General features: G+C 31.9%; 38 protein-coding genes, 1 other RNA gene and 1 riboswitch (2 of these 40 running past the window's edge). Of the genes, 9 read left to right on the top strand and 30 right to left on the bottom strand.

Features of this window, described 5'->3' with window-relative positions:
• Window positions 1–7,302 carry the 5' portion of a glycoside hydrolase family 94 protein gene (locus ACREVX_RS05015; protein WP_431543069.1) on the bottom strand. Its footprint begins 1,356 nt before the window's first position, so the window shows 7,302 of its 8,658 coding nt (coding positions 1–7,302); its start codon is at window positions 7,300–7,302; the stop codon falls past the left edge of the window.
• Between the two features lie 164 nt (window positions 7,303–7,466).
• The gene (locus tag ACREVX_RS05010; RefSeq protein ID WP_431543068.1) at window positions 7,467–8,768 is read right to left on the bottom strand and encodes a M18 family aminopeptidase; all 1,302 of its coding nucleotides are present in this window, start codon (window positions 8,766–8,768) and stop codon (window positions 7,467–7,469) included.
• 174 nt (window positions 8,769–8,942) lie between these two features.
• On the opposite strand from ACREVX_RS05010, the gene ACREVX_RS05005 reads away from it, so the two are divergent.
• A complete protein-coding gene (locus ACREVX_RS05005; RefSeq protein WP_431543067.1) occupies window positions 8,943–10,127 on the top strand; it encodes a cation diffusion facilitator family transporter in 1,185 nt (394 codons plus the stop codon).
• A gap of 214 nt (window positions 10,128–10,341) precedes the next feature.
• Here the strand turns inward: ACREVX_RS05005 and ACREVX_RS05000 are convergent, their stop codons facing one another.
• The 4 genes from ACREVX_RS05000 to ACREVX_RS04985 form a co-directional block, all read right to left on the bottom strand.
• Window positions 10,342–10,476: a hypothetical protein gene (locus ACREVX_RS05000; protein WP_431543066.1), complete on the bottom strand. Its 135-nt coding sequence runs from the start codon at window positions 10,474–10,476 to the stop codon at window positions 10,342–10,344.
• A gap of 493 nt (window positions 10,477–10,969) precedes the next feature.
• Window positions 10,970–11,170 (bottom strand): hypothetical protein, encoded by a 201-nt coding sequence (locus ACREVX_RS04995; protein WP_431543065.1) that lies wholly within the window; start codon window positions 11,168–11,170, stop codon window positions 10,970–10,972.
• Window positions 11,161–12,459, bottom strand: coding sequence for a diaminopimelate decarboxylase (gene lysA, locus ACREVX_RS04990; protein WP_431543064.1), 1,299 nt, complete (start codon window positions 12,457–12,459; stop codon window positions 11,161–11,163). The genes ACREVX_RS04995 and lysA overlap by 10 nt, the downstream gene beginning before the upstream one ends.
• Window positions 12,460–12,488: 29 nt before the next feature.
• Window positions 12,489–13,688 (bottom strand): aspartate kinase, encoded by a 1,200-nt coding sequence (locus tag ACREVX_RS04985; RefSeq protein ID WP_431543063.1) that lies wholly within the window; start codon window positions 13,686–13,688, stop codon window positions 12,489–12,491.
• 157 nt (window positions 13,689–13,845) lie between these two features.
• Window positions 13,846–14,016, bottom strand: a riboswitch (Lysine riboswitch).
• Window positions 14,017–14,288: 272 nt separating this feature from the next.
• On the opposite strand from ACREVX_RS04985, the gene ACREVX_RS04980 reads away from it, so the two are divergent.
• Together ACREVX_RS04980 and asnB are read left to right on the top strand one after the other, a co-directional pair.
• Window positions 14,289–15,401, top strand: coding sequence for a PRK06851 family protein (locus ACREVX_RS04980; protein WP_431543062.1), 1,113 nt, complete (start codon window positions 14,289–14,291; stop codon window positions 15,399–15,401).
• 54 nt (window positions 15,402–15,455) lie between these two features.
• Entirely contained in the window at window positions 15,456–17,297 is a 1,842-nt protein-coding gene (asnB, locus tag ACREVX_RS04975; RefSeq protein ID WP_431543061.1) for an asparagine synthase (glutamine-hydrolyzing), read from the top strand.
• Between the two features lie 142 nt (window positions 17,298–17,439).
• Here the strand turns inward: asnB and ACREVX_RS04970 are convergent, their stop codons facing one another.
• Entirely contained in the window at window positions 17,440–18,792 is a 1,353-nt protein-coding gene (locus ACREVX_RS04970) for a glucose-6-phosphate isomerase (protein WP_431543060.1), read from the bottom strand.
• Window positions 18,793–19,221: 429 nt separating this feature from the next.
• On the opposite strand from ACREVX_RS04970, the gene ACREVX_RS04965 reads away from it, so the two are divergent.
• Together ACREVX_RS04965 and ACREVX_RS04960 are read left to right on the top strand one after the other, a co-directional pair.
• Entirely contained in the window at window positions 19,222–20,022 is an 801-nt protein-coding gene (locus ACREVX_RS04965) for a diguanylate cyclase domain-containing protein (protein ID WP_431543059.1), read from the top strand.
• Window positions 20,023–20,139: 117 nt separating this feature from the next.
• On the top strand, window positions 20,140–21,852 hold the full coding sequence (locus tag ACREVX_RS04960; protein ID WP_431543058.1) for a methyl-accepting chemotaxis protein: 1,713 nt from the start codon (window positions 20,140–20,142) through the stop codon (window positions 21,850–21,852).
• 191 nt (window positions 21,853–22,043) lie between these two features.
• Here ACREVX_RS04960 and ACREVX_RS04955 read toward each other — a convergent pair whose 3' ends face one another.
• The 3 genes from ACREVX_RS04955 to ACREVX_RS04945 form a co-directional block, all read right to left on the bottom strand.
• Window positions 22,044–24,050: an ABC transporter ATP-binding protein gene (locus ACREVX_RS04955; RefSeq protein ID WP_431543057.1), complete on the bottom strand. Its 2,007-nt coding sequence runs from the start codon at window positions 24,048–24,050 to the stop codon at window positions 22,044–22,046.
• The gene (locus ACREVX_RS04950; protein ID WP_431543056.1) at window positions 24,047–25,822 is read right to left on the bottom strand and encodes an ABC transporter ATP-binding protein; all 1,776 of its coding nucleotides are present in this window, start codon (window positions 25,820–25,822) and stop codon (window positions 24,047–24,049) included. The genes ACREVX_RS04955 and ACREVX_RS04950 overlap by 4 nt, the downstream gene beginning before the upstream one ends.
• A gap of 116 nt (window positions 25,823–25,938) precedes the next feature.
• Window positions 25,939–26,379 carry a MarR family winged helix-turn-helix transcriptional regulator gene (locus ACREVX_RS04945; RefSeq protein WP_431543055.1) on the bottom strand — a complete coding sequence of 147 codons (441 nt, stop codon included), beginning with the start codon at window positions 26,377–26,379 and terminating at the stop codon, window positions 25,939–25,941.
• 328 nt (window positions 26,380–26,707) lie between these two features.
• Here ACREVX_RS04945 and ACREVX_RS04940 point away from each other — a divergent pair, with 328 nt between their 5' ends.
• Complete coding sequence (locus ACREVX_RS04940) at window positions 26,708–27,820, top strand: DUF362 domain-containing protein (protein WP_431543054.1); 1,113 nt, start codon at window positions 26,708–26,710, stop codon at window positions 27,818–27,820.
• Between the two features lie 119 nt (window positions 27,821–27,939).
• Here the strand turns inward: ACREVX_RS04940 and truA are convergent, their stop codons facing one another.
• Window positions 27,940–28,677 carry a tRNA pseudouridine(38-40) synthase TruA gene (gene truA, locus ACREVX_RS04935; RefSeq protein WP_431543053.1) on the bottom strand — a complete coding sequence of 246 codons (738 nt, stop codon included), beginning with the start codon at window positions 28,675–28,677 and terminating at the stop codon, window positions 27,940–27,942.
• Window positions 28,678–28,876: 199 nt separating this feature from the next.
• Between truA and ACREVX_RS04930 the strand changes: the two genes are divergently transcribed.
• Complete coding sequence (locus tag ACREVX_RS04930) at window positions 28,877–29,140, top strand: SemiSWEET transporter (protein ID WP_431543052.1); 264 nt, start codon at window positions 28,877–28,879, stop codon at window positions 29,138–29,140.
• Between the two features lie 158 nt (window positions 29,141–29,298).
• On the opposite strand, the gene ACREVX_RS04925 is transcribed toward ACREVX_RS04930, so the two are convergent.
• The 4 genes from ACREVX_RS04925 to ssrS form a co-directional block, all read right to left on the bottom strand.
• Window positions 29,299–30,663 carry a vWA domain-containing protein gene (locus ACREVX_RS04925; protein ID WP_431543051.1) on the bottom strand — a complete coding sequence of 455 codons (1,365 nt, stop codon included), beginning with the start codon at window positions 30,661–30,663 and terminating at the stop codon, window positions 29,299–29,301.
• 8 nt (window positions 30,664–30,671) lie between these two features.
• Window positions 30,672–31,790 (bottom strand): ATP-binding protein, encoded by a 1,119-nt coding sequence (locus ACREVX_RS04920; protein ID WP_431543050.1) that lies wholly within the window; start codon window positions 31,788–31,790, stop codon window positions 30,672–30,674.
• A gap of 40 nt (window positions 31,791–31,830) precedes the next feature.
• On the bottom strand, window positions 31,831–32,640 hold the full coding sequence (locus ACREVX_RS04915; protein WP_431543049.1) for a hypothetical protein: 810 nt from the start codon (window positions 32,638–32,640) through the stop codon (window positions 31,831–31,833).
• Between the two features lie 161 nt (window positions 32,641–32,801).
• Window positions 32,802–32,990, bottom strand: a non-coding RNA gene (gene ssrS, locus ACREVX_RS04910) — 6S RNA.
• Window positions 32,991–33,339: 349 nt separating this feature from the next.
• On the opposite strand from ssrS, the gene ACREVX_RS04905 reads away from it, so the two are divergent.
• Window positions 33,340–34,266 carry a transposase gene (locus ACREVX_RS04905; RefSeq protein ID WP_431543048.1) on the top strand — a complete coding sequence of 309 codons (927 nt, stop codon included), beginning with the start codon at window positions 33,340–33,342 and terminating at the stop codon, window positions 34,264–34,266.
• A 248-nt stretch (window positions 34,267–34,514) separates the two neighbouring features.
• On the opposite strand, the gene ACREVX_RS04900 is transcribed toward ACREVX_RS04905, so the two are convergent.
• From ACREVX_RS04900 to lepB, 5 genes are all read right to left on the bottom strand, one after another.
• Complete coding sequence (locus ACREVX_RS04900; RefSeq protein ID WP_431543047.1) at window positions 34,515–36,713, bottom strand: HelD family protein; 2,199 nt, start codon at window positions 36,711–36,713, stop codon at window positions 34,515–34,517.
• A gap of 97 nt (window positions 36,714–36,810) precedes the next feature.
• Entirely contained in the window at window positions 36,811–37,899 is a 1,089-nt protein-coding gene (locus tag ACREVX_RS04895; protein WP_431543046.1) for a dipeptide epimerase, read from the bottom strand.
• A 264-nt stretch (window positions 37,900–38,163) separates the two neighbouring features.
• Entirely contained in the window at window positions 38,164–39,555 is a 1,392-nt protein-coding gene (gene pepV / locus ACREVX_RS04890; RefSeq protein WP_431543045.1) for a dipeptidase PepV, read from the bottom strand.
• A gap of 173 nt (window positions 39,556–39,728) precedes the next feature.
• Window positions 39,729–40,088, bottom strand: a complete 360-nt coding sequence (locus tag ACREVX_RS04885; protein ID WP_431543044.1) for a PqqD family protein — start codon at window positions 40,086–40,088, stop codon at window positions 39,729–39,731.
• Window positions 40,089–40,361: 273 nt separating this feature from the next.
• Entirely contained in the window at window positions 40,362–40,877 is a 516-nt protein-coding gene (gene lepB / locus ACREVX_RS04880) for a signal peptidase I (RefSeq protein ID WP_431543043.1), read from the bottom strand.
• 276 nt (window positions 40,878–41,153) lie between these two features.
• On the opposite strand from lepB, the gene ACREVX_RS04875 reads away from it, so the two are divergent.
• Window positions 41,154–41,549: a hypothetical protein gene (locus ACREVX_RS04875; RefSeq protein ID WP_431543042.1), complete on the top strand. Its 396-nt coding sequence runs from the start codon at window positions 41,154–41,156 to the stop codon at window positions 41,547–41,549.
• A 110-nt stretch (window positions 41,550–41,659) separates the two neighbouring features.
• Here ACREVX_RS04875 and ACREVX_RS04870 read toward each other — a convergent pair whose 3' ends face one another.
• The 10 genes from ACREVX_RS04870 to ACREVX_RS04825 all read right to left on the bottom strand — a co-directional run.
• Window positions 41,660–42,643, bottom strand: coding sequence for a DUF3231 family protein (locus ACREVX_RS04870; protein ID WP_431543041.1), 984 nt, complete (start codon window positions 42,641–42,643; stop codon window positions 41,660–41,662).
• Between the two features lie 88 nt (window positions 42,644–42,731).
• A complete protein-coding gene (locus ACREVX_RS04865; protein WP_431543040.1) occupies window positions 42,732–45,443 on the bottom strand; it encodes a chemotaxis protein CheB in 2,712 nt (903 codons plus the stop codon).
• 182 nt (window positions 45,444–45,625) lie between these two features.
• Window positions 45,626–47,071 carry an ATP-binding protein gene (locus tag ACREVX_RS04860; protein WP_431543039.1) on the bottom strand — a complete coding sequence of 482 codons (1,446 nt, stop codon included), beginning with the start codon at window positions 47,069–47,071 and terminating at the stop codon, window positions 45,626–45,628.
• 259 nt (window positions 47,072–47,330) lie between these two features.
• Window positions 47,331–48,206: an aldo/keto reductase gene (locus ACREVX_RS04855; RefSeq protein WP_431543038.1), complete on the bottom strand. Its 876-nt coding sequence runs from the start codon at window positions 48,204–48,206 to the stop codon at window positions 47,331–47,333.
• A 159-nt stretch (window positions 48,207–48,365) separates the two neighbouring features.
• Complete coding sequence (locus tag ACREVX_RS04850; RefSeq protein ID WP_431543037.1) at window positions 48,366–48,944, bottom strand: hypothetical protein; 579 nt, start codon at window positions 48,942–48,944, stop codon at window positions 48,366–48,368.
• Between the two features lie 151 nt (window positions 48,945–49,095).
• Window positions 49,096–50,520 (bottom strand): 23S rRNA (uracil(1939)-C(5))-methyltransferase RlmD, encoded by a 1,425-nt coding sequence (gene rlmD, locus ACREVX_RS04845; protein ID WP_431543036.1) that lies wholly within the window; start codon window positions 50,518–50,520, stop codon window positions 49,096–49,098.
• Between the two features lie 125 nt (window positions 50,521–50,645).
• Window positions 50,646–51,029 (bottom strand): DUF1540 domain-containing protein, encoded by a 384-nt coding sequence (locus ACREVX_RS04840; protein WP_431543035.1) that lies wholly within the window; start codon window positions 51,027–51,029, stop codon window positions 50,646–50,648.
• 320 nt (window positions 51,030–51,349) lie between these two features.
• Window positions 51,350–53,110 carry a pyruvate kinase gene (gene pyk / locus ACREVX_RS04835; RefSeq protein WP_431543034.1) on the bottom strand — a complete coding sequence of 587 codons (1,761 nt, stop codon included), beginning with the start codon at window positions 53,108–53,110 and terminating at the stop codon, window positions 51,350–51,352.
• Between the two features lie 110 nt (window positions 53,111–53,220).
• Window positions 53,221–54,180 (bottom strand): 6-phosphofructokinase, encoded by a 960-nt coding sequence (gene pfkA, locus ACREVX_RS04830; protein ID WP_431543033.1) that lies wholly within the window; start codon window positions 54,178–54,180, stop codon window positions 53,221–53,223.
• A 362-nt stretch (window positions 54,181–54,542) separates the two neighbouring features.
• A protein-coding gene (locus ACREVX_RS04825; protein ID WP_431543032.1) for a DNA polymerase III subunit alpha crosses the window boundary here: on the bottom strand, window positions 54,543–57,671 show its 3' portion. It continues 447 nt past the right edge of the window; the window shows 3,129 of its 3,576 coding nt (coding positions 448–3,576); its start codon lies beyond the right edge, outside the window; it ends in the stop codon at window positions 54,543–54,545.

Genomic DNA, 57,671 nt, shown 5'->3' with positions numbered 1-57,671 from the left:
TGATTGATAAAACGCAGTTCTTGCCCACAATCTGCATACTACAGTTTGGTACATTAGCCATCCATTGAGCATTAAATCCATGCTCTTATCTGGAGTTTTAACCTGCACTGTGTGAAGTAGCTTATTCCAATATTTTTTAGCATTTTCCAGTTCAATATCAACTCTTTTAAAATCTTTAAACTCATTTATAATACTCTCAATATTATCTAAATTCTCATTTTCACCCAGCATTACCACGAGTTCAATTTCCATATTAGGTTGTATATGAATTTTAGAAGTAACTGCTAGACATGGATCAAGCCCTGCTCCCACATTATTTGAAAGCCTTATCCTCTTTAATACTTCAGGATTCTCTACGCTTCCACCTCTACCTAAAAACTCACTTCGATTACCAGTGAAACTTTGCTGTTCTCCCCCAAATAGTTTTAAGAAAGCTTTTAATTTACCAAAATTCTGATTATAAGAATTTGTAGCATATATATATTCATTTTCTTTATTTAGATAAGTAACAATATGCTGAGCAGTATGCTCTCGTACAACACCCATTACAATTTCTGCGTAGTAAGTTATAGTTAAATTCCTAGCTATATTACTATTGTTTTTAAGTTTTATTTTGCATAACTTAATATTATGATCCATAGGCACAAACATAGTTACCTTACCCATAATTCCATAAGCCTCATGTTTAAAACTAGAATATCCAAATCCATGTTCAATTAAATATTCTCCACCATCCCTTATAGGTTTAGGTGTAATGCTCCACACATTAGAATTATTCTCGTCCCGCAAGTATATAACTTCTGAGCATTCATCACTTATCGAATCATTAGACCAAGTAGTAATTTTATTTTCACGACTATTTTGGTGCCAAGTATAAGCCGATCCAGATTCCGATACATGGAATCCAAAATCACCATTTGAAATTACATTTACCCAAGGTGCTGGTGTATTATTAAAGTTTTTAAGTAAAATAGTATAGTTTTCTTTTTCAACATTAAATCCTCCCAAATCATTAAAGTACTCCAGTGTCTGCACATCAAACTTGCTTTCTTTAAATGTGAATTGTTTTTCTACAGTTTTTAATAATGCTTGCTTTCCTATTCTCTTAGTATTATTTTGAATTTGAGATACAAGCATTCCCTTACTGGAATCTATAACTATTCTAGCTATAGATATTAAAAGCCCTACATCCTCTTCCTTAATAGTTGCATTGTTAAATATAAAAAATCCCCCAGGTTTATTTTCTTTATCTCTTAAGTGGCTACCACCTATTAACTCCTTGATATCAGTTTGTAGAGGTTGCTCATATGATGCTGTTTGAAGATTTATTATCACCAAATCAACTTTTAATCCCTTAAAACTTAAATATTCATGTGCATTTAAAAGTTGCCGAACTAGATCCTTATCTTTACTCTCCTGCACTATTAGAAGCATTATAGGTAAATCTCCCGAAATACCATATTCCCAAAGCGTAAATTGACCCTTAACTCCTTTTTTTATATATTCTTCTCTTAATCTATAAGTAGAATTTAAAAATAATATTTTAGAAGCCATAACTTGGTATAAGTTTGCTTGGGTAGATTTGATACCAAAATACTTCATATCTACCTGGGTTTGACTCCATGCTAACTCAAACACTCGATTTATATTATGAAATCCACTATATTTTTTAGCTAAACTTATTACTTCTATTTTATTACTTGCTATTGATGTAGTGATTGCTATAGTGCATGTTTCACCAGATTTTACTTTAATTCTTCTTCTTATGCTTATTATAGGGTCTAAAACTGCTCCAACTGTGTTTGATAGTGGTGCATCAGTCTTCATTGAGTTTGGGTGCGATGTATTTTCACCACGACCAATGAAGCTTGCTCTGCTAGTCTCATATTGTATAGGTCCCACTGTAGTTCCATCTACCGCAACAGTTTGCATAAGCCAAGGTTGTTTTTCTCCCATAGCTCTAGGTCTTCTTGTTGCCAGGATACAAGTAGGATTATCTATATACTCTGTTTTTACAAAAAGATTTCCAAACGCTGGGTGAACTATATCCGCGTCATAATGTGCAAGCGTTACTTCTAGATAACTTGTTACATCTAAATATTTACTTACAGAAGCGTTATTTGTAATTGATAATCTTCTTACCTCTGAATCATCTTCTGTAGATACAGTAATTTCCATGCTAGTAGTAATATTACTATCAATCCTTGTAAATACAGCCTTGTCTAGTGCGAAGGTCACTTCGTATCTATCCCCTGAATTTTTGCAAGGTTCATAAGCTGCGCTGAAGTATTCATTTTCAGCTATGTCTTTAATATAAACAAACATACCTGTATTATCTCGAGTTACATCTTCCCTCCATCTGTAAATCATAGTGCTTTCGCTCATCGCATACCCTGATCCACTATTAGAGACCATTAGCGAATAACCTCCATTAGAAATTAAATGAGTTTCTGGAGTTTCAGTATTTGCTGTAGTGTATTTTCTAACTACAATTTTTTGTTTTCCTATTGTAGTTCCCCCCACATTAAATTTGTATTCTCTATCGTATACTACTCTCTTTGAAATTTTCTCTTGGAGCAACAATTCTGTAGCCTTTACCTTTGGTAAAGAGTGAAATCTTTTCTGAAAAATATTGCCCAATAAGACATTATCTAATGCCATTAAACTCATTCCTTCATGATGAATCATAAAACATTTAACAACGGCTTTAGGTTCATCACTCGACATTCTGTCTTTAGTATAATCTACAGCTTCATAAAAACCATAATTCCCCTCTAATCCTTCTTTTTTAAGCCTTTCAAGATTATCATAAGCTCCCCTAAAGTCAGTTTGGAGCGCCATTACAGTAGCATATGGTGCAATAACTAATTCATCTTCAAGTCCTGACTTTAATCCTACTCCAGCTACTCCGAATGCCTTATATTGGTAATTTGAATTTATATCAAAATTATAAAATGCAGATTCTGAGATTCCAAAAGGTACTCCCCTTTCATCACAATATTTCTTTTGAGCACCAATTACTGCTTTATAAGTTTCATCTAGCATTGTGCCTGGATAATTTTTCATTATAAGCAATGGCATCATGTATTCGAACATGGTACCACTCCATGAAACTAATCCCTTACTTTTACCCATAATAGTCATAGCCCTGCCGAGATTAAACCAATGTTTTTTAGGAACATCCCCTTTTGCTATGGCGACAAAACTAGCCTGCCTTGACTCCGACGCTAATAAATCATAAAAACCCTTACCTAAATTATCATTTTCAACATCGTATCCAATTCTAAAGAGCTCTCTATCATTATCATATAACATTTTAAAGTCAGTATTTTCTGCCATAGAGTTTAATCTTTCTTTTAAACTCTCTATATCGTTAATAACCATTAAAGCCTTTTCTTTCGTATGCAGCAAAAAAGTTTTTAATCTTTTTCGTGATTCCCCGTTTTTAATTTTGCTATTTAACATTTTTAATATATTATTTGCTTTTCCTGGAATACAATTTATTGCTGAATTTTCAATTAAACTAGACAATAATTTGCTAACTTCTGAATCTAATTCATTTTCATAATCATAATCAGCCCAAGGAAAAAACTGGTTTAATTCATCTAAGAAACCATTCACATCATCCCTTAATTTGTTATTCCAATATAATTTTTTACCTATTTCAATTTTTTCTACTTCTTTAATCTTGGATTCTACTTCCACAAGTATAGTTTTCCAAGATTTAAAATCTATTTTATCCGCATAAGTGTTATTCATAACATCATTATATATTTCTTTTACCACTGATTTCTCATCTATTTCTTCACTAGCAAGCCTCATAATATCTTGCAAACCCTTAACTTTCATAACGTTGAATATCGGACTGTTCAAATAATCCTCTAGTGACTTAGCAACTACCCAAAGGTACCCAACTAAATTACCGCTATCTACAGTTGATACATATCTAGGATAAAGTGGAGCCTTGTTCTTAGTATTATACCAATTGTAAAAATGACCCTTATACATATCCAAACCTTCCATTGAGGTCATAATCTTCTTTATCCTAGCGGATACGTCTAAAATTCCTATATATCCTAAATCATAAGCAACTATATTTGCGGTTAACTCCATTCCCATATTGGTTGGTGAGGTTCTATGAGCTAATCCATTAGGTGGATCTTCTTGGTAATTATCCGGCCCAAGCCAATTATTTTCATGATTGACGAAATCCTCAAAATATGCCCAAGTTTTTCTACTTAACCTTCTCAAGTTTTTCTCTTCTTCTCCATCAATTTTTAACACTTCTAAATTTCTATCACGACTTATAACATAAGCAATTATAGGGCTTAGAAACCAAATCGCACAAGAAGGTATACTAAGAAATCCAATACTCATACTTGCATTAAACGCTAGAAATACGATTAAAAGTGCAACTGCGCTGCCAATCCACATAGACTGCATAAAATCTTTAAGACGTTTCCCTAGTTTTACCTCTACATCTTCTGCCGTCTGCCATTCTAATAAATTTTTCTTACTAATAGTTAATCTATATAATGTTCGCAGTATAGCATCTAACATCATATATGCTTGAAAAGGTATAAAGCAAAAAATCAAAAACACCTGCTCTATTGCCATCTTACTATTTTGAATTTTGCCCGATAAACTTATGCCTTTAGCTGGAGATACTACAGCTTCACTTACACCAAAAAGTACGGGTGCTAAGATTGCAACAAATGCTGCAATAATCCACTTATCTGTACCATTAGGCAATACTGCCCCTATAGCAAGTATAAGTAACATTGTAATGGAAGGTGCAAGTAAGCTGCGTCTTAAGTTGTCAAATATTTTCCATTTAGATATTGTGCTTAATGGTGAGGATCTCTTAAGCCAAGGTAATAACTGCCAATCTCCTCTAGTCCATCTATGTAATCTCATAGAACTAGAGTTGTAATAAGCTGGATATCCATCAATGAATTCCACATCTGTAACTAATGCTGTCCTTACATATGATCCCTCTAACAAATCATGACTTAGTACAGCATTATCAGGTATTTCATCTTTTAGCATATAATTAAAAACATCTACGTCATAAATTCCTTTTCCAGTAAAAATTCCTTCCCCAAATAAATCTTGGTATACATCAGAAACTGCAGTAGTATATATGTCTATTCCTGTTTCACCCGAAAATATTTTTGAAAACAAAGTCTTATTTGCACTAAGAATAGACACCCCTACTCTTGGTTGCATTAAACCATAACCTCTGATCACAGTTTTTTTACTATGATTTATAACAGCATTATTTAGTGGATGTGCCATAGCACCTATAATTTTTTTAGCAGAGTCCCTTGGAAGTTTTGTATCTGCATCCAATGTAATAACATATTTAACCCTTTGAAGGTCCTGGGCTCCAGCACTTATTATATTGTAGCTTGTGTTTTCACCGCCCCTTAAAAATTCATTAAACTCCATAAGTTTTCCACGTTTTCGTTCGTAACCCATCCACTTATTTTCTTTTTCATTAAATTGTCTATATCTATTTAAAAAGAAAAATTTGTTTTTATTTTTGCATTTACTACAATACTTTTTATTTAAAAGTTCTATTGCTAAAAGGCCAGCATCAACTATAGCCTTATCTCCACTCTCATCCTGGACATTACTATCATTAAAGTCACCAAGTAATGCAAAAAATAAATTTTCCTGCGCATTGGCTAAATAGTATATTTCTAAATCATTTACTAATTTATCTACCCTAGAGCAATCATTTAGTAATGTTGGTATTACTACCACTGTACTATATTTCTCTGGTATTTTTTCTTTAAAATCCATTTTAGGTATAAATGAAGGTATACTCAAAACACTTATACTCCAATTAAAAATTGATATTGCTATTTCACTACAAGGCACTAATATAACAATTACAGCTAGAACATATCTCCATAAATCTTTATCACTATCATTAAATAAACTACTCACAATAATTAGAGACATTATTAATAGAGTAAATATAATAATCGTAGATATGTAAAAATTCGCTGTATTTTTCTTTATGACATTTTTGACACCTTGCAATCCAGTATTTTTATATCCTATTTTATTCTTTAATTCATCGAGTCCTTCATCTATTAAATAATACCCAACATGTCGTTTATAAGTATTATTTTCTAAGTCTCTAATTTTACCCTCTGAATTTTCATTATCTGTGCAAGATTCAATAGCTTTTTTTGCTATATATGCTTCTGGAAGTTTTGTATGTTTAGATATTTTTTCTATTACATGTCTATAATTATCCCTAGACTTAAAATCCATTTGTTTGTAAATGCCCGATGGGTCCTGTCTCAAAATACTCTCTACTGGACTTAGGTTTTCAAAATAAATTTTCCAATTTAGCCCTTCAATAACCCTTATACTGTTAATTGAATTTGACATAGATATTTCCAAATTAGCTTCAATTTGATGTTCTAATGCTATAACCCTATCCGAGCTCGTTTCCTGCGTGCCAAGCCTTTCATCTATAAAATTATAAACTTCTTTAGAATCAATACCATTATCCCTTAATAATTTAAGTAACCTTTCTGTAAAGTGAGTATTAAATGTGATCTTTTCGTTACTTAGCTCAGATACCTCTGAAGTAATTTTGCCTTCACTGAAAGCATTAATTAAACGCTCTGCAACGACTTCTGCTTCTTTTTTATCTTGCTGAGCCTTAACAATTTTTTCGGTTATTTTGCTAATATTCTGGATTAATGCAATTCTTAACATTATAGGAATAGCCCAAAGTTCACCACTTGTAAGTACTGCATTTTTTTGGTACGCACTAATAAAGTCACCTATAACAAACTCATCCATCCGGCCATCAGTATGAGATATGATTTCAATGGCTATATGATAAACCCTTGGATAACCTTTCATAACTCCTTTGTATATCACCGGTAGATCTTTATAATATGTTTGTGGCATATTGTATTTTATACTCTTATAGTCTTTTTCTACTAAGTAAAGATTATCCATAAGCCATTCTGATGCAGGCAATATATCTTTTTTATCCTCACCATTTTTATCTATGTTCTCGTAACCCTTTAAAATCTTTTCATAGCTTCTATCTAAATTACTAATAAGTTTTTTCTTACAATTAGTAGTTTTCACATCCGAATAATGATGTGCTATTTCAGAGGCATGTTTTTCTAAATCTTCTCTATTAACATTTATTGTTGGAACATCTTTTAGTACGTTTTCTTCTTTATAATAGTTTAGATTTTTTCTTACCACTGTGTGGATTAAAATACTTATTACGACTATTACCCCTAATATAACATATGGCATTATAAACACCCCTTTAATACTTTTTCTTAATAAGATTGTAAAGTTTTAGGACTATACAAAACTATTATCTCCAACTAACTGTTTAATTATTAGTAAAAATTAAAGAAACTCACAATTAAATATTGTGAGTTTCTTTAATGACACGAATCTTGCTTATATTTTCATTAAATTTTATAAAATTCTTGAAAAGATTTAGTAACATAAGTATGATCACTTACTCCACCTAGTTCGCGAATAGAATGCATAGCTAGTGTTGGGCTACCCATATCTACTGAGCGTATATTTAAATGAGTTGAAGATATTGGCCCTATAGTTGAACCTCCACGAGCATCTGATCTATTAACAAATTTCTGCATCGGTACTCCTACTTTTTCACAAACCAATTCATAAACCGCAGCAGAGTTGCTATCAGTTGTATAACTTTGATTTGCACTGATTTTTATAACTGGTCCTTTATTTATATAGGGTTTATTGGTTGGGTCATTTTTTTCTGGACTATTAGGATGAAGCGCATGTGCATTATCTGCAGATATTATAAAGGACTTAGAAATAGCTCTTAAAAAGTCCTCACGGCCTTTATCTAATGCTATTGTTATCCGCTCTAAAATACCAACTAGCATATTTGAGTCAGCGCCTTGTTTTGTCGAACTTCCTACCTCTTCGTTATCAAAACAAACCATTACGCTGGTCGACTCTACAGCCTGCGCTTTAGCAAGCGCCTTTATCCCTGCATGGACCATAGCTAAATCATCTAATCTTGAACTTGATATAAATTCACTGTTTAAACCGATAATTGACCCTTTTTCATATTCATAAAGGAATAAATCAAAATCTATAATTTGTTTAAGCTCTACAGATAATTCTTTTGCAATGGCGTTCATAAGATAATTATTTTTTTCTAATTCGCTATTAACCATTGAAAGAAGTGGTAAAGTGTCCTTTTGTTTATTTAGCTCAATTCCAGTGTTTACATCCCTATTCATATGAATAGCCACATTAGGAATTATCATTATAGGCTTTTTAATATTTACAAGGCGGGTTTCCGGCAATAGAATATTTTCTCCTCTTAAAGTTACCCGTCCGGCTATTGCCAGAGGCCTGTCCATCCAAGTATTTATTATAGGCCCACCATAAACCTCTGTATTCAGTTTCACATACATATTATCTACTATCATTTCTGGGTTAGGTTTTATTCTAAAACTAGGCGAATCCGTATGCGCCCCTATAATTTTAAAACCATTTTCTTCGATTTCACCAAGTCCAACTATAAAAGCGATTAACGCAGAATCATTTTTAGTCACAAAATATTTGTTACCTTTTTTAAGGTTCCATTTTTCTTCTTCCTTAATTTCTACAAATCCATCTTTACATAACTCCTCTTTAACTGTTGCTACTGCATGAAATGCTGTTGGACTATCATAAATAAAATCAATAAGATTTTGAGCAAATTCTAATTCCTTGTTCATATACATTCCTCCAATAAAGTTATTACATTCTAGTATTTTACTTATCTCTATTATTAGTATAACAAAATTCTTTCATAATATTTCTATAAAATCTAAATAAATGATATAATTAAATTTAAATATAATGTTTAAATTTAATATTTTAAATTATACTATATAATTAGAGGTGAAAATATGTTATCAAAATTTCTAATTTCAAAATTTGTAAAAAATTATCAAGATGTTACTAACAAAAAAGTAAGAGATGGATATGGCTATCTAGGTGGTTTAGTTGGAATTATAGTGAATTTAATTCTTTTTGCTACAAAACTATTTATAGGGATAATATCAAATAGTATAGCAGTTACTGCTGATGCCTTTAATAACTTATCAGATGTTGCCTCATCAGTTATTACAATTTTAGGCTTTAAACTAGCTAGTAAACCACCAGATAAAGAACATCCTTTTGGTCACGGCAGGCTTGAATACGTTTCAGGACTTGTAGTTTCCTTTTTAGTAATTCTAGTAGGTTTTGAGTTTATTAAAACCTCCTTTGATAAAATAATCCATCCATCAAAAGTAATCTTTAGCCTTATACCTTTTATATTAATATTAGTATCTATAGGTTTTAAACTTTGGATTAGTAGATTTAATAAAACTATGGGTAAAGCTATAAATTCCTCTGCCCTAAAAGCTTCTTCAACCGATGCATTAACTGATGTAATTAGTTCAAGCTGCGTTGCAGTATCACTACTTCTATCCGTTTGGATTGATTTCCCTATAGATGGGTATATGGGAATGCTAGTATCCTTTATAATAATCTATGCCGGATATTCACTTATTAGAGAAACTATCAACCCCTTGCTTGGTGAGGCTCCTGATATGGACCTTGTGAATGGACTTAAGGAAAAATTACTATCCTATGACTATATTACAGGTTCCCATGATTTGGTTATACATAATTATGGACCCGGAAGATGCATGGGTTCTATTCATGCCGAAGTTCCTTGTGATATCTCCATAGTTAAAATTCATGAAATTATAGACAAAGCTGAGAAAGAAATTTCTGATGAATTCAGCCTATATCTAGTTATCCACATGGATCCCATAAACACAGGCGACAAAGAGGTTGATGCCTCTCGGTTAGAACTTTTAGACATATTAAAAAATTTTTCTATAATAAAATCAATTCATGACTTTAGAATTGTAGGAGAAGGCTCCCATAAAAATTTAATCTTCGATGTGGTAATTGACTTTAATCCAAAATTTTCTGATAGCGACGAATCAAAACTTGAAGCTGATATCAATAAACAGCTTAAAATGTCTTACCCTTATTATAATGCCGTGATGACAATTGATAGAGATTATATAGGAGTTTAGAGAAAAAAAGTATTTATTACTACAGATGCATTCGCAACTGTATTCATCGTCTTAACAGGAACCTTTGTAAATATGGCATGTGGAATTAATGACGATATTTCTGATATGATACCTGGTTTTCAATTACACATCTTCATAGGCTTTCAATTTATCATGATAATATGCATTGCAAAATATAGAAAGGCATTAAAAAGCGAGGATGAATTAAAAAACTCTATATAAAAGAACACGACGAGAGAACAAAACTTATTAAAGATAGCATAGGTGGTGTAGGTTTTAATTTTTCATTAGTTGCAATAGCAATTGCAACTATTATAGCTGGATTCTTTAACCAGATGATTTTTTTCACTTTACTATCCGTTATATTTTTTATGTCCATGGTAAAAGGGGTCTTAAAAATATATTACAAAAAAAAATTTTAGGGGGTCAAACAAGAAACTATTAAAATTTAATAGTTTCTTCCCTTATAAATATTATTCAATACATAATCAGCCTATCGGCTAAAAGACTTTTGAATAAGAATTAACAAGCTTTCTCAATCTTATTTTTGTTTCCCATCTCTTTAAGATGATTTTTAGTTTAAAAATTTTATATTCAGATATTATTTAACACATCCGGCAGCCTACGGCTAAAAGATTTTTTGACATGGGTTTTTCAAATCTTTTAATCTTTTTGTTTTAATCTTTTAATTTTTTACCATCTTTTTCTTTTTACCATCACTTTCGGATACATCTTAGAATGAATGTTCTCCATAGTAGATACATCTCAATGTAAATGTGATATAGTATGAATTTCTCCGGAAGCGGCACCAAATAAGAAGAGCAGAAACATTGAAATTCCATTTAAAATTCTTCTTTTGCAAATATAAAATTCTCGTGAGCCTGACTGGAAGGAAGACTAGCGAACCGGCGCAAGCCGAATGTGAGTGATAGAGAATTTTGTATTGGCAAAAGATTAGAATTTCTTAATGGAATTTCACGTTTCAAACTCTTATTTGAAGTCGCGCAGGAGAACTTCTCTACAGCATATTCGCCTATAAACATACTTCGTTGGAAATCATTTCTTGATAAGTTTGTCTTTTGCATATGACTTTATGGGTACCCTCACTTACTAAAACTACAGGAGGCTTGGGTATTTTATTATAATTACTACACATTGAATATCCATAAGCACCAGTTGATAGCATAGCCATAAGATCTCCACTATTAACCTTCGGTAGTTTTACATCCTCGAGTAATATGTCTCCACTCTCACAACATTTCCCTGCAATTGTAACCACTTCTATGCAAGGTCCGTTTATTTTATTAGCAAGTACACATTGATATTGAGCATTATATAATGCTGGTCTTATATTATCTGTCATTCCACCATCTACAGCCACATATTTTCTAACCTCTGGTATGTCCTTTATTGCGCCTACAGTATATAATGTAATTCCTGCATTAGCTACAATTGATCTGCCTGGTTCTATAACAAGGGTTGGATAATTTATTGCATATTCATCGCACTTAATTTTGGCTTCTTCCATTATTACCGTGCAAAATTCCTCTATTTCCTTAGGCTCATCATCTTCGTAGTAATAAACACCGAAACCTCCTCCTAAATCTAATTCTTCTATATCATAATTAAATTTGTCTTTAATATCTTTAATTAAAGATGTCATTATGCGTATTGCATCTCTATAAGGTTCTAATTCAAAAATTTGAGAACCTATATGACAATGTAATCCTGCAAATTTAATATTTTTTAGGCTTAGAGCAGTTTTTATAACCTCTTCCAATTCATTATTTAAAATAGTAAATCCAAACTTTGAATCAATTTGTCCAGTTTTTATGTAATCATGAGTATGAGCTTCTATTCCTGGTGTTACTCTAAGAAGAACTCGTTGAACTATTCCTTTTTCATTTGCCTTTTCATTAATAATTTCCATTTCGTGAAGATTATCTACTACAAAACTTCCTACGCCAAGTTCTACCGCCATTTCAATTTCATCGGCTGTTTTATTATTACCATGGAAATATACATTTTGTAGTGGGTAACCAGCTTTACTTGCAGTATACAATTCTCCACCTGAAACTACATCTAAATATAAACCTTCACTTTTTATAATTTCGCACATTGCTATAGTTAAAAATGCTTTCCCTGCATATGCTACCTTATTATTCCCATCTTCTGATTTAAAAGATTTATAAAACCTTCTACAATTCTCTCGCACGAGTTGTTCATCCATTATGTAAAGAGGGGTACCATATTCCTTAGCTAAAACCTGTGCACTAACTCCTGCAATACTTAATTTATTATTATCGCTTTTGATATTTCCAAAAAACCTCACATAAATCTCTCCTTCTATTAGTTCCTTATTTATAGATTAAATTCCTTTGCAACAACCTGAATAGCCTTTAATTTATCCTCAGTCTTAATAGCGCAAGTAATTCTTATTTCTGATGTTGTAATCATTTTAATCTCAATATTGTTTTTACTAAAAACCTTAAACATTCTAGCTGCAACGCCAGATGTTGTCTTCATACCAAGTCCCACCACTGAGAATTTAGTTATATCCTCGTCAACTATAACTTTATTATCTACTATCAATTTATCTATAATTTTTAAGCTATCCTTTAAGTTTTCTTTAGGTATTGTAAATGATACACTTACAACGCCATCTATAGGAGATGATTGGCTTATCATATCTATATTGATTTTTTTACCTCCAACAGCTTCAAATATATCAGATAGTATATTCACATCTTTAGGAATGCTTTGGAGCGTTACTGACACATCATCATCATCAGTTGCTATACCTGTTACTGGCTTACTTTCCATATCCATATTTTTTACCTCCTTAATTACTGTTCCTTTAATGTCACTATTGCTTAAGCCAACATATATTGGCATGCCGTACTTCTGGGCAAGCTCTATTGACCTTGAATGCATTATTTGAGCTCCCAAACTTGCTAGCTCAAGCATCTCCTCATATTCTATTTCATCTAATTTTTTAGCATCACTATATGCTCTAGGATCCACACTATATACTCCAGAAACATCCGTATATATTTCGCATCTACCATCAAGTTTTACAGCTAGTGCTACTGCTGTGGTATCAGAACCACCTCTACCTAGTGTAGTAATATTGCCCTCACCATTTATTCCTTGAAATCCAGCGACTATTACAATCTTACCTTGTTTTAAGCTTTTTTTAATTTTATTACCATGTATGTCATCAATTAACGCTTTACCATATTGACCACTAGTTCGAATTCCAATTTGATATGCAGTATAACTTATGGCATCATATCCAAGTTGCTTAATTGCCATGGCCAGGAGTGCACTTGAAATTATTTCTCCTGTTGAGAGCAATGCATCTAGTTCCCTCTTATCTGGTTCTTCACCTATACCTTTAGAAAGAGATAATAAATTATCAGTAGTATCCCCCATAGCAGATACTACTATAACTAAATCTGTGTTCTTATTTTTTCTATTTACTATGCAATGTGCAATTCCTTTAATTTTCTCTATAGTTCCTAAAGAAGAGCCACCATATTTTTGAACAACTACTGGCATAATCAAATCACTCCTATTAATTATAACTTACGGTAATTTTTTTATTTAAAACGAACTATAAATATCCCCAAATTCATTATAATAACTTCAAAAAAAAATTATGCAACAAAGGAACACCCTTGCTGCATAAAAATATTTGTTTTTATACAAACTTCGTGTACCGTGTAGCTCTCCACTGAAAATCAGTGACAACTTTACACATATTATGTGTAAACCCAGAAAATAATTTTATAAGTTATATTTTCTTCGGCCATAACTCCTTTCCTTGTTCATCATAATCTATCGACTCCGAATAAGTACTATTAACTGCGGCACCTCTACCTTAGGTAGTTAGTTTATTTAGTTGTTTTTTAATTATCTATTAGTTTATCACAGTATGTTTATAATGACAAGTATTAATTATAATATCAACTTACCAATATCAACATCTACTCTATGTTTGCTTTTATATTCAGGATTTTTCAAAAAAGAATAAAAAAACATAAAGTATAGTAAGTAATAGTATTGTTCTATTTTTATCAAGTTTAATTCTAATATTTATAATAAGTTTAACAATGGTAGAATATCATATATTGATATAATGAAATGGAGTGTGATATTGTGCAAGGTACTATTAAAAATTTTTTCCCTGGTGGCAATACTTCAAAAGGATTCTATTCCTACTATAAGTATATACTAAAACAAGATGAAGCTAGAAGAATAATATGCATAAAGGGAGGCCCTGGAACGGGTAAATCCTCCTTAATGAAAAAAGTTTCTAAATACTTTAATGAAAAAGGCTATGATATAGAACATCATCATTGCTCTTCTGATAATAATTCACTAGACGGAATAGTTATTAAAGAACTTAACGTTGCAATCGTTGATGCAACAGCACCTCATGTTGTGGATCCTATAAATCCAGGAGCCGTAGATGAAGTTTTAAACATGGGAGATTGTTGGGATGAAGAGGGCTTCAAAAAAAATAGACATAAGATAATTGGTATAAATAAAAAGGTTGGCAAAACATTTCAAAGGGCCTATAGATTCTTCGGAGCAGCTAAATTGGTTTACGATGACTGGCACACCTATAACAATGAAGCATTAAATATTGATAAACTAAATATACTCAAAGAAGATCTAAAGAAATCTTTATTTACCACCACACCCGCAAATATTGGTTATGATAGGCATTTATTCGCTACAGCTTTTACACCTAATGGTATTATCACCTATATTGAAAACTTAAGTGCAGGTTATAAGAATATCTATGTATTAAAAGGTGGGCCTGGTACTGGCAAGTCAAATGTATTAGAATTCCTATCAACTGAAGCCTTAAGGCGAGGCTATTATGTAGAAATTTTTCATACGCCACTTATTCCTGAAAAAATCGAACATATATTGATTCCCGACTTAAATATCGCAATTCTAACTTCTAACGAAATAAATAATTTGGATTTACATGGTATTGTAATTGATATGAAAGATTGTTTAAATCTAAGTACCCTTGAAGATACAAAAGTTGAAATGCAATATGATTCAACTGAGTTTTATTCACTATTAAACAAGGGTTTAGCTACAATAAAGGGAGCTAAATCTCTACATGATGAACTCGAAACTTACTTTATACCAAATATGGATTTTTCAAAATTAGATGATGTATTCACAAACGTCATTAAAAAGTTAAACGGGTATGAAGAGGATTATTTAAATCAATCTAATGCACCTTTTTAATCAAATCACATAATATAAAGATTATAATGTTATTTGATTTTAGGAGATGATAGTATGTGCGGTATTGCAGGATGGATTAATTTTTATGATAATATTGAGAAAGATAATAAAATTCTTTTTAAAATGACTGATACTTTGAAAGAGAGAGGACCTGACGCCTGCGGTTTTCACTTTTCAAAACATGCACTATTAGGTCATAGACGCCTTGTTGTTGTTGACCCTGAAGGTGGCACGCAACCAATGACCATAAAAGTAGGAAATAATACCTACACAATTGTTTATAATGGTGAATTATATAATACAGAAGCTGTACGTAAAATATTAAAAAATAATGGTTTTAGTTTTTCCTCTTATTCTGATACTGAGGTACTTTTAGTAGCATATATTTTTTGGGGCGCCGAATGTGTTAAACATATAAATGGTATTTACGCATTCGGAGTTTGGAATGAGACGCACCAAACACTATTCTTAGCAAGAGATCCTCTTGGAGTTAAACCTTTATTTTATACTATAAAGGATAATTCATTAATATTTGGTTCAGAAATAAAAACTCTTTTAGCACATCCATTAGTAGAACCAATTCTTGACAAGCAAGGTTTAACTGAGCTTTTCGGTTTTGGCCCTGCAAGACCTCTTGGTAGTGGCGTCTTTCAAAATATAAAAGAATTGCCTCCATCTAATAGTTTAATTTACGATAAAGATGGCATTAAAACAAAGCAGTATTGGGAACTTACTGCTAAAATCCATGATGAAGATCTAAAAACTACTGCAGAACACCTCCGATACTTACTTGTAGATTCCATTGAGAGACAGCTAGTTGCTGATGTTCCAGTATGTACATTTTTATCTGGTGGGCTTGATTCAAGTATTATTTCAGCTGTGGCTTCCTCATATTTTAAAAAGAATAATATGCCTAATTTAAATACGTATTCCATAGATTATGTTGATAATAAAAAGTTTTTTAAACCTACAGAATTCCAGCCAAATACAGATGCAGACTGGATTTACAAAATGGTAGACTATATTGGATCAGACCATCATAATATACTTATCGATACTCCAGAACTTGCATCATACCTTAAAGATGCCGTTATCGCTACTGATTTACCAGGTATGGCTGACGTAGATTCATCATTATTCCTTTTTTGCAAGGAAGTAAGAAAAAATTCTACGGTTGCACTCTCGGGTGAATGCGCAGATGAGCTCTTTGGAGGTTACCCATGGTTTAGACGTGAAGAAGATATAACTGCAACAACTTTTCCTTGGTCAAAATTCGTAAGTGATAGAAAAAGTATATTATCTGGAGATCTTCAAAGTCTTCCACTTGAGGAATATGTTCAAGAAAAATATGACGAAAGCCTAAGGCAAGTTCCAGGTCTACCTGGTGAAAGCGCGCGCGAGCATAGAATGCGTGAACTATTCTATTTAAATATTAAATGGTTTATGATAACCTTGCTTACAAGAAAAGATAGAATGAGTATGGCTAGCGGTCTTGAGGTAAGAGTTCCTTTTGCAGATCAGAGGCTGGTAGAATATGCATATAACATCCCTATGGCTATGAAATATTATAAAGATCGTGAAAAAGGCGTATTACGAGAAGCTCTTACAGGACTGCTTCCGGATGACGTTCTTTGGAGGAAAAAGAGTCCCTATCCTAAAACCCATAACCCAGCTTACACTATGGCAGTTCAACAGCTTATGAATAATATACTAAAGGACAAATCCTCCCCAATACTACAAATTATAGATAAGAAACATGTCCAAGAAATAGTTGACTCAGGTGGTAATGCATATAAGAATCCTTGGTATGGTCAACTTATGACAGGACCTCAACTCATTGCTTATTTAATTCAAGTAAATACTTGGCTAAAAGAATATAAGGTTATTTTAAAATAATACAAAATCAAAAATAATCACAAAAATTAACAAGAGTTTCTAAGCCTAAATATCCCATTCCTGAAAGTATAAAAAGGCATACTAATCGTACTTTAATAAAAGTACGATTAATATGCCTAATATAAACTCCTGCTAAGAATGATTAATTTAATCTCTTTTCTAATTCCGCTTTCAGAGACTCATACCCAGGTTTTCCAAGAAGCGCGAACATATTTTTCTTATATGCTTCAACCCCCGGCTGATTAAATGGGTTTATTCCTGATAAGTATCCACTAATTCCGCAAGCCTTTTCAAAGAAATAAACTAAATATCCAAAATAGTAAGCATTTAATTCTGGTACATTAACTACCATATTAGGAACACCACCATCATTATGAGCTAAAATAGTGCCTTCAAATGCTTTTTTATTTACATAATCCAATGTATTTCCTGCTAAGAAATTTAATCCATCTGTATCTTCAGCACTTTTTTCAATTGAAATATTTTTTCTAGGGCTTTCAACATTAATTACTGTCTCAAAAATATTTCTTAGTCCCTCTTGGATATATTGTCCCATAGAATGTAAATCTGTTGAAAAATCAACCGCTGCTGGGAAAATTCCTTTACCATCTTTTCCTTCACTCTCTCCGTATAATTGCTTCCACCACTCACCGAAATAATGCAAACATGGTTCATAATTTACTATTATCTCTGTGACTTTACCCTTTCGGTAAAGAGCATTTCTAGTCACCGCATATTTATAGGCATCATTTTGGTCTAATTCTGGCATACTATATGCCTGCCTTGCTGCTGCAGCACCTTTCATCATTTCATCTATATCTATACCTGCTGCTGCAATTGGTAGTAATCCAACTGGTGTTAAAACAGTGAATCTTCCTCCAACATCATCTGGAATAACAAAAGTTTCATATCCTTCTACATCTGCAAGAGTTTTCAAAGCGCCTCTTGCTTTGTCAGTAATTGTATATATTCTTTCTTTTGATCCATCTTTTCCATATTTCTTCTCCAATAAATCTTTAAAAACCCTAAAAGCTACAGCTGGTTCAGTAGTAGTTCCTGATTTAGATATAACAATAACTGAAATATCTTTTCCTTCAATAGTTTCAAGTAAATCAGACAAATATGTTGAACTTAAGTTATTACCAGCGAAGTAAATGATTGGTGATTTTCTTTTATCTTTTGAAAGGCTAGAATTAAATGTATGAGATAACATTTCTATTGCAGCTCTAGATCCTAAGTAAGAACCACCAATTCCAATTACTATAAGCACCTCTGAATCATTTCTTATTTTTTCTGCTGCTTTCTTTACTTTTGTAAATTCTTCTTTGTTATAATCTACAGGAAGATCTACCCATCCTAAGAAATCATTTCCTTGTCCTGTTTTATTATGTAACATATTATGTGCCTCTGTAACCATAGGTTGTAGATATTTAATTTCATGTTCTTCTAAAAAAGAAGACACTTTTGTTAGATTTAAAGATAAGCCTTTAGTCATAAATGTACCTCCGTAAAATTATTATTTTTGTATCATAATTCTATAAACTCTTAGCAGTATATTGTAATAGTAATTTCTATTCCATATTTTACAATTATACATTACTTTATTGATTGTTTCAACAAAGCTTGTTGTTATTCCTAAAATTATATAGTTTTTTCTTATCTATTGGCTTCTTCTCAACATATAAAGAACCTGCCATCGAATCAACTTTATCACCTTTAAAATACTGCTCCCATACCAAATTCAGAAATAATACTTCCATTTTGAGTAAGAGAACATTTGCTACAACTAATTCATATATTAAAACATAACATGTAACTTAATAAACAATAAATATTAATCTTTATTATAATTTTAATCTTTACTATAATTCTTATAAATATCCATACATAAAGTTTTAACATTATTGGGGGCGGATAGATAATTATGAGAGATGAAAATATTAAAACTATATTGTTTTCAATTTTGTGTATTGTGACTTCCCTTTGGATAATAGGATATACATTCATGTTAATCTATCCTACTATAGAAATTTCAAATATATGGAGGATAGTTGCTGCCATAGGTTGGTGTTTTTTTAATAGTATATGGATTTCTTTCGTATTTTCTCTTAAAAAATCAAATCTTAAACTTAAAAATGAGATTAAGGATAGACGCCGCGCCGAGGATCAAATACGTCTCCTTATATATTATGACGCACTCACACAAATTTTCAACTCAAAAAAAATGTTAGAAGATGTTGACGTTTTATTAGAAGATAAAAATAAAAAGTTTGCAATTCTTTTTATAGATTTGGATAAGTTTAAGAGTGTTAATGATAGTTATGGTCATCAAGCTGGCGATAATATTCTTAAACTCGCTGCTATGAGATTAAAGAACATTATTAGGTCTACAGACACAATTTATAGAATAGGCGGTGATGAATTCATAATAATACTAAGAGATTTGGAAGGAATTTTAAATGCTCAAAAAATCGCAGCAAATGTCTTGGAAGCATTAACAACAACCTTTGCCTATAAGCAACACCAATTATGTATTGGCGCAACTATAGGCATAAGTATATTCCCCAAGGATGGCATTGATGTTGAAACATTAATTAAGAAGGCTGATTTAGCTATGTATGAACTCAAGCGTAGGGGTGGAAATGGATATAATATATATTCACCCGAACTTGAAGAAAATTCAAATAATTCAAGTATGAAAATAAAATCATATTATATTTTTTAAGCAATAAACATATAGTCACACTATTGAAATATAATCATATCATAATACAATAGCGAAAATTCCTATTAAAAATATATTTTATTCTAGGAGTTAATTTTATTTTGGGAGTGAATATTAATGAAATGGTTTAATAATTTAAAAATGGTTCAAAAACTAGTATCGGCATCTGTCCTGATTTCATTATTTATAGGCATCGTAGGGTTTATTGGAATATTCAATATGAGAGATATGAACACAAATCTTAATAATATGTATAATGTAGATTTAGTAGCTGTTAATTCTATTAATAATATTAAGGGGAATTTATTAGAGATTACAAATAATTCATTGTTAATTCTTGATCCTAAACTCAAAAGTGATATACAAAAAAACAAAGACGCTATTTCAATGTTAAAAGTTAAAGATGATATAGCTATTGTAGCATACAAAAAAACTATAATAACTCAGCTAGATAGTAATCTATTCACAGAATTCGAAAAATTGCTTTCGGATTATCGTACTATTAGGGAGGCCTTAGTTAAACAAGTTGATGAAGGTAACTATGACAAGGCAAATGAACTTTCTCCAAGTGTTTCTAAAATTAGAAATGATATGTTTGAAGTTCTTGACAAATCCATAAAATTAAATATGGATATGGCAAAAGATAACTATACTAATAGTCAATCATCATATAATACAGCCTCCATTAAAATTAACATAATAACTGCTCTAGGATTATTGGTTGCTATTACACTCAGTTTATTAATTGCTATTTCAATTTCAAGACAACTAAAGAAGGTTTTAATTGTTGCCGAGGCCCTTGGAGAAAATGATTTATCAAAAACTGTTGATATAAATAATAAAAGTGAAATTGGAATTTTAGCAAAATGTTTGAATAAAGCGGTAACAAACTTAAAAACACTAATTGGAGAAATATCTGATAGTGCTGCTGATATTAGTGCTACAAGTGAAGAACTATCTGCCTCGTCACAGGAGATATCATCAAGAATGGAGCTTGTCAATGAATCAGTAAAACAAGTATCCCTAGGCGCAGAACATTTAAGTGACTCGGCCCAGGAGGTAAATGCAACAACTCAAAGTATTATGAAGAGTGTGGATGACGTTACAAAGCGTGCAAATAATGGGACTGAGATTGCAAAAGGTATAGAAGTAAAAGCAACTGGAATTAGAAAAGCTGCTGAAAATAGTGGTATTAATGCAACTAACTTATATTCAGAAAAGCAAGAAAATATATTAAAGGCAATTGCAGAAGGCCTAGTTGTCAGTGAAGTTAAGATAATGGCCACAGAAATAGGAAATATTGCAAGTCAGACAAATCTTCTTGCACTTAATGCAGCTATTGAAGCCGCCAGAGCAGGAGAACAGGGTAGGGGTTTTGCCGTTGTTGCTGATGAAGTTAGAAAATTAGCCGAAGCCAGCGCCACTACAGTTAAAACAATTCAAGAGGTAACGCAGAAAGTTGAAAAAGCATTTGAAAACCTATCTAATAATTCTCGAGATATATTAAACTTTATAGATACTAAGGTTAAAGATGATTATAAATCATTTGTAGATACAAGTACACACTATGGTGATGATGCTATGATATTTAATGAGCTATCTTCGAATATTGGAGATTCAATGACTATAGTAAATGAAACTGTATCAGAAATTAATAACGCAATTGAAAATGTATCAGCTACAGCTGAGCAGTCAGTTGCCAGTTCTCAAGAAATACTCGCAAGTGTTAATGAATCTGTTATGGCAATTCAGGAAATATCAAAAGCTTCTCAAAATCAAGCAATACTCGCTGAGAAACTAAATATAATGGTTCAAAAATTTAAATTATAAAAGTTAACTGATAAAATCTTATAAGGCTTACCTATTTTTAAAGGCGCTGTTCATTAGCGCCTTTATTTAATTAAATCATCTCCTGCAGGGGCTGCAATATTAAACAATAAAAATAACCTATAGAATAGACTTTTTTACTTATCTACCTATAGGTCACATTTAAAATTCCCCTTATTATTAGTGTATTTTATCTAACCTACTTCATTATCCAAGTTTGCCCCACTAAACTGACTATTATAAAGATCTGCATAGAATCCATCTTGAGCTAAAAGTTCAATATGATTACCCATCTCAATAATACTTCCTTTATTCATAACTAATATGAGCTCTGCATCACGAATTGTAGAAAGTCTATGTGCAATTACAAAACTTGTTCTATTTTGCATAAGTGCTGTCATAGCGTTTTGTATATAAACCTCTGTTCTTGAATCAACATTACTCGTAGCTTCATCAAGTATCATAATAGTTGGGTTTGCAAGTATTGCCCTAGCTATTGTAAGAAGTTGCTTTTGCCCCTGTGATATATTTGAAGCTTCTTCATTTAGTATCGTATCGTATCCATCAGGAAGAGTCTTAATAAAGTGATGAGCATGAGCTGCTCGTGCTGCCTTCATAACCTCATCCTGCGTTGCTCCCTCTCTTCCATAAGCAATATTATCCCTTATAGTACCATTAAAGAGCCAAGTATCCTGAAGTACCATTCCAAACATACTACGTAGTTCTCCACGTTTTATGTCGCGTATATCCACTCCATCAACTGTAATTTTACCAGCATCTATCTCATAGAACCTCATAAGCAAGTTAACAAGTGTAGTTTTACCAGCACCCGTTGGCCCAACAATTGCAATTGTATGACCACGTTTTACATCAATGTTCATATTCGTAATAAGAGGTTCATCTAAGCTATAGCTAAAGTCAACATTTTCGAACTTAACTTCTCCCTTAGGAATATCAATTACTTTACTATTCTGGGTCTCTACAGGTTCTTCATCCTCATCTATTAATTCAAAAATACGTTCAGCTGATGCCACTGTTGATTGAATAATATTTGCAATATTTGCAGTCTGAACTATTGGCTGAGTAAACTGACTAGAGTATTGAATGAAAGCTTGAATATTACCAATAGTGATTTTTCCTTGTGTTGCTAAAAATCCACCAACAACGCAAACTACTACATAACCTATGTTACTAACAAATCTCATCATAGGCATTATTATTCCTGATATAAACTGAGCTTTCCACCCTGCATTATATAACCTGTCATTAATAGTTTCAAATTCTTTAATAGAATCTTTTTCATGTCCAAAGGATTTGACGATTTTATGTCCAGTATACATCTCTTCAACATGACCATTGAGCTCACCAATTTCTTTTTGTTGAGCAGCAAAATATTTCTGAGATCTTTTTGCTACAAAAGCTGTAACAACAATATACAGTGGCAACGTTAAAATAACCACAAGCGTCATTAGAGGACTTATTGTAAGCATCATAATGATAATTCCAAGAATTGTAACAATGGACGTAATAAGTTGAGTAAGACTTTGTTGAAGTGTTGTGGAAATGTTATCAACATCATTTGTTACACGACTTAATATCTCACCATGAGTTCTTGCATCAAAAAATTTAAGTGGTAACCTTGAAAGCTTATCTTCAACTTCCTTACGCATGTTGTAAACAGTTTTCTGTGCAACCTCAGCCATTATATATTGTTGAAGGAACCCAAAAATAGTACTTACTACATATAATCCAACTAATAGCAGAATAATATTACCAATATATGTGAAATCTATATTTCCACCATTTGCATTCATTATCTTAGCAGTTGCAGCTTTAATTTGGGCAAGTCCCTCAATTACTTTGGGACTCTTTGCTGCCATAGGATTCGCTTTTATTGCAGCATCTATCTTAGCCTGCGCAGAATTAATCTGAATTAATCCAAATTTATTCATTATACCTTCAACTAATTTATCAATTGCTTTTCCAGTAATCTTAGGTCCTACTATGGTAAAAATAGTGCTGATTATTGCAAATATAAAAACTAGAATGAAATTAGTTCTTTGGGGTTTTAAATAAGTTAAAAGCCTTTTTAATGTGCCTTTAAAGTCTTTTGCTTTAACTACAGGACCTTTGAAGGATCCCATTGGGCCCCCGCCCATGCCGCCTCCACCTGATTTGCCCGTTTTATTGTTTTCGCTCATGATATTTCCTCCTCTGAAAGCTGTGAAGATACGATTTCATGATATATCTTACAACTAGTTAAAAGTTCTTTATGAGTTCCCATTCCTGCGATTTTTCCATCATCTAAAACTATAATTCTATCTGCATCCATAACTGTTGCAACCCTTTGTGCAATAATTATTACTGTAGATTTTACCGTTTCTTTTTTAAGTGCTGAGCGTAGTTTTGCATCAGTCTTAAAATCAAGTGCAGAAAAACTATCATCAAAGATATATATTTCAGGTTTTCTAACTAGGGCCCGCGCTATAGATAGACGCTGTTTTTGTCCACCAGAAATATTTGTTCCACCTTGGGCAATAACATGCTCATATCCCTCTTTCATTCCATCAACAAAATTTGTAGCTTGTGCTATCGTAGCCGCATGCTGAATTTCCTGGGTAGTTGCATTGTCCATACCATATCTAATGTTCTCTGCAATAGTTCCTGAAAAGAGTACCGTATTTTGAGGTACGAACCCTATCTTTAATCGAAGGTTCTCCTGACTCATTTCGCGAACATCTACTCCATCAACTAATACCTGACCACTAGTTGCATCATAAAACCGTGGTATTAAGTTTATAAGAGTTGATTTACCAGAACCTGTACCACCAATAATAGCTGTTGTTTCACCAGGCTTTGTGCTAAATGATATGTTACTAATAGCTGGTTTTTCTGCTCCTGGGTAACCAAATGTTACATCTTTAAATTCAACATATCCGCTTTGTTTATTAGCTGATATTGATTTCTTTGGATCAATGATTTCTGATTCCATTTCTAATACCTCATTTATTCTTATTGCAGAAGCCTGCGCTCTTGGTATCATTATAAATACCATTGCAAGCATTAAAAAACCAAATAAAATTTGCATTCCGTATTGTATAAATGCTATTAATGCACCAACTTCCATACTACTAGCATCTATCCTTTTAGCACCGAACCATATAATAGCAACTGTTGTTATATTCATAATCAACATCATTATTGGCAATAAAAAAGCCATGATTTTATTTACTTTTATAGCATTATCCATAAGATCAGCATTAGCATCATCAAATCTTATTTTTTCTGTATCTATACGGTTAAATGCACGTACAACTCTAATACCAGTAAGTCCTTCACGTAATACAAGATTTAATTTGTCTAATTTCACTTGCATAACTTTAAATAATGGCATAGCAAATTTAAGAGTTATTCCAATTATAATTCCAAGTAGCGGAATTACAACTGCAAAAATCCAAGTTAGTTGTACGTCCTGTCTTAAAGCCATAACAATGCCACCTATGGCAGTTAACGGTGCGAACAGCATAATAGAAAAGATCATAACAGTTGCTGTTTGAACCTGAACAACGTCATTTGTAGTCCTTGTTATAAGGGTAGCAGTCCCAATCTTATCAAACTCATGTAGGGAGAATCCTTCAACTTTAGCAAACAATTTATTTCTAATTATCCTACCTAGTCCTACAGCAGTTCTTGACGAAAAAAATGCAGCTACGATTGAACAAATAACCCCTCCTGCTGAGATTATTAGCATAAGTCCACCTATTCTAATAATATAATCTGTCCCCTTATACTTTCCACTAAAGCCTAAAAATGAAATAGTTTGAACTACATCCTGATGCACTATACCTTTATCAACTATATCCGCCATTAATGTTGGCAAATATAAGTTCGCAAGCACTTGAGTGAAAATTAATAATACTATTGCTAATATCTGCAATTTGTACTGTTTTAGAAACCTAAATAACTTAATCAAAAATATCATCCCCATTTTTTGTTATTACATTATTATTTTTTTATTTTAAATAATAAATCACTTAACTAATTATCCTATTAGAATAATCTTATTACTTCATCTAATTTTTCTTAATCTTATTTTTCTTGATCACTTAAAAGCTTCTTAAGTGTATCTAAGCCCACAAATATTTTATGAATTTCCTCTGCATTTCCCTTACTCATTACATTTGCTAGATTTTTTTCAAATTGTCCATGAAAAGTTTTATGCATCTCTTTAAAGTTTGGTGATATACTCACGTAAACTACTCTTTTATCATCTTCGCTTCTTTCGCGTACTACCATTTCCTGTTTCTCAAGCCTATCAATAATTCCAGAGACTGTACTATTAGATAGGCAAAGCTCATTGCTAAGTTCTGTTATCTTTAGCTTCTTTCTTTTACTTAAAATCCCCAGTACCATGCCTTGAGGTGCTGACATACCTGTATCACATAGCACTTTGGACATGCTATGTTTAAATAACTGCATAACCTCTTGAAAAAGTTTTGCAACTTCTATACTTTCATTTATTGTTTCCACTTTATCACCACCTTGAAATGTATTTCGCATGCGATTGTTTCGTGTACGTATATTTCGTCTACGAAGTATATTGTAATCCCATATTTATTTTATGTCAATATATATTTAAAAAACAATTTGGAACATGTTAAGGTGTGTCCATCAAAGGGTTTATAGCTACATCTTGTAAACTATTTCAGGGTTTTAACAACATTAATAAAGAACATAAAATCTATTTAAATATATCCATAACGGTAAAAAATACAAGACATGTTACAATATGATATAATATTATAATGAGTGATTAAAATTCTATAATTTTACGATAAAAATAATCGGAGGTAATTTAATGGAAAAATCAAAAGTATATTTTACAAACTTAAGGACAAAACCAGGATATAATTTACTAGATAAACTTCAGAAACTTGTAACCCAGGCAGGTATTAAAAATATTGATTTTAACGATAAATTTGTAGCTATAAAAATTCATTTTGGAGAACCAGGAAATCTTTCCTACATAAGGCCAAACTATGCTGCAAGTATTGTTAAACTTATAAAAGAACTCGGTGGTAAGCCATTCCTTACTGATGCAAATACTTTATACTCAGGAAGACGACATAATGCTGTAGACCATATTGAATCCGCCATGGAAAATGGTTTTAATCCGATGTCTGTTGGATGCAACGTAATTATAGCAGATGGGTTAAAGGGTGGAGATTATAGAGAAATTCCAATCAACCAAAAACATTGCAAAACTGCTAAAATAGGTTCAGCTATCGCAGATTCAGATATAGTTATTTCTATGACTCACTTTAAAGGTCATGAAATGACTGGCTTTGGTGGAGCATTAAAAAACCTAGGTATGGGATCAGGCTCCGTTGGAGGAAAACTTGAAATGCATTCTGCGTCAAAACCTTTTATGAAACATAGTAAATGCGTAAGCTGTGGTCAATGTGTTAAACATTGTTTGCATGAAGCAATTACGTTTAATGAAGACAAAAAAGCAACCATAGATTATGATAAATGCGTAGGATGTGGTCAATGCGTTGCTGTCTGTCACTACGGATCAGCAACAATAAAATGGAATGAATCTGCAGACAGTGCTAACGAAAAAATTGCAGAATACACCTATGCAGTTATTAAAGATAAACCACATTTTCATATTAGCTTCATTATGAATGTTTCACCTAACTGTGATTGTTCTCCAGAAAATGATGTATCAATTATTCCAGATATAGGTATTGCTGCATCCTTTGATCCAATAGCTTTAGATCAAGCCTGCGTTGATATGGTTAATAGTGCAACTGCATTACATGGTTGCGAGCTTTCAGATAACCATTATCATGAGGGAGACGATAAGTTTACGAATATTCATCCTGATACAAATTGGAAGGTTGGAATTGACCATGCAAAAGCAATCGGATTTGGTACTGATGAATATGAAATAGTAACAGTTAAATAATACTTTACAATTAAATAGAAAGAACCCCAAAGTTTATAAACTTTTGGTGTTCTTTCTATTTATATACTTACAGAAGCGGGAGACTTTCCCTCTGAAATGTAGTTAAATTGTAAAATCCTCTAATACTCAACATTTCTTAAGGATAATCCTTTTGTTTTAGCCATCAATGTATATTTTGACTCTGTTTTTTCATTTAACAATGTTTCTATATCCTCTACCATAAGTTTTCCTTCGCCTATATCTATAAGACTTGCTATAACAATTCTTAACATATTCCACAAAAATTGATTACCATTAATCTCTATTTCAACTAAACCCTTATCTTCTGTTATATTTATGTACTTAATAGTTTCAACAGTAGACTTAGTATTAGTAGCCACAGTTGCAAACCCTTGAAAATCATGAGTTCCAACTAAATGTTGCGCTGCAACTCTCATTTCATCTAAATCAAGATTAAGCTCAGAGTGATAGACATATTTTCTGTTAAACACACTTCTTAAGTCATTATTATTTATCTTATAAACATAAGTTATTGATTTTATATTATATCCAGCAGAAAACTTTTCACTGGCTTCAACTATTGATTTTACCGCTATATCCCTTGGTAAAAATTCACACAAGTAATCCATTATAACGTCTATACTTAGATCATTATCAATATGGAAATTCGCCACATAATTTTCAGCATGAACTCCAACATCAGTTCGATGGCAACCTACAACCTCTATGGATTCTCCTGCCATTTTAGATAATACGCTTTGCACTTTCCCTTGCACTGTCAAATCATTATCTTCTTGTTTTTGCCATCCTTTATATCTACTTCCATCATACTCTAATATCATCTTCAAATTTCTCATATATTTATCCGCCTTTAATTTGTTTAATTATTCACCAATTAATTCACTTAAAAACCATCTTAATTATATCTTCCATAATAACACACATCCATTACATTTTGTTTACAATAAACCTTAACCCCTCTAAATTAACTATATACCTTTTAAATCTGTTATACTAAAACTATAAATAATTAATAACATTTTTAGGGGGATAATAATGATTACAATATTAGGCTTTACGGCTGCAATTTTTACAACACTTTCCTTTTTACCACAGGCAATTAAAGTAATAAAAACTAAAAACACATCAGGAATTTCATTAAGCATGTACCTGATGTTTACTATAGGAGTTTTTCTATGGTTTATTTACGGAATTTACACAAAACAAACATCCATAGCCCTAGCAAATGGTATAACACTTATCTTCGCATTAATAATTTTAAAACACACCATAGATGATTTAAAAAAGAATAAAGAATAAAATTCTCATAAGACTGCCAGAAAGGCAGTCTAACGAACCCGAGACAGGACGTCGAGTGTGAGCGACAGAGAATTTTATATTTACAAAAGATTAGAATTCCTTAATATAATTTCACACTTTGAGCTCATGTTGCAAGTCCCCCAGGAGAATCTCTATACTTAATATATTGGTTCATGACTATTCGCAGAAAATCCATCAACCATTACATCTAATCTTTCCTGCGTATCCTCTATTATCTCTACAGGTTTTAGTTTTTTTATAGTTCCAATAGGTTCTTTTAATGAAAGTTTATCCCCACGTCCTGATATAACCCATAATATTTTATAACCTTTTGGAATTTCATCTAATTTCTCTTCGCCTTTTCCATCTGTAAAGTATATCAATACATTGGTATCCGTATTATTCACATAATTAATAACCGGTGTAAATTTTGTACCACCACGACTACTAGAACGCTTCCTTATACTATTAATTGATTTTACTTTATATACCTGTCTTATCTGAGTGTCACATTCAATGAAAGTTATTTCATGTTTATAAGTTTTTACAATATTAAAAACTTCCTTTATTGCTCCCTCAAACTCCTCATCACTTATACTACCACTTGTATCTATAGCTAAAGCAATTCTAGCTGTATGTCCCCTAAGTTCTCCTCGTAAATCTAATCTGTTAGGTTGACGTCTACTTCTCCTTGCTACAGTCTTTTTTTTATCACTTTCTAAAGTTCCCATTATCTTTTTTAAATATAGATTCCAAGGAATTTCGCCCTTTTCATTCTTAAGTCCCTTGAGAACTCCCTCAAGATAAAGAGGAACTTTCCCTTTCTCTGCAATTGATACAAATTTTTGAGTGAAATTTTCAATAGTTTCATCATCTACTTCTATGGATTCTTCCCATAAATCATGAGTTTTACTTGCATCATATTCTTTTTGTACAAGTTTCTCCTTAGAGACATCTTCTTCATCCTCGTCCTCTTGCTCCAGTAAGTTTAAGGCTTCTTGAATCTCATGAGCATAATACTCCATAGTCATATAAGTTTCTAACTTTATATTATATTTAAGATTTATCCCATCTATTGTTATAGCATATGGTGGTAGATAATCTAAATACTGATTAACCACTATATCCATTGCCATATTAATAGCTAAAGTACTATATTTTGTTCTAAGACCCTTAGCGCGATTTAAGTGAGAAGATAATATGTGATAAATCTCGTGTTTAATAGTACTCTTCATTTGATTTCCTGTAAGATTTAAGAAAATATAAGGATTAAAATAAATAACATACTTAGATAATTTAAAATTCACAGCCGTTGGCGATCCTAAATCATATTTTACTTCTCTAGACATTTGAAGTAGAAAATATCCATAAAAGTTATCATTATCATCTATCAACATAAAATTAACCATTGTAATGAGTTTCATAAAATCTTGCGCAAAATTATTTGGCATGTCTTTTATACTTTTCACATTAGAAATTTCATCATAAAGCTCACTTTTAAGATTTTCAAAATTGTTTCCCATAATTTCACCTAGCCTTTTATTTCATTATAGGCTTTAAAATACATTTCAATGAAAGCATCATTATCCAAACATAATTTATAAACACTATTATTACTTTCTTTAATATCTTGCATAATACCTATCCCCAAATCCACAGGGTAACACTCTATAAACTCTACAAATCTGCTTATATCCTTATCTGCAATTTCTTTCTTTCCTAATATATCTAAAATATTTTTTGATATTAAATATAATCTAGTATGACTTTCCTTTTTAACCGTTTCAATTATCTCTTTTGATAATACATCTCCATTAAACACATCATCATAATTAATCAGGGGTTTATTATCCTCCTGCGTAAAGGACATAAACTCATGAGCTATTCTATTGCCTATATTACCTTTTAATATATTTAAAAATATTTTTTTGGATATTGTATCCTTATTTTCTCTATAAATCTTATAACTTTTAGAAACCCGTTCATAACTTCTAGGTGTAGCTTTAGTCTGCTCACCTTCCTGAGCGCTAAGTAAATATTCTGGGAAAGTAGATATAAACTCTATAACCTTTTGTTCCAAATTATTTTCAATAGCCCAAGAAATCCAAGTTAATGAATCATATTTCATATGGAGCAAAACAAACCTGTTTTCTTGCGCTGCATCCATATCAACTACCTGGTAATCATAATCTTCTCCGTATTTACTAGAAGGATTCATTGCAGCAAGTATTTTCACTTTCCCATCTAACTTATATCCATTTATCTCTCTATTTAATATAAGATTCATAAGTTCCTGTTGCACTGTATGCTCACAACGATTTATTTCATCAATAAACAAAAAAACTTCTTTACCATCATTTATGAGACTATCTATTTCCTGCAATTTTGTGTGAACCGCATAAACAGTATTTTTTCCACGTACGTTCTTACCACTGGCATCTTTAAAACTGTAATCCTCAACTGTTGGGAGACCACCTATTTCTCCTTCTTTCAAAAGATTTCCATCTATAATAACAAGGCTCCAGCCTTTTACCTTTGCAAGTGTTTTAGCTAATGCAGTTTTGCCTATACCACTCTCACCTACTACTAGTGGCACTTCATTCGTTTGTATAACAAGGTCGACGCTTTGCATAGTATCTTTAAAATTCATAATTCATCCCTTCTAACATCATATTCAGATTTTTTAAGTTCTAGTTTTTCATAATATTTAGTTTTTCATCTACTGCTATTCTTTTGCAGGCTTTACTACCATACTTATAAATAAAAATTATTTTGTCCATAGATATATTACCCTGTTTTTTATTTATGCTTTCACAATTTATAAAATCCCTTACATATTTTTCAGGTGTTTCTTCTTTCGATAATACTTCTTTTAAAACTTCTTCTACAACATCCAATGGAAGGCCTTCTGCAAAATATTTTATTACCAAAACATTATGTTTTAAAAACAATATTTTTTTATTTTCATCTATATTAATTATTAACCTTATTGCGGCTTCACTTTCCTTTATTGCCATTATTTCAGCGTCTAAGGTTGCATTTTCTATGTATCTTAAAGCATTATAGTTTTTACCTATTGCCAAAAATTGCACTTCTTCAATTGGGTCTTTTATGAATTTTATAGAATCATAATCTTTTTCTACAGCTAATTTTTGAACGAGTGGACTTGGGTTTTTAGCATACTTTATTGCATAACCCTTTTGAACTATACCTATTTTTATAAGTTCTTCACTAGGATTTTTAATAAACTCCAAATTATTCCATGATTTTAATACAACATATCTTTTCATTTCATTCGTAGGATTCTCTATAAACTCAATTGCCCTAGAATTACTTTTGATTGCAAGCTCCAGCATTTCAGCTGTAGGATTTTTTATATAACGTAACATTGTCCCATCTTTTTTTATAGCCATAAGTTTCATTTCATCACTAGGATTATCAATATTTTTTATTACAATCGGGTTATTCTCTATCATCTTAATGGCCTTTTCTTCTCCCATATAACTCACCTCCATATTTGTCATCACTTTGTATTTTATAGATACGTTAATAAATACGTTACTAATTTATACTAATTATACCATAAAAAACAGTCCATAATTTTTAACGCAATAAAAAAGAGATATTTCTATCTCTTTTATAAATCACTCAATATTTAAAAATTTAATCCAAAATACCGTTGCCCTAATTTTTACACCTATCTTTATGATAGGTGGGTGTCCTCAGGGATGTTTAACAGTCCTTGCCAGTTTAACACTGGGCTTATAAGCCAAATCTACACCTCGATCTTGAACTCCCGTATAAATATTGTAGGTTGAAAATAAGAGCTTCACGAATATCTCAGAAATAACAATTAGAAACTTTTGGACACGTTTAATTACTTTAAATTGTTAACTTTCTGTTATCTTGTGTTAACTTTATTATATCAGATATAAAATAAAATTCAATAGCAATATATGTATTTCTATAAATTAATTATCCACATAATTTTGCACATAATTTTATTTTGCACATAATTTTGGGGACGGTTAACAACTAATCAGCTATAGCTTTCATCTCTTATCTCTTTTTCTTTTCTTTGGGACAGTTAACAACTATCTCAACTATTTGAACTATTTGAACCTGTCACTTATAAAGTTGAATACCATCTGACTAGATAGGTAATAATTTAGAAAAATATAACAAAGAGGTGATTTATTATGCCAAGAATGGCAAGGGTAAAAACAACTGAATCGATATTTCATATTATATCCAAAAGTATTAGTGAAATAATTTTATTTAGAGATGCTTCGGATAAGCAGAAATACTTATTTCTTATAAAAAAATATAAAACTCTCTATAATTTTAAAATTTACGGGTACTGCCTTATGGATAACCATGCACACCTTATTATTGATGCTAATGGCTCAGATATATCAAAGGTAATGCATGGAATAAATTTTTCTTATGCAATGTATTTTAATAAGAAATATGAAAGAGATGGCCATCTTTTCAAAGATAGGTTTACTAGTAAAATAGTTGATAGTGAAAAGTATTTAAAAACATTATCACTGTATATGCACAATAACCCTAGGTCTATAGTTGAATATAGAACTTGTCCTGATGAATACGCATTTTCTAGTTTGGGATTATTTTTAGGAAAAAGGCATAACCATCTCAACTTAGTTGATTTTGAATACATTATGAAACTCTTTGGTAATAACCTTAAAACCGCTAGGAGTAACTATTATGACCTTATTTACCCCTATAGCACAGAAAATTTAGAGCAAGGAAATTTAGAACAAGACATTGAATTTGAAGATGGGAAAACAGAATATAGAAGTGAAAGAAGACTGCTTGTAAGGAATATTAAACCAGAAGACATAGTAGAATTTATAGCGCAAGAAATGAACATTTCAAAATTTCATATTCACATGAAATTTTGCAGAAATCTTGTGAATGCCAAAGCTTTAGTAGTTGTTCTAATGAGGAGCCTGTGCAATTTTAAATCTAGCGATATAACTAGTGCACTAGGGAACATTACGCAGGCCAGAGTATCCAAATTAAGCACTATTGGTATAAATCTAATTGGAACAGACACTAAATATGAAAATATAATTCAGGATTTCCTTAAATGCTATGTTTAAAATCAACTATTTAACCCATTACTAAAAAAAATCCACTTACTAATAAAGATTTTTTTATTAATTAAGAAATTGGACAAGCACTTATTTTATAATATTTCATTGATGTAACCATGTAAGTAATATAAAATAATGATTAATAAAAATCTATTTAATCAAAAAGATACAAGTTTTCAGAGAAAACTTGTACCAAGATAAAGGTTAACAGATTGTTAACCGTCCCACTCTTATTCTTTTTTTGTTTATTGTTGTTACACCATTTTTTTGAAAGCGACATGAAGTTCATGAAGCGCCCTAGTTGCCATAACATATCTAAGTTTATCTTCTTGCATATACTCACTGCGCAAGTCATCTGATTTAGCTTCGCCCATTTCGCTTTGCTTATTTAACACCATTATAACCGCGTCAAATTCAAGTCCCTTTGCAAAATACGATGGAAGAACAACAATTCCGCTATGATAAACCGCATTCTCTTCATTTATAATTCTAATATTTGTGTTTTCATTAATTAATTCATACATTTCTTGTGTTTCTTTTATATCTTTGCATATAATTGCAATATTTTCATAAGTCTTACCTTTAAAGTATTCAATCTTTTCAAATATGAATTTTTTAAGTTCACCCTTATCTGTAATTAATTTTTCCGTTACCACCTCACCGTTTCTTACTATAGGTATAATAGGTTCATCATGCAAATATTTATTAGCATACTCCATAATTTCCCTTGTTGATCTATAACTCGTATTTAATTTAAACTCCTGTACATTACAACGTGGAAGTATGTTTTTTATATCATGCATTGGTAATTTTCCCTCAAAAGGTATTAACCTTTGATTGCTATCTCCAACTATAGTTAGTGAAGTACATTTTGTTAATTCCTTTATAACCCAAAATTGAAGACTACTATAGTCTTGCGCTTCATCTATAACTACATGTTTTATTTCCTGAGGCATTTTAATACCTTCTAACTTAATTTTAAGGTACAATATACCTCCTAAATCATTTTCAGTTAATTGTTTATAACCGTTTATTTTGTTATACAAATCAACACAGTTACCATTTTCAATCCAAGTAAGTTTACTTTTTAGTTCTATCACTTCTTTGATAACTTCTCTAATTTTAAGTCTTCTATTAAAATCTAAATCATTTACTTTATAATCCTGCTCATCATCAGACAGTGCGGCTACTGCTTTTGCATATTCTTTTTGTATAAATCTTACTTTTTCATCTCTAGCCTCACTTATTTTCAAATAAATAATTCTTTTAATTTTCATACTTCTTCTAAATAAAGGCATAGTTTTATAATGAATAGTGAACATATCACTTATATCTTTTTTAGATAGTACAAGTTCGTCCATAAAATATAAATTTTCAATCTCAAAGTATTCATTATCTAGTTTTTCTATTTCCTGGTCAAGGAAGTCTTTATACATATCAGAATTTTTATACATAATATCCTTTGTAAATTCTTCCTCGCCACCAAGTACTTTCTCCATGTATTCTTTTAAACTCATTACTTCATTTAACTCTAAAATATCAAAAGCAAAATCTCTAAACGTTGTTTGCTTAACTCCTGACTCTCCAAGGCTTGGTAACACTGATGATATGTATTCCATAAATACATTATTAGGTCCTAATATCAAAACCTTATCTTCAAGTATTTTCCTATAATTATAAAGTAAATATGCTACCCTATGAAGTGCTATAGTAGTTTTCCCACTACCAGCAACACCATCAACTACAATAGTTTGTAGTCTTGGTTGTCTTATTAAATCATCTTGTTCCTTTTGTATTGTCATTATTATATCTTTTAGTTTTTCTCCTGCATTGCTACTAAGCACCATTTGAAGTATTTCATCTTTTACGTCAAGTGCTGAATCAAACATGCCCATAAGCTTTTCTTTTTTAATAATAAACTGTCTTTTACCTAAAATGTTAACTAATATTTTATCTTTAGGAGCATCATAAAAAGCATCGCCTAAAGAACCAGTATAAAATAAAGACGCAACTGGGGCTCTCCAATCTACTATTAATGGTTCATAGGTATTATCTGGAGTTACTCCAAATCTACCTACATACATTTCATTAATGCCATAGTCTTCTTCTGAAAAGTCAATTCTCCCAAAATATGGAGAGCTCTTAAGCGCAGTTAGTTCCTTAAGTCTTTTATCAATAGTTTTAAAAGCTTCTTCTTTTACGTATATCTCGTGATCAAAATATTCTATAACCATGTCTTCATCATCTCTATAGTCTTCAATAACTTTTTTCCTATAATCTAAAATATATTTTGTGATTTCTTTTCTTTTTTCAATATATTTTAAGATTTCTTCACTAATAATTTCACAAGCGACCTTTAAGTGTTCTTTTTCTATATTAAATTCAATTTGCTTTTTTAATTCTACCTCTATAAGTTTAGAATCAATATCATTTTCATTATTATTCAAAACCATCACCCCATTTTATTTGTTATATTTCCTCATACGATAAATATTAAAGGTAATAACAATTCCACATGTTATTTATTTAAATTTTATTAACTTCTTATGTCTAAAATATTTCATGCCATCCAATTAAATCAACAATGCCAAGACCTGGTGAATCACTAATAGATATAGTATTTCCTACGATGTTTGCCCCACCAATTACTGCCTCCTCTTCAAAAAGTAGCATAGTGTCTAGATCCGCTTTAATCATATTTGATTTTGATGCTGCAAAACTGGCTGCTGCTGTTATTCCTATTCTACTCTCTAGCATACAACCCATCATGCACCTTATACCCATATTTTCTGCCATATTATATATCTTTATTGCGTTATTTATGCCTCCACACTTCATAAGTTTTATACTTATAAGGTCCGCTGCTCTTCTTTCAATTATTTTAAAAGCATCCGATGGTCCAAAAACTGCCTCATCTGCAAGGATTTTCGTTTCAACGTTGTCAGTAACATACTTAAGACCATCTATATCCCAAGCATTAACTGGTTGCTCAACAAACTCAATATCAAGACCCATATCTTCAAATTTTCTAATGATACTTACAGCTTCCTTTGGTCTCCAACCTTGGTTAGCATCTACTCTGATTTTTATTCCTCGCCTTACTGCTTTTCTTACTGCTTTAACCCTTTCTATATCAAGATCTATATGATTTCCAACTTTCACTTTTAAAAATGTATAACCAGCCATAACAGCCTCTAATGATTTTGTTACCATTTGTTCCACCGTATCATTTGCTATTGTAAGATCTGTAGTTAATGAAGTTTTATATCCGCCCAAAAATTTATAAAGTGGAACTCCATATTTTTTGCAAAGCAAATCATAAATAGCAACATCAATAGCAGCTTTCGCGCTATTATTTGCGTGCATAGAATTATGAATTACTTTCATAATTTCTTCAAGATTATCAATGTCTAAACCTATAATTTCAGGTTTAATATAATTTATTGCTCCAATAATGGAATTTTCAGTTTCCCCTGTTATGGAAGGCGTTGGAGCCGCACTACCATATCCAACTTCCCCCGTATCTGAAATCATCTTTATAACTATTTCATCGGAGAAAGTAAGGATCCTCTTGCCTACTCTATATGGTTGTTTTAAAGCAGTACTCATTTTCCCAATTTTTATATCTTGTATTTTCATAATTATCCCCCACTAAAGTTTTATATTTATTATAGTATATACATTTTTTTATAAATTATTAATAGCCTAATATTGCATTATACATCTACATCTATTTTAATTCTATAGTTTTATAAATTTAAACTAAATGCAGCTCCGTAGGAGATAATTTAACTGCTTTAAAACACTAAAACCTACATCTTGGTTTATAAGATATAGGTCTAATTTTTATTTATTTTTACCAAAAATCACATGATATAATAAGTTTTGTATTCACAGAAAAGCTTATTTTGCCAGTTCATACAATGCATTAGCGTATATTTTAGCATTCTTAATCAAATTATCTATTGTTATATATTCGTTTGGTTTATGAATAGTGTCTAGTTCTCCTGGAAACATTGGTCCAAAAGCTACAATATTAGGCATTTCTTTAGCATAAGTTCCTCCACCTATTGATACTAGTTTTGCTTCTTCTCCAGTCTGCTTTGTATAAACCTCTTGAAGTGTTTTTATAATTGGACTATCTGGTGAAAAATATAATGGTTTTTGATGTTCAAATTTCTCTATTCTTATCCCAGTTCCATCAATTTTATTATTAAATGGATTCATCATATCTTCCAACTTACTAGTTACAGGATATCTTAAATTTAATGTCATAGTGGCTGAGTTATCATCCATATTTAATGTTCCAACATTAAAGGACACTTTACCTGACATTTCATCTTCAAGACAAACTCCAAAAGACTCTCCATGTACTTCCATGCCTATATTCTCATTAACAAATTTTATAAATTCTGATATATCATTTGTACCAAAATCAATAGTTCCAAGAAAAGCTAATAATTGCATTATAGCATTCTGTCCAAGTTCTGGTAAACTTCCATGAGCGGATTCACCTTTAGATTTAATTATTATCATATCTTTATTAACTACTGCCGAAAGTTTAGAATCATCATCTTTTACAAAAATTCTTAATGCACTAACAATACTTTCTGCATTAGTAGTTATTATTCCAGCTTCACAATAATCAGGTACCATATTTGCAGCCTGACCACCTTTAATATATTTAATAAAGTTATCGCTCTTATTTTTAACTTTAAAATCTTTCACGATATTAAAGATAGTTATACCTTTTTCACCATTAATTATTGGATAATCCGCATCTGGTGTAAAACCAGCAACTGGTGGTTTTTCTCTTTCTAAATAATAATCAAGTTCTTTGCTTCCTGTTTCTTCATTAGTACCGAATAAAATTCTAATTCTTTTAGAAAGCGGAAGTTTTGCATCTTTAATAGCTTTTAATCCATAAAGCGTAGCCATTATTGGTCCTTTATCATCTGTAGTTCCACGTCCGTACATTTTACCGTCGTGAATTTCTGCGCCATAAGCTGGATAAATCCAACCATTTCCTTCAGGCACCACATCCAAGTGGCCTAGTGCTAAAACATAATCCTCGCCTTGACCGTACTCTGCATATCCAACATAGCCATCTAAGTTAACCGTATGAAACCCTAGGTCTTTTGCAATACCAAGTGCGCATTCTAGAGCTTTATTTACTCCTTCTCCAAAAGGTTTCCCAGGTTTTGCATCGCTCTCTATACTCTTAATTTTTATAATTTCTTGAGTAGAGCTAATAATATCTTCTTTCATAACATCAATTAAATTGTTTAATTCCATATTCTTTCCCCTCCATTAATAATCTACTTACGTAGATTATCTACTTACGTAGATTAATTACTAACATAAATTAACTACCAACATAGATTACCTACCAACATAGATTACCTACTTATATAGCTTCACCCACTTTAGTGGCTTTATCCACTTAGTTCCTTTATTAAATTATAATATCATTTATTCGTTTTTAAAGTGATCCATCCACTTCGAGATAAGTACTTTAAAAACACAATTAATTTTTCAATAGAAATTTGCTCACTCTCATTAAATGTTTTAGTCATAGCCAAAGCAATGTCATAAACAGTTTTAGTTCCATCACAAAGTTGCCAAACCATAGAACCTCTTTCGTCTAGCTCTATATCATTAACATTTGATTTTTTCATAATCCACCTTTGGAATTTCTCTATCGGTTTACTATGGCTAAAAAACAATTTCACTTTATTTTCATTTAATTCCCAGTGCTCAATTTTTCGTAATGGTTTATATAGTAAAAATTTTTCTTTAGATTTTTCTTTATTTTTATTATTAAACATATATTTCACCTACAAAACAGCTAAGAGCCATAACGGCTCTTAACTTATATTTTTTACTTTATTATTTATTAGCTTAAATAATAAACACTATATTTAATTACTGTACTTAAATTATAATATTAAAGAGCTGTTTTGTCTACCTTTGAGCAAAAATGTACCTCCATATCCCTAATGCAATGAACATCAATGTAGATAATGTGTCATTTCCATCTAAATATGTAAATATAGTTTAGAGTTAATGTTTCTAACAAATGTTTTATACTTTTTTCTTTCTTATTTTAATTTTCCAAATCTACTAAACGGACTAATTATAATCCTTGCCTTTCCCATTATGTCCTTCTTAGGTATAAAAGGTTTATCCCAATATCTGGCATCTAAAGAATTAATCCTATTATCTCCCATAAAAAAGTAACTATCTTCTGGAACTGTGAATTTTCCTGTTTTACCACCTGGAAATTTAACGTAACTTTCAACCGTCTTATCTCCATTTATATACACAGATCCATCATCTTTAATATCTACTACATCATTTGGTAATCCAATAAGTCTTTTTATCAAATCTTCATCTAATTCATCCGAATGAAAAACTACTATATCCCCATGGTTAAGGTTATTTTTATTATGAACTCGCGTTACTAAAATCTTATCATTTAGTTGTATAGTTGGCAGCATAGATCCTGTTGGAACCGTAACGTTAAAGAAAACAACCTTATTTATAATAAAAGCTATTATAATGGCCGCTACTATAGGTAATATCCAATCTTGAAATATTCTTTTTGCAAAATCCATTATTATCTCCTCTCAAATCTAATCCTTAACATTTTATCACAATATATATAATATATCATCATTCTGCTTATTTTATGTTAATAAATATTATAACTTCTCTTTGGATACACATTAATTCTTTTACTTAGCTAGTTGGTATGAGCGTCATGCGTCAAACAAAGCATATGTATAAGCAAGATGATGAGCTACAATAAGTCTGGCTACAAGGTGTTTGAAATGTTACAATATATAATATAATACCTAGTTTGTTTATAAAATAATTAGAGGAGGAAAATTATGATACCACAAAAAAAATCAAATCAGTGGATTGGCGTTTTTATATTATATATAATAGTAATATTTATTAGTTTACTTACAACTAGAGTCATGCTTGGCAGTGAAATATTAGGTAGAAACATATTGGGTCTTTTCATAATATCAACTGGTTCAGCTTTGCTACCTATTATAGGTGGTTTTTTAGGCAAACGGATATTTTTCACCATTTATACGCTGGCTAATATATTAGGCATATTTTATATGTTTTATGTAGTTATCGGAAATGCTTCACCTGGCTGGAGTGACCTAACCAGCATCGTAGGTTATATATATATAGTTGCAATTGGAGCAGTTTTAGCTTTATTAACGGAAGTTATTAGTTATTTTGTTATATCAAATAAAAGGAAAAAAATATAAAAATTATTTGCTATAAAAAGAAATCTCCAGCAGGAATGAGAAAAGACACCCTATTTTAGAGTGACTTATAATCAACTTTATACTTTCTTGCTTTTTCATTTGTCCAAAATCTATGTAACCGGCTCACCAAAAATAGGAACTACTCTTGTCCAACCTTTCATTTTTCCATACTTAAGATATTTATCGTAATAAGCAAGCTCTACATTAAGGAAATCGGTCCATAATCTGCGTAGTTCTTCGTTCCTAATAGTCTCAATAATTGCTCTAAGATGAGCATCTAATGCCGATAATTGCCAACTTAAAATAATTCGGTACATAAACCTATCTGTGATCATTTCAGGATCTATGGGCGTTGTTACTGGCAATCCTGATCTGTTAGGCAGCGGTATATTAAGTTTTAGTGCTAAATTCTCTAGCTTTTTAACCTGCTTATTATAAATATATAACCCATGCGCAAGTATTACCTTAAACTCAGTATCATGAGCAAAACCCGAAAATATGCCTATGAGTTCAATTTGTTCATATCTCATAACAATATGATCCCAAATATGAAATGCTTCTGACGTAGAAAGCTCTTCTCTTACCTGGACGATAGCGGTCTTGTATGTAGGATATGTCTCCTCCCAGCCCTTTAATTTACCAAACTTATAAAGACGATCAAAATCCTCAAAATGAGTTTTCAAATCTTGTATGATAGTATTTCTTAAATTATCGTTAGTACTGGTTGAACGAACAGCATGGCTAAGAGACATCAGCTGCGCTACAAGGTCATGGTATATCTTTTTATAGATATAATCATCCGTTATATCATTAATCCGGGTTGCAAACTTAACGTCCACTGGAGGTCTGTTTGGCATTATGATACGAAATTCTTCGCCTAATTTCTCTAAATTATCTATTTGATTTTCAAAATTTTTCTGAAATCCATCTAGGACTACTTCCCAACTTACATCATGAACAAAGTTCTTAAATAATTGAACTGTTTGAGTACTAACATATCTTGCTCTTAGAAGACTATATATATTATATGCCTCCTGTATATCTATAACGTCATCTCTCTTCTTAACTTTCTTTATTAATGAAATTATATCCAATATTATCACCCCTCAATTATAAATATTATTGTTAGTATGTGTAAAATCCTCTTACATATACCTTGAGAGGCGAAATACTTATAACTTACTACTCTAAATCTTTAGATGCTGCAACTTCCGTGTTAGCTCTCTCTCCTTCGTTCATTAGCTTATTATTTACTAGTAATAACTCCTTGTCTTGATCTTCAACTTGTTGCTGCAAAGCCAATTTTGACTTGCTAAGTTCCGCCTCAATCACTTTAGACTTAGTGATATCTACAAAAGTTATGACTACTCCATCGGCTTTTCCCTCTAACGTCTTATAAGGCAGAATTCTAGCGTTAAACCAACTCCCATTACGAGCCATTACCTGTTTTTCAACGCATTTCAACGTACGTTGCACATTCCTAACATCCTCTGTAAGTTCTGGATAAATAATATCTGATGCAATATCAGTGATTGGTCGACCCACATCACTGCGAATCAACCTAGAAACTACAGTCATTTGATCGGTGAAGTGCTTAACAAGCAACGTTTTATCCAAAAATAAAGTGGCAATTTTAGTGCTGTCCATTAGATTTTTCATATCTCCTGTGACTAGTGACAGATTATCTAACTTAACCTGTAGTTCGTAATTAATTGTCTTTAGCTCTTCATTTGAGGACTGTACTTCTTCCTTTGTTGTTGTAAGTTCCTCGTTTGTAGACTGGAGTTCTTCGTTACATGACTGGAGCTCCTCATTGCTGGCTTTAAATTCCTCTTGTGATATCTGCATTTCTGCACCAGCAACTTGCCACATTTGACGAGTTTGTAATAGTTCTCTCTTCAGTTCCTCCTCACGCTTATTAATCGCTGGCATTTCTTCGGCTGTTGTTAGACTTTTGACTTCATTAGGCATGGTCACGTCGGTAAAAACGATCATTACCATCCCTCGCAGCGCCTCTGGCTCTTTGAGCGGATTAATTGTTATATCAACCATGATCGTCCCACTCTCGCTTAACACGACAACCTTCTTAGAATTAACTACCTCTTTTAACCGAGCAGCCTTGTAGAAGGCGTCATTGAGTTTATAATTTAGCCCCTCACGAGCCATAGCAAAAATATTCCAATTAGCCTTGCCGGCAGCAGGTTCCAAGTACTTACCTGTTCGCCCAGTTATGTAGAGAATATCACCTTTACCATTGACGAGCACGGCAGCTGGTGAATAATATTGTAAAATCAGTTGATCAGCCAGAGACTGCATGTTCTGAACCTCATCCGATGGATGGTTCACTTCCGGTTGATACGGTGCAAATGAGTTAGGAAATTCTATAGGCTCCGCCTGGATTAGGGGTCTAAGCCTCTGATAAATTCGCGATTTGAGATCAAGCGGTTTAAAAAGCTCTGTAAAGTTCCCAACTGATTCCGCACTTCCTAAAAACAAAAATCCGCCACTATTGAGACTGTAGTGAAAAAGTGGAATGAGCTTTTTCTGGATTTCTGACGTAAGGTAAATAAGCAGGTTCCTGCAGATCATTATATCAATTTTTGTAAATGGGGGATCCTTAATCATGTTCTGCTGAGCAAATATGACCATATCACGAATGTCCTTGTTGACCTGATATCCACGATCCACCTTAACGAAATACTTATCCAGGCGCTGGTTAGACACCTCTTTTGAGATACTCGCCGCGAAAATACCCTCCCGGGCTTTATCAATAGCTTCTTGGTCAAGATCAGTAGCAAAAATCTGAACAGAAAAATCTTTGTAAGGCTTTAACTTATCCATAACGTCTTTGAAGACAATCGCTAAGGAGTAAGCCTCTTGGCCGGTGGAACAGCCAGATATCCAAACTCGAACCGTATCAGTAGGCGACCTCTGCTCTAAGAGTGCTGGTATAACTTTATTCTTTAGTAAATCCCACTCCACCTGCTCTCTAAAGAAACTGGTAACCCCAATTAAAAATTCCTTAAATAGCAAATTTAGTTCCTGAGGGTTCTCCTTTAAAAAGTCGACATAAGTGGCTATATCATCAATTTTATGAATAACCATACACCGCTCAATCCTACGTTGTATGGTGCTTTTTTTATATGAAGAAAAATCATGACCTGTATGTGATCGTAACATCCCTATAATATTGTCGAAGTAACCCTTGAGTTTAGCTTCGCCGTTCTTGTCAACCATCTGCTTGTTCTCAAGATATGAAATAATTTTAGAAGGCATTGTCTCGACTGTTGATATAACGTCTGCTAGGCCTCTCTCAACGGCGCTAAGAGGCATGTCCTTAAATTTAGCCGAGGACGGTTCCTGGATAAAAGTGCCTCCTCCATTTTCCTTAATTTCTCTGAGTCCTGCTGTACCATCGCTACCCATACCTGAGAGAATAACACCAATACCGCTCTCATGCTTATCCTTTGCTAGAGATGAAAAAAAGAAATCTATGGGCAAATGCAAAGTGTGGGGCTCAATACTCTCAATATAATCAAAAATATGTAACGTATTATTCTTAATAGACATATTCTTATTTGGAGGAATTACATAGACGCAATCAGGCTCAACTGATAATTTCTCATATGCCTGAGTAACCTTCATACTAGTATCCTTTTTAAGTAACTCCACCAAAATACTCTTACTATTCTTTTCCATATGCTGAACGATAACAAAAGCTAATCCGCAATTTTTAGGAACATTACTTAGGAAAGTCGACAGAGCATCTAGTCCTCCTGCAGAGGCCCCTATACCTACAATTGAAAAACCTACTTTTACATTATAGTTTTTAGTTTCATTATCTCCAGAACTTTTAATCATAACGTTAGTATCTAAGTTCTTATTCTCTTTCATCCTGGCCCTCCATTCACAAATTAATAAACCCATCATCTTATATTCTTATTATAACAAATTATTTGCACCCAAACTATAATAGCTTATAATTTTCTATATTATTTTTAAAAAAATCTATTTTAGACATATAATGAAAATAGACTCGGATATATGTCATAATTATGACATATATCCGAGTCTATTTAATTTAAAGAGTAGATATCCGAAAACTCAATATGTATTCTCTCAATTCTTTCTTCTGAATCGTGTTCAACTATTTCACATATATTATTGTCTTTAGGTTTTACTATTACTGGGAACATAATAATAAATTCTGTTCCCTTGCCGTATTCACTACGTACTGAAATTTTGCCACCATGTAGCTCCACAATGGATTTAACTATGGAAAGTCCAATACCGCTACCCTCCTGCCCACGAGCAAGAGACCTATCCACCTGCCTAAATCTATCAAAAATAATATCTAACTTATCATTTGGAATTCCTATGCCTGTATCTTTTATAGATATTATAATATTTTCTCCTTTATCATACATATTTATCCACATATTCCCGCCTGGTTTTGTAAACTTTATTGAATTAGAAAGTACATTTAATATCACTCTTTCAATCTTTTCTGGATCACAGGATATTGTGCAGTCCTCTATATCAGTATCAAAAATCAATTCAATAGATTTATTCTTTATATATTCGGATACTGACATAGTTACACTTTCAACAATATCAACAATATTATAGTTCTGTAACCTTAAATCAAAATAACCTGCATCAAGTTTAGTAATATCAATCATATTATTAACTAGTCTTAATTGTCTGTAACAATTCTGTTTCATTGTGTTATAGTATTTTTTAGTTTTTATTTCTTTATCTTTAACATCACTGTCACCACTTGTAAATGTATCCAAATACTGTAATGCACACAAAATTACATTTAGTGGCGTTTTAAGTTCATGAGAAAGGTTAGTAAAAAATTCTGTCTTTAAATTTTCTGATAAAACTGTTTCATCCAATAATTTCTTATTTGTTATATCCACAAGAGATAAAACTACACCTTTAATTAAATTCTCAGTTGTACAATATGGCGCACATTTCAATAAATACCAGTTTCCGTTTTTACTTTGAATTTCCTTCTCATATGACTTATAACTTATTAACACCGAACTTGCACCTATATTTAAGTCATCATTAATCATATTACTTACTATGTGGTTCATAGGGCGCCCAATATCTTGCAACTTAAGATTTATTTCCTTAGTAATGCTGGGTGTAAACCTTCTTACACAAAGGTTTTCATCAAGAAAAATGGTCCCAATATCTGAACTATTTAAATAGTTTGTCATATCATTGTTTAGATCAGCCAACTCTTTATTTTTATGTAGATACTGGTTGTTGATTTTTATTAATTCATCATTTGCTGCTTGATACTCCTCATTTACAGCCTGTATTTCTTCATGGTAAACAAGATGTTCCTCATTTGATATTTGAAGGTTTTCCTTGGTACACTGTAATTCCTCTTCAAGTTCGATAATTCTTTTATTTAATTCCCTTTCTTTATATTGCGCTGTATATTCATTTATGGAAGCATTATCTTCCTTATAATCTAACCTTATACTAGGCATTATATTTCCCATAATGCATATCTCCTTTTTTCTAATTATTTAAAAATAGTGTTAGTTATAATATCACTCTATTAATCTTATTACAGTTATACTTCTACAAAAATACATAACTTACCTTCTTTCACAGTATATTTTTAGTTATAAATCGTTCGCAATTTTCGTCAAACTCTGCGCACGCAAAAAAAGTAAGAGATATCTCTTGCTTAAATCATCTCCTTCAAAAGTCGTTAACATTACAGCTCCACAGGAGATGAATTAATTATACCCCTATTCATTCTGTAGGAAAAAAAGGATAGTCACTCACTTTTTCATAAGATTGTTTTAAAAATAGTACATCATCCTCATTTAAAGGATGCTCTAAACATTCCTCAATATTTTGAGCAACAAATGAGAAATTCACAAAATCCCCTGGTGGAACCAATGTATTAGCACCTAGAGAAAGCGTATACTTCATAGCAGCAAGGCGGAGCTCCTTGTTTTCTATATCTATTGGTTTGCACCAAGACTTTGTAAATTGTGAACTTTCCCTTTCACCTTGATTCATCCAGCTACGTTCTATCAATTGTTTCATCGCAAGAATACCCATATCTTTTTCTTTTGATATTTTGCATAATTGCGTTCCCATATCATGTCCGATATTCATATGCCAATTAAGCGGAAATAGTACTGTATCGAAATCATAGAGTGACATCGCCCTCAAAGCAACCGCTTGGTTATGACATGTAATTCCCAATTTACGAACCAGTCCCTGCTTCTTCGCTTTTACCATCATCTCCATAACACCTCCAGGTCCGAATGCCTGATCCACTTCTTCCTGGCGACTGAGCGCATGCATCTGATAAACATCAAAGTAATCGGTGCGAAGCAAGCGCAAAGATTCTTCAAACTCTTTTTGGGCATCCACTTTCATTCTGCAACCAGTCTTGCAAGCAAGATGTATATTCGTGCGATATGGAATAAGTGAATTTCCCAATTTCTCTTGTGCGTCTCCATAAGAGGGGGCAACATCAAAATAGTTTATGCCACGGTCAATTGCCCATGATACATATTTGTCAGAAGAATGTTGACCATCTTCCATAGAAACAATACCGCCATATATCACCGGCGTAATTTCAAATCCTGTATTACCAAATCTTCTTTTTATCAAAATTTTCACCCTCCTTTAATTAATTTCTGTGATTTCATTTCACTATTTTTCTTTGTTTATCCCCTCTATCCTATCTACGCACTCCACATGTATGTTGATAGAAAGTTGTTTCTATACTTATTATACCTCTTTTCCCTATTCAATAAGTCATTGCCTTCCCTATTTAATCATTTTATTCTTCTTTAGACGAGAGTATATAAAGCATAAACAGTTCTCTACTAGATATATATCATCTTTGAACTGTTGAAACTCTATGGGCAAGTCACATATATTTATATATTCAATTTTTTTTGTACCTTTTAATGTCTGTATGTTCGAATTGTATTGCGTACCTATTATATATTTCAATGCATTACGTGGGCCTGCATGTATGAACACTTTGTCAGGCATTAAATTCAAATAAATACCCATTGCCAAAGCATTGTCATACTGTGATAATTCATCTAGATTTTTTATTTCAGCTATATTTATAAACTCAATTATCTCATCAAAACTTTTTAAATTATTTATTTTATTTTCATTAGCTTTTATATATAATGCAGTTGATCTTAATGCATTTTCTAGACGTATTGATTCTAGGAACCACATGTGTTCAGGACAAAACACTACAGCATAATCCACATAATCCTCATAATTTAGTTCTATACTTTTTGTACTATAAAGTTTTACATAATTAATATCTTCTTGCATTTTAAGATTAATATAATCGTCAATCATATCTTTAAGCGATGTGCTCATAAACGTTTCTCCTTCCAATATCACTATTATACAATTATATTTTCCCTCTTTGAAAGATAGAACCATGATTATTAACACAAAAAAACCATGAAGTTTTAGCATAAAGCTCTCTTCATAGTTTCTTTCTATTTTATATTTAATTATTGCACCTCTACATTTTTCGTTGTAGTCCTACAACGCACTCTACATGTGCCGTTTGAGGGAACATGTCCACTGGCTGAATTTCTACAGTTTTATATCCAAGTTCATCTAAAATACCTAAATCGCGAGCTAAAGTACCAGGATCACAAGACACATAAACTATATTTTTAGGTTTCATGCTACATATGGATTCTAAAAGAGTTTTATCACAACCCTTTCTAGGTGGATCAACTACCACTACATCAGCTTTTACCCCTTGCACAATAAGTTCTGGTATAACTTTTTCTGCATCTCCCACTATGAATTCTGCATTATCTATCTTATTTTCTTTTCCATTAATTATAGCATTTTCAATAGCCTGTGGTATTATTTCTACTCCATACACCTTCTTAGCCTTCCCAGATAAAAATAATGATATAGTGCCTGTACCACAATAAACATCCAGTACCACTTCTCCACCACTTAAATTTGCATACTCAAGTGCCGTGCTATATAGCACCTCAGTTTGAATAGAATTAACTTGGAAAAATGATAGAGGTGAAATTTCAAATTTAAATTCCCCTATGTAATCTGTTATAGTATCTTTTCCCCATAGAGTTACGCAAAGCGGCCCAAGTATTACATTTGTTTTTATGTTATTAATATTTTGTACAATACTTACAAGCCCTTTAATCTTTTTACTTATTAATGCTATAAATTCTTCTTTGTGAGGAAGGTCCGTACCATTAGTAACTAGAACTACCATTACTTCTCCTGTTTTAATCCCCTTTCTAATCATAATATGTCTTAGAATCCCTTGATTATTTTCCTCATTATAACTCTCAATATTAAATTCTTTCATCCACATTCTTGTAAGCTTTACCACAATATCAGCTACTGAGTCTTGAATATGGCAAACTTCCATGTTTATTATGTCATGACTTCTTGCTGCATAAAACCCAATATTCACATTACCATCTATATTACTCACAGGCAATTGAACCTTATTTCTATAATTATAAGGAGACTCCATTCCTATTGTAGGATGAACTAGCACGTCATCTAATTTCCCTATTCTATTTATAACTTGTTTCACTCTATTAGTTTTAAAATCTAGCTGGGAATCATAATCTATATGTTGAATATTGCAACCTCCACAGTTCTTATATATCTCACAAACTGGATCTACTCTATACATAGATTTTTCAATTATCTCTAGTAGTTTTCCAAAAGCAAAATTTTTAGAAACCTTAACAATTTTAACCATCACCTTTTCGCCTTTTATTGCACCTGCTACGAAAATGGTGAAATTATCTATCTTGCCTACACCTTCTCCATCATATCCCATATTATCTATATCCACTATGTAGTCCTCATTTTTCTTAACAGGAATATCATAACTTTTATTCTTCATAATTCCGTTTTTACTTTCACTTGTCTTTCTTTTACTTTTCATAATCTCTCCTCCTAAACCTATATAAAACTCTCTATACCCATTTCCTTATATAGGGCACATAAAAATAAACCTAAGCAAAATGCCAAAGATTCATTTCTATGTGCCCACATAATTACAAGAAAATCTTACTTTTCCTCGAAAGTTTCACATTGTGTTCTCTCGATACATAAAGGTGTTTTTTTAATACCACATTCCTCTATTACATCAACCAAAATGTTTTTCGCTATACATAATTCTTCTTTATTATATTTACAATTAACAGCTTCACATTTAATTCTTGGACTCATCTCTATAGAGTCGCTGGAAAATACTTGTTTAAATTCACCAACCACATTCATATTAAGTACATTAGTTAACGAATTTTTTAGTCCCCTTTCATCAAATGTCTCACATTGTGTTGCTTCACTTTTATGAGCATCCGCTCCCGAAATATGGATAGTACTCGCTGAACATATACCAGATACATTATTAACACATATCGTTGCGCTACAACTTAAAATTCCCCTCATGTTTATCCCTCCGAACATTTATTTTCAATTACAACTTTTAATTTTTAACTCAAAATTAGCTTTTAATTATAATATTTAGTTTAATTATAACTATTCTTTTGATTATAATCTGTAGCTTGTGCTTTTATTATACTACAGATAAAAAAAAAGCACCATATAGATGCTATCAAAGAATCAGTTGCCATTTATTTGCTTGTACTTTTAATTATAACCTTATTCATTCCAATTATACATATATTTATTATATATTTTTATTTTTTTATAAAAAAAGAAGATTGCCAGTCTTTTTGCAGGCAACCTTCTGACCTATAAGCCTATTTTTAGTTTTTTACGTTAGCCCTACCACTATACACAATACCTCTAGTTGCATCCATTGTTATAAATGAACCAGTTTTAATAATTCCTACTGCTCCTGTTGCATTGTATATAATTGGAACTGCTTTTGCTGTACCTTCAATAACAACATTTGAAGATGTTGCATCTTCTTCTACAATAATTCCAGAAACTCTATCTAATAGATTATCGTAATCTTTATCTAATGTTCTAACTACTAAGATATCTCCATCTTGCATAGTGTCACTCGCTTCTTGTGCGTCTTTCGCATAACAAGCAGTGCCACAAGCTGATGCACTTATGTTTCCTTTACCTTGTACTAATATATCACCAACTATGTGAACCTTCATCATATTTGTGCTACCTACAAAATTTGCAGGGATTCCAGCAGCCATAACTACTAAATCACCCTTTTGTACATAACCTGATTTTAAAGCTATAGCAACAGATTTCTCTATAAGATCATCAGTAGATTCAACTTGCTCTGAACATATTGCAATAACGCCCCAGTTTAATGCTAAACTTCTAGCTACTCTTTCATAAGGAGTAACCGCAATAACTGGACATTCTGGTCTATAAGTTGAAACTTTTTTAGCTGTATTACCACTTTGAGTTGCAGTAATAATAGCTGAAGCTTTTAGTTCCATAGCTGTACTACAAGTAGCTAAACTAATAGCATTTGGTACATTTGGTACATGATATTTTCTTTTTTTCTTTAAGTTTTCTTGATAATTAAGAGCGTTCTCAGCAGTTTGTGCTATTTTAGACATTATACTTACTGCCTCTATTGGATATTTACCATTAGCAGTTTCACCACTAAGCATTATAGCATCTGTACCATCAAATATTGCATTTGCAACATCTGAAGATTCAGCTCTAGTTGGCCTTGGGTTTCTCATCATAGAATCTAGCATTTGAGTCGCTGTTATAACTGCCTTTCCAGCAGCATTACATTTCTGTATAATCATTTTTTGAACTATTGGAACTTCTTCAGTAGGAATTTCAACTCCTAAATCTCCTCTTGCAACCATAACGGCATCTGAAAACTTAATGATATCATCGATATTATTAACGCCTTCTCTATTTTCTACCTTAGATATTATTTGTATTTTTTCTCCACCATTTTCATTAAGAACAAGTCTTATATGATGTAGATCTGAAGCTTTTCTAATAAATGAAGCTGCAACAAAATCAACACCTTGTGCGCATCCAAATTTTAAATCATTAATATCTCTTTCTGTAAGAGCTGGTAAATTTATTGAAACTCCAGGAACATTAACTCCCTTATGATTGCCTACCATACCAGTATTCGCAACTATACAATGTATTTTTTTGCCTTGAATTTCTTGTACTTTAAGTCCTACTAAACCATCATCTATTAATATAATATCGTTAGGTTTAACATCTTGATATAAATTTTCATAAGTTACTGAGCAAACAGTTCCATCTCCAATAACTTCTTCACCACAAACAACTGTGAATTTTGCACCTTCTTGTAATTCAACTTTACCAGTGGCAAAATTTCCTGTTCTTATTTCTGGTCCCTTAGTATCAAGTATTATAGCGATATGCTTATTAAGTTTTACTCTAAGATCTTTTACTAAATCCATTCTTATTTTATGTTCTGCGTGATCTCCATGAGAAAAATTATGCCTTGAGGCATCCATCCCTGCATAGATTAAATTTTGTATAGTTTCACTATTATCACTAGCTGGCCCTACTGTACATATAATTTTAGTTTTTTTCATAAATTACTCCTCTTATTGTAAATTATTTTATAATTAGTTCGTTATTATTAATATTTCCTATCACTACTTTATTTATAAATTTGATGTGATTGGATTTAGTTTAGTTTATTTTAGTAAGAAAGAATTTTTGAAATATGATAAAGTCTTTCCTTAAATGTTCTTGGCACTGATATTGCCTCATTGATGTCTTCATCTACTATTTTACCATCTTTCATGCCTATAGCTCTTCCTGATTTGCCGTCTATAAGCGCTTCTACTGCTGCTACGCCCATTCTTGAAGCAAGCATTCTATCAAAGGCGCTTGGGCTTCCACCTCTTTGAATATGTCCAAGTATTGTAGCTCTTGATTCAATTCCTGTTATTTCTTCAACCTGCTCTGCAAGTTCATTTGCTCCACCTACACCTTCAGCAAGTATTATTAGATTATGCATTTTGCCTCTAAGTTTTCCTTCAAATATAGTTTTGCATAAATTATCCATTTCATACCCTTTTTCAGGAACAATTACTTCTTCAGCCCCTCCGCCAATACCAGCGTATAAGGCTATATCTCCACAATTTCTTCCCATTACTTCAATTACACTAATTCTTTCATGAGAACTTGATGTATCTCTTATTTTATTTATAGCATCTAGTACTGTATTAAGTGCTGTATCAAATCCTATAGAATATTCACTGTAAGGTAAATCATTATCTATAGTTCCAGGTATACCTATAGTTGCAATTCCCATTTCTGATAAAAGCTGTGCTCCTTTGAAAGAACCATCTCCTCCAATTACAACTAACCCATCAATACCAAATACTCTTAATACATTAGCTGCTTTTTTTCTTCCAGCTTCAGTCCTAAATTCTTCGCAACGAGCAGTTCTAAGAATAGTTCCACCTTTATGTATTATGTCAGAAACAGAGTGTCTATCCATATCCATAATTTCACCGTTAATAAGTCCACTATATCCTCTTTTTACACCCATAACTCTTATGCCTTTATAAATAGCCATTCTAACTACAGCTCTAATGGCCGCATTCATTCCTGGTGCATCTCCTCCACTTGTAAGTACCGCAATTGTCTTCATAAAATTCCTCCTTGTAGTTCTTTTGAGTATAAAAACAATTATTAATTGTTTTTCTCTTTATAGTTCACTGGAGCATAAAAAATTTATTAATTGCTTTATGGTGGTTCTTTAGTTACACCACTGGGACATATACAGTCCCACCATAGTTGTGATTTGTTCATGTCGGAAAACAAAAAAACAGTCTACTAATAAAAAATACCCTTATAATATATTATTATACATTATTCTCGTGACATTTAGCGTTTTATATTAAAAATAAATATTTTTTATAGAAACATCTAATTATTCTAACTAATTTTATAAACATTACCATAAGTAATATTTTCACCTACGGTAAGCTTTTTATACTAATAATCAGAATTTTATTGTATTTTTATATTACTTTCTCCAAACATATTTCTAAGAATTTCCATAGTGTCTATTTCTTCGCTAAGCCACAATCCTTTATCCACAGCGTACATTTTTCTTGGCACTTTTGTACAAATATATACAGGGGTACTCCCTCTATATATTGCTAGATTCTGTTTTATTTTTTTTAATGTTTCCTTCATAGTAGCTTCGTTTTCTATTAGAATATAAATTTTTTCACTATTAATTTTTTGGAGTGGTTTAATATCCTCACATAATATCTTGGGCTGCTCTTCTTCCCTAATACTAACTCTACCTTTTAATATTACAATTTCATCCTCTTCTAGTAATGACTTATACTTTTCAAAGGTCTTAGGGAAAACTATTACTTCTACACTAGCATATAAATCCTCTAAATTAATAAAAGCCATCATATCATTATTTTTTGTAACCTTCTTATTAACGGATGATATTATACCTCCGATAATTACTTTGTCCCCATCTTGAAGTTTAAAACTTTCACTTAGAAGTTCATTCCCATCTTCAAGGCTTTCATCAACCACAATATCAGATATTCTTGTATTTGTTTGTATTTTAAGTGTTTCTTCATATTCATCTAAAGGGTGACCAGATAAATATATTCCTGTCATTTCTTTTTCCATAGCTAAAAGATGTTTCTTCTTAAATTCTTGAATGTTCGGATACTCTATTTCAAAATTATCATACTGCGTATCAAAATCTAGGAATAAATTTATTTGTCCTGAAATATTTCTCTTTCTATCATTGTTTACCCCATCTAATACTTTTTCATATATTGCAAGTAGTTGTGACCTGTGAATTTTAAAATCATCAAAAGCTCCCGCCTTAATAAGGCTTTCTACTGATCTTTTACTAACGCAAGCTGTATCTATTTTATTGCAAAAGTCCATAAAACTCGAAAACTTACCTTTTTCTCGTCGATTACGTACAATGCTTTCTATTACATTTACCCCTACATTTTTAAGTGCTGAGAGGCCAAATCTTATAGTGTCACCTTTTACAGTAAATTCCGCAAAACTTTCGTTAATGTTCGGTGGCAAAACTCCAATATTAATTTGAACCGCATATCTAGTATAAAAGGCTATTTTCTCACTATTGCCCTTAACACTGTTGAGCATAGCCGCTATAAACTCTGTAGGATAATAACACATTAAATATGCTGTTTCATATCCCACAACAGCGTAAGCCGCCGCGTGTGATTTATTAAACGCGTAAGACGCGAAATCCATCATTTGATCAAATATACGGTTAGCAGCCTTTTCTGTTATTCCATTTCTTAGACAACCCTCAACTTCTATTTTTCCATCAGAGTCAACTATTCCATGGATAAAGTTATAACGCTCCTCTTCCATAACCTTGTGCTTCTTTTTAGACATAGCACGACGTACAAGATCTGATCTACCCATAGAATATCCAGCAAGTTTTCTAACAATATCCATAACTTGTTCTTGATATACCATTACACCATATGTAACCCCTAAAATTTCTTCTAGTTGTGGCGTTTCATATTCAACCTTGCTAACACCATTTTTATTTTTTATATATCTAGGAATTTCAGCCATTGGGCCCGGTCTATACAAACTTATACCCGCAATAATATCCTCTAAATTGTCAGGTCTAAGTTCCTTCATAAAGCTAGTCATCCCAGCTGATTCAAGTTGAAATATACCTACAGTTTTGCCTTCACCAATCATCTTATATACTTTATGGTCTTCAATGTCTAAATCATCTATGTCTATGGATACATTCCTATTTTGTTTAACAAAATCTACACAATCCCGCATAACTGTAAGTGTACGAAGCCCAAGGAAATCCATCTTTAAAAGGCCAAGTTCCTCAAGGGTTCCCATAGGAAACTGTGTCACTATCATTTCATCATTTTTCTGAAGAGGAACATAACTAACTAGTGGTTTTGACGCAATAACCACTCCAGCTGCATGAGTTGAGCTGTGCCTTGGAAGTCCCTCAAGTGCCTTTGCAATATCTATAAGTGCTTCAACGCGAGTATCATCTTCATATAATGTTCGAAGCTCCGCGTTCATTTCAATGGCTTTGTCTATAGTTATATTAAGAACTCCTGGTATCATCTTAGCGATCCTGTCCACCTCTGCATAGCTATAGTTCATTGCTCTTCCTACATCTCGTATACAAGCTCTAGGCGCCATCGTTCCAAATGTTATGATTTGGGATACATTATCTGATCCGTACTTCTTAACAACATAATCAATTACCGCTTGACGTCCCTCATAGCAGAAATCGGAATCAATATCTGGCATGGATACTCTTTCCGGGTTAAGGAAACGTTCAAACACAAGACTATATTTAATAGGATCTATCTTAGTTATGTCTAGTGTATAAGCAAGTATTGAACCCGCTGCTGATCCACGCCCAGGTCCTGTTGGAATGCCGCTATCTACTGCAAATTTTATAAAATCCCATACTATAAGAAAATAATCTACGAACCCCATTTGTTTTATTATATTAAGTTCAAATTCAAGTCTATCTATATAAATCTTAGCCTTATCATTACTAGATGCTATTTCATTTATGTATTCTATAGAAAAACCATCGCCAGTTGCGTCACTAAATTCCTTATACCTTGGTGCAAGACCCTTATAACAAAGGTCTCTTAGAAATTCGTAAGAGTCTACCTCCTGGGGAAGCGGAAACCTTGGAAGTTTTGATACATGAAATTCATAATCAAAATTGCACATCTCTGCTATTTTCACTGTGTTACTAAGCGCCTCTGGAACATAAGAAAATGTCTTTTGCATCTCAGCTGCTGATTTTAAGTAAAACTGATCTGACGGATATCTCATCCGGTTTTCATCATCAACAGTTTTGGCAGTTTGGATACATAAAAGCACATCATGAGCCTTAGAATCCTCTTGTAATATATAATGAGTATCATTAGTACAAATTAGTGGAATTCCAGTTTCCTTTGATAATTTAACTAAAAGTTCATTTACCTTAAACTGTTCCTGCATACCATGATATTGTAATTCTAAATAAAAACCATCTTTAAATATATCGTTATATTTAAGTGCTATTTCCTTAGCTTTCTCATAATTATCACGCAGAAGAAGACTCTGAATTTCACCACC

Origin of the sequence: Clostridium sp., assembly GCF_050717545.1 — a bacterium.
GTDB lineage: Bacteria > Bacillota > Clostridia > Clostridiales > Clostridiaceae > Clostridium_AD.
Note: the sequence above shows the minus strand (reverse complement) of the source record. Positions and strands in the feature narration are given on the sequence as shown.

Coding starts and splice junctions, on each gene's coding strand:
- ACREVX_RS04955 (WP_431543057.1), bottom strand. CDS start 24,050: ATGAGCGAAAACAATAAAACGGGCAAATCAGGTGGAGGCGGCATGGGC.
- pyk (WP_431543034.1), bottom strand. CDS start 53,110: ATGAAAAAAACTAAAATTATATGTACAGTAGGGCCAGCTAGTGATAAT.
- ACREVX_RS04970 (WP_431543060.1), bottom strand. CDS start 18,792: ATGACTAAAGGCTTATCTTTAAATCTAACAAAAGTGTCTTCTTTTTTA.
- pepV (WP_431543045.1), bottom strand. CDS start 39,555: ATGGAATTAAACAATTTAATTGATGTTATGAAAGAAGATATTATTAGC.
- ACREVX_RS04865 (WP_431543040.1), bottom strand. CDS start 45,443: ATGAAAGAGAATAAGAACTTAGATACTAACGTTATGATTAAAAGTTCT.
- ACREVX_RS05010 (WP_431543068.1), bottom strand. CDS start 8,768: ATGAACAAGGAATTAGAATTTGCTCAAAATCTTATTGATTTTATTTAT.
- ACREVX_RS04885 (WP_431543044.1), bottom strand. CDS start 40,088: ATGTTTAATAATAAAAATAAAGAAAAATCTAAAGAAAAATTTTTACTA.
- asnB (WP_431543061.1), top strand. CDS start 15,456: ATGTGCGGTATTGCAGGATGGATTAATTTTTATGATAATATTGAGAAA.
- ACREVX_RS04850 (WP_431543037.1), bottom strand. CDS start 48,944: ATGAGCACATCGCTTAAAGATATGATTGACGATTATATTAATCTTAAA.
- truA (WP_431543053.1), bottom strand. CDS start 28,677: ATGAGAAATTTGAAGATGATATTAGAGTATGATGGAAGTAGATATAAA.
- lepB (WP_431543043.1), bottom strand. CDS start 40,877: ATGGATTTTGCAAAAAGAATATTTCAAGATTGGATATTACCTATAGTA.
- ACREVX_RS04895 (WP_431543046.1), bottom strand. CDS start 37,899: ATGAAAATACAAGATATAAAAATTGGGAAAATGAGTACTGCTTTAAAA.
- pfkA (WP_431543033.1), bottom strand. CDS start 54,180: ATGAAGACAATTGCGGTACTTACAAGTGGAGGAGATGCACCAGGAATG.
- ACREVX_RS04875 (WP_431543042.1), top strand. CDS start 41,154: ATGATACCACAAAAAAAATCAAATCAGTGGATTGGCGTTTTTATATTA.
- ACREVX_RS04985 (WP_431543063.1), bottom strand. CDS start 13,688: ATGCCAGTAGTTGTTCAAAAATATGGTGGCTCTTCTTTAGGAACTATA.
- ACREVX_RS04840 (WP_431543035.1), bottom strand. CDS start 51,029: ATGAGGGGAATTTTAAGTTGTAGCGCAACGATATGTGTTAATAATGTA.
- ACREVX_RS05005 (WP_431543067.1), top strand. CDS start 8,943: ATGTTATCAAAATTTCTAATTTCAAAATTTGTAAAAAATTATCAAGAT.
- ACREVX_RS04905 (WP_431543048.1), top strand. CDS start 33,340: ATGCCAAGAATGGCAAGGGTAAAAACAACTGAATCGATATTTCATATT.
- ACREVX_RS04915 (WP_431543049.1), bottom strand. CDS start 32,640: ATGGGAGAAGAAAAGGCCATTAAGATGATAGAGAATAACCCGATTGTA.
- ACREVX_RS04995 (WP_431543065.1), bottom strand. CDS start 11,170: ATGTTTATAGGCGAATATGCTGTAGAGAAGTTCTCCTGCGCGACTTCA.
- ACREVX_RS04930 (WP_431543052.1), top strand. CDS start 28,877: ATGATTACAATATTAGGCTTTACGGCTGCAATTTTTACAACACTTTCC.
- rlmD (WP_431543036.1), bottom strand. CDS start 50,520: ATGAAAAGTAAAAGAAAGACAAGTGAAAGTAAAAACGGAATTATGAAG.
- ACREVX_RS04965 (WP_431543059.1), top strand. CDS start 19,222: ATGAGAGATGAAAATATTAAAACTATATTGTTTTCAATTTTGTGTATT.
- ACREVX_RS04920 (WP_431543050.1), bottom strand. CDS start 31,790: ATGAATTTTAAAGATACTATGCAAAGCGTCGACCTTGTTATACAAACG.
- ACREVX_RS04860 (WP_431543039.1), bottom strand. CDS start 47,071: ATGGGAAATATAATGCCTAGTATAAGGTTAGATTATAAGGAAGATAAT.
- ACREVX_RS04900 (WP_431543047.1), bottom strand. CDS start 36,713: ATGGTTTTGAATAATAATGAAAATGATATTGATTCTAAACTTATAGAG.
- ACREVX_RS04925 (WP_431543051.1), bottom strand. CDS start 30,663: ATGGGAAACAATTTTGAAAATCTTAAAAGTGAGCTTTATGATGAAATT.
- ACREVX_RS04940 (WP_431543054.1), top strand. CDS start 26,708: ATGGAAAAATCAAAAGTATATTTTACAAACTTAAGGACAAAACCAGGA.
- ACREVX_RS04960 (WP_431543058.1), top strand. CDS start 20,140: ATGAAATGGTTTAATAATTTAAAAATGGTTCAAAAACTAGTATCGGCA.